We start from the raw sequence: 57,671 nt of genomic DNA, 5'->3' as shown, positions 1-57,671 counted from the left end.
ATCAGATCGATAAACACAATGAAAAAGAGATCACGTTCCGTGAATTTACAAACAAAATTAAGAGCGGATTCAAGAGCTGGGACATTGAACCGGAAGAGATCTTTTTTACCACCATCATGGATCACAGCCATTCCGGGAACCAGCTTCAGGAGATCAAAACGCTCTTCCAAAAATTTTATTTGGCGAAGGACGAATGGATTCAGGAAAACGCCTTCAGCGAAACTGAGCGCTTGATCAGAAAAACGGTACAAACTGGTCTTGACCTTGATGAAGACCGCTATAGAGAAGCATTTGAAACAGCTGAAGGAGAAGAAGAAAACGCGAGTGAACAAAAAGCTGTTCATTTTCTTGGTAAAATGGAAACGTTGGAAAGAGATGTGGTACAAAAGAAAGCGGATGCCGCGAAACGGTTTAAAGACATCCTGGACAACGCTATCCTTATGCCCTTTCAGACGAGAGAACTTGCCAAGAACTACATTGAGAGCCGGCAGGATAGTTTTAAAATAGGCGTTCTGTTCGCCTCTAAAAAAACTGAAGCCGAACGAAATGCACGGCTTCATGCCTTTTATGAATCAGTGCAGGAGAACATAAAGACACAGATCAACTGGCATCTTAAAGATTACTTTCATGCACATTCCGTTGTAATGAAAGAAGAGCCGGTACTGAGTCCAGACCGGCTGGCTGCTCTTATCAAGCCTGGAGCTTCATTAAACGGCAATTATGTTTTGCAATACTGCAATGATGTCGTGGAAGATATCAAGCGTACTTTTATGTCGCATTACCGGCCGGAACTTGATCAGATCACTATTGAGACAGACAAAAACGCGCAAGCAGAGATTCAACAGTACAAGGTGCTGATCTCAGAGCAGGAAAATATTTTAGCCGCACTGCGAAAAACAAAAGAAGTGAGACAAAAATGGATATCCACAGAAAGCATGATTTTAGATGCCTTGTACAGTGAACAAAACCATGCTGTTGCGATGGAAGAAGCAGATCTCGTTCTTGCAGCACAAGAGGCGGAGGTTTTTAAACTTACCGTTGAAGACTTAAAGAAAAACGCCAATCCTTCAGAAGAAACCGAAATACTGGATAACGTCCTTAATGGAGAAACAGCAGTGAACCGCGCAAAGACCGGGGAGCCGTCCCGTCTTGAGGATGAAGCAGAAAAGCTTGAATCCGCAGCAGCCATCCTGTCCAGGCTTGAGTTGATGAAAAATCATTCTGATGATATGAAACGTTTTTCAGAACGGCTTTTAAACCGAGATTTTACGGTCTCGCTGTTTGGTGCTTTTTCTGCTGGAAAATCATCGTTTGCCAATGCGCTGATCGGGGAAGAACTCTTGCCCGTTTCTCCGAATCCAACGACTGCCACGATCAATAGGATTGTTCCGCCTGATCAAGAGCATCAGCACGGCACTGCACTCATTTATTTTAAAAAAGAACAAGATCTTTTAGATGAGATCAACCTGTCACTGTCTCATTTTGGAAAAAAGGCAGGAAACATTCTCGAAGCCATACAGGCAGCGGGCCAGATTGACAGCCGAAAAAGCTCTGATAAGCTTCGTCCGCACCTTCAATTTTTAATGGCGGTCCATAGAGGGTTCAGTGCCATAGAAAAGCAGATGGGTACCGAAATGTCTATTTCCGCTGCAGAGTTTAAGGCATTCGTTGCCGATGAAGAAAAGGCATGTTTTACAGAAAGTGTATCGGTCTATTATGATTGTGCGCTGACAAAGATGGGGGTGACATTGGTGGATACACCGGGAGCTGACTCCATCAATGCCCGCCATACGAACGTCGCTTTTGAATTTATAAAAAAATCAGACGCCATACTTTATGTAACCTATTATAACCATGCATTCTCAGCCGCTGACCGTGAGTTTCTGATCCAGCTCGGACGTGTCAAAGACACCTTTGAACTGGATAAAATGTTCTTCGTGATCAATGCTTCAGATCTGGCGAAGGATAGTGAAGAGCTCATCGATGTTGTGGAACACGTCGGTGATAATTTGCGCCGGTTCGGGATTAGACATCCAAAGCTGTATCCGATGTCGAGCTATTTTTCATTGCTGGGACAAAAACCAACGGATGAACTGTCTCAGGAGGAACGAAACCGGCTCGGAAGCAAATACCAAGAGTTACAAGGGCAGGAACTATTGCAGCGGACAGGATTCCTGCCGTTCATGAACGCCTTTATGTCCTTCTTAAAAGAAGACCTTGCAGATGTGCTGGTGAATTCAGCGATTAACCAATTCCAGCAATCCAAGTTTATGCTGGAGCGGCTGATCGACGAAGCAGCCTCCAGTCAAAAGGACCGTGAAAGAAAGACACAAGAGCTTAAAAATACATGGACGAACGTGCTGCAAACGATGGAAGGCTATTCTCTGCAGCAAAAAGAAGAGCTTCTGCAAAAAGAGATCAATGAGCTGCTGTTTTATGTAAAACAAAGAGTTATGCTTCGGTTTACCGAATTTTTTAATGAGGCATTCAACTCTTCTGTGATCACAGGATCGGTAAAAGAACAAAAGAACGCTTTGCCTGAAAGCTGGAAAGAACTGCATCAGAGGATTCAATTTGATCTGCAGCAGGAATCGAGGGCAACCATGCTCAGGGTAGAGAAATACATTCTTTACTTGCTCAGTGAGATGCATGAGGAAATGGATCAGGCATTGAAAAGGTTTAATGGTCCGGAGTATCACATGGAAAAAGAGGATTTTCAGTTCAAGAGCCTTGAAATTGAAACGAAGCTTCACGAGGCCGAGGGAAAAGAAACGATTCTTAAAGAATTTAAGAATGCACGTCATTTCTTTGAAGAAGGGGGAAAGAAAAACATCATGGAAAAGATGTACACCATGATGGAAAACCCGGTTCAAACTTTTGTGGATGATAGTGCAGGAGTGTTCTATACGTATTATCTTTCAGCATTTAATGATTCTGTGCATTCCGAAATCAGCCGTAGAAAAGGAGAAGCTGTCCTTTATTATGAAGGGCTGCTTAAAGCGCTTGAAACTCCCGGACTTCTGGAAACGATGAAGAAAAGCCTACTGGAACTGAATCAATTATAAAAAAAGGAAACCGTTTAGACGGTTTCCTTTTGCTCTTATTGGATCTCACTGACAAAGCTTGCTTCAATCAATCCTAATTTTTTATGGATTGTATTTACTTTTTCGGCAAAAGCACTGAACTGTTTGTCAGCTTCTGCTGTTTCCGCTTCATTTCCCAGGCCTTCAGCTCTTGTCTTATACGATTGACTAAGGTCTTTGAAAGCTGTTTTGGTTGTAAAATGATAAATTATTTAAAATGTTTTGAAAAATGAATGTTGATCAATCACATGGTATACTAAACCAAAGATGAGGTTTGAGGAGGAAAAGGAATGAGTGTACATCAAGAGATCAGCAAACATTCCAGCAGGCAGCATGCGATTGTATCAGAATTTCTGATGCTGGAACAAAGAAGAGAAAATTTGATCGATATCACGGTTGAGCAATGCGGAAAAGGACTTCCTTTCAGTGTGAAAGAGATTAATGAAGTAAGTAAACAAATGAACCAGCTAGCTCAAAAGGGGATTGTTCCTCAGCGAAAATTGATCACAGAACAAATGGTAAAGGAATATGCGCACAAGAAAAACCAGGCTTAAATGCCTGGTTTTTTTTGTGATTTCCTAAAATAATTAAGGATTAGTGATGGATAGGGATTTTAAAAAGGATTCCAGCCTGTCTAAACCGGCAGATAGCTGTTCCATAGATGCTGCATAAGAAATCCTGATGTAGCCTTCACCCAGTTCAGAAAAGGCTGAACCGGGAACTACGGCTACTCTCTCTTTTTCCAATAACTTTGTGGCAAATTCCAGTGAAGTGATCCCATATGGAGAGATATCAGGGAAAATATAAAAAGCTCCTCCTGGCTTTTCGGCGTGCAGTTTCATTTCAGTTAACCTTCTGATGACAAACTCTAAACGCTTGCTATATTCTTTTTTCATGGGAAGCGCATCGTCTTTGCCGGCTGTTAATGCTTCAATCGCAGCCATCTGTGAAATAGTTGAAGCGCATGTCACATTGTATTGATGCACCTTTAATAGATGTTTTGAAATCTCTGCGGGGGCAAAGACGAGGCCGATCCGCCATCCGGTCATAGAATGTGACTTGGAGAGCCCGTTGATAACAATCGTTTTTTCTTTCATCCCTGGCATCGATGCGATCGAGACATGTTCGTGTTCGTACGTGAGTTCGCTGTAGATTTCATCGGATAGTACAAAAACATCCTGATCTTTTAGTACATCTGCAATTTCCTTGAGCTCGCCGGGAGATAATATACAGCCCGTTGGATTGGAAGGATAGGGCAGGATCACGCACCTTGTATTGGGTGTGAGGTGTTCCTGAATCAGCTCGGCGTTTAGTTTAAAGCCGTTTTTTGTGGTATCCACATAAACTGGGTTCGCTTTGCACATCTCGATAACAGGAGCATAGCCTGGATATACAGGACCCGGCAGCAGGACATCACATCCTTCATCTAAGATCGTGCGCAGAGAAATGTCGATTGCCTCACTGGCACCGTTCGTTACGATTACTTCATGTTCAGGATGATATTTCATTCCATATTTTTCATTCAAGAAGGAAGAGGCGGCTTTCCTTAACTCTAAGTAACCAGCATTATGAGAATACACGGTTTTGTTTTCATCAATGGCCTGTTTGGCAGCATTTTTAATATGCTCCGGAGTAGGGAAGTCAGGCAGTCCCAGGGTAAAAGAAATGGCATCCGGATATTGGCTGACAAGGTTATAAAACGTACGGATCCCCGATATTTGAATATGTCTGACCGAGGGGTTCAATAAATGTTCCAACTCATTCTTCCTTTCTTTATCCTTTTGCTTTTAGCAGCGGATGTCTGTTGTTTTTAAGTTTAGCTTTAAACTCCTTTTAGAGTCAATGGTTTGAATTTCTTGTATGTAAAAAGCTGTGAAAACCATACTAAGAAAAAGCCTGTATGCTATTTGGATCTGGAGGAGAATATGGAATCGAAAAAAAAGCTGGACTTAATTTCACTTGCATCAATCCCGCTGGTAATGACGCTGGGAAACTCAATGTTGATCCCTGTACTGCCCTCGATTGAAAAGAAACTGCATATATCTTCTTTTCAAGTCTCGATGATCATTACGGTATATTCTATAGTGGCTATCATCCTTATTCCTATCGCGGGCTACCTATCCGACCGGCTGGGCAGAAAAAAAGTCATCATTCCAAGTTTGATCATAGCAGGTATTGGGGGGCTCGTAACAGGCTGGGCTTCTTGGAAAATGAATGATCCTTATTACATTATCCTGGCCGGACGGCTGCTGCAGGGGATCGGTTCAGCAGGAGCAGCTCCGGTCGTACTCCCATTGGTGGGGGATATGTTTGATGATGAAAAGGAAGTAAGCTCAGGTCTCGGCCTGATCGAAACGAGCAATACGTTTGGCAAAGTGTTGAGCCCAATCGTGGGGGCTATATTGGCAACCTTCATCTGGCATCTTCCTTTTTGGTTTATTCCCATTTTCTGCTTGATTTCCATCGGCCTTGTTTTTTTTCTTGTGAAGACTCCAAAGAAAGAAGAACAGGCACCGCCGGCTTTCAAGAAATTTTTACGATCGTTTAAGAAAACGTTCAAGAACAACGCCAAATGGCTGATCGCTATCTTTGCAATCGGGGGGATCATCATGTTTGTGCTGTTTGGCATTTTATTTTATTTATCCACAACACTTGAAGAAGAATACGGCATACACGGGATTAAAAAGGGATTCGTATTAGCCATTCCGCTTCTTGCGTTATCTATTTCTTCATATATTGCTGGCAAGAAGATCGGCCAGAACAAATCTTTCATGAAATGGCTCACTTTCGGGGGAATCATGCTGCTTGCCGTTTCGATCTTGAGTGTTACGTTTACAGATGGACTCTATTTCCTGCTTGCCATTCTTTTTGTCAGCGGAATAGGAATTGGATCAGCCTTGCCATGTCTGGACGCTTTAATCACAGAAGGTATAGAGAAAGAAGAGAGAGGGACCATCACCTCATTGTATAGCTCAATGCGCTTCGTCGGGGTTGCTCTCGGACCTCCCATTTATGCGATCATCATGAAATCCGATCATTCCATCGTATTTTATACATCCGCGGGTGTCAGTCTGTTTGCTGCACTGCTTGCTTTTTTTGCGATTAAACCCGAAAAGGAAAAAGGTGAGAAAGGCAAAAAAGAAGAAGGGCAGGCAAAACCGCTGAACCCTGCATTGCATTAAAAAGCTCACGGCATATGCCGTGAGCTTTTTACTTTTCATCGCGATCAGTTCTAAGGTTTGTTGGCTGCCACCAAGTGTAGCCGTCTTCGTTCAATAGTTCTTCCGCTTCAAGAGGACCCATTGTTCCTGAAGAATATTTGTAGAGAGGAATATTTCCATTTCTCCAGGCATTTGTAATTCCATCAATAAATTCCCAAGAAAGAGCCACTTCGTCCCAACGCGTGAAATACGTTGAATTTCCGAGGAGGCAATCGTGCATCAGTTTCTCGTATGCCTCAGGACTGTTCAACTCATTATGGCAGTTGTTGCAATAGCTCATGTTGATCGGCAGAAGGGCAGGGAAATCACCTTGAGGCTTCGCGTTCAGCGAGAGACTCAAGCCCTCATCCGGCTGAATATGAATTCTCAGAAGGTTTGGCTGATAATGGTCATCATGCTCGTGATAGAGCGCCATTGGTCCGTTCTTAAACTGAACCACGATTTCTGTTGCCTTTGTTGCCATACGTTTACCTGTACGAAGGTAGAACGGTACACCAGCCCAGCGGAAATTATCAATAAACACGCGAGCCGCAACAAATGTGTCCGTTTTTGAAGCAGGATCGACATTCTCTTCATCCACGTAAGCAGGAACGGTTTTTCCGTTCATTGTGCCTTCCTTATATTGTCCGCGGATCACGTTTTTAGCAACTTCTTCTTCATTGTAGAAACGCAGGGCACGAAGCACTTTAACTTTTTCATCGCGGATTAATTTGGGATCCAGTCCGCCGGGAGGCTCCATAGCAACCATCATCGCCATCTGAAGCATATGGTTCTGCAGCATATCCAATATCGCACCGGATTTTTCATAATAGGATGCGCGGTCTTCAACACCAAGTGTTTCACTGGAGGTAACCTGAACAGAGGATATGTACTTGTTGTTCCATATCGATTCAAAGATCGCATTTCCGAAGCGGATGACCTGAATGTTTTGGACCATTTCTTTACCAAGATAGTGGTCGATACGGTAGATGCTTTCCTCAGGAAAACTCTTCTGAAGCTGCTCATTCAGTTCAGTGGCTGATTGAAGATCGTGTCCGAAAGGTTTTTCAATAACCAGGCGCTGCCAGCCTTCCGTCTCAGTCAGTCCTTCTGATTTTAAGAAGGAAGGAATGGTACCGAAAAATTGCGGAGCCATCGCAAGATAGTACATACGGTTTCCGCCAAGGCTGTATTTGCTGTCGAGTTCATCAGCAAGAGCTTTTAGATCTTGATAGCTTTTTTCGTTGGTTACATCCATTTGAAGGAAATAAAAATGGGAGATGAATTCATCCACTTTGTCATTTTGGATGTTTTTCTCTTTGGATATAGAAAGTTTCACATCTTCCTGAAATTTTTCATGTGAAAATTCTTTTCTTCCGACACCGATGACAGCAAACTTTTCGTTGAGCTTTTGCTTTTGGTACAATTGAAAGAGTGCAGGGTACAGTTTACGGTGAGCCAGATCTCCTGTTGCACCGAAAAGTACGATACAGGCTTCTGGAATATGGTTGTTCATGATATCAATCCTCACTTTGCTAATATTGCGTATGACATCAGTTTCCCCTATGTTTCATAAAAATAACGTGAATTATTTATCGAAAGGAGTCGCCTCATGAAAAATATTGTAACACAAGAATGGCTGGAGTCTCATTTATCGCGCTCAGAGCTTGTCATATGTGACTGCAGGTATAGCCTATCCGACCCGGGAGTCGGAAGGAAACAGTACGATTCGGGACACATTCCAGGTTCAATTTATGTGGATCTAGAAAAAGACTTGTCAAGGAGTGTCACAGAGCATGGAGGTCGCCATCCGCTTCCGTCAAAAAAAGAAATGTCGCAAGTGTTTGGACGTTTAGGAATTGATGAAAAGAAAACCGTTATTGCTTACGATGATCAGGGAGGCTCATATGCTGCAAGGTTATGGTGGATGCTGAAGCTTCTTGGCAGTGAGAAGGTTTTTGTCCTGCAGGAAGGTTTTTCTGCCTGGGAAAGGAAAGGGTACCCAGTGACGTCCGAGAATACGGTTCTGCAGCCAACGGTTTTTACTCCTCAAGAAAGCAAATGGAGAACGGTCAGTATGGAAGAAGTCAGACTAGCATCGCTCAAAGATGGTAAGGAAGCCATTGTTGTTGATTCAAGGGACCCTGAACGGTATAAAGGTAAGCATGAGCCGATCGATAAGAAAGCGGGGCATATTCCAGGAGCGGTGAATATTCCGTGGCTAAAGAACGTGAGTGAAGGAAGTAAATGGCTTGACTCATCAGAGCTGAAGAGTGTTCATAAAGATCTGAAAGAAAAACCTGAAGTGATCGTCTATTGCGGATCTGGAGTAACGGCGTGCGCCAATATACTCGGCATGGACGAAGCCGGCATCGAGAATGTAAGATTATATCCTGGAAGCTGGAGTGACTGGATATCTTATCCGGAAAATAAAATTGAAAAACAATAAAATAATTTCACGTACCGTATTTAAAGTATGAATTGAAAGGAAATAAATATGGCAAACATCGACATGCATACTCATTCAACCGCATCAGACGGAGTAAACTCGCCTGCTCAGAACGTGAGACTTGCCGCAGAAAAAGGGCTTGGCGGGCTTGCAGTTACCGATCATGACACGGTTTCAGGCGTTTCTGAAGCACTAAGCGAGGCTGCCAGTCATTCAAACTTTTTATGTATCCCAGGAATTGAAATCAGTACGCTCGACAACGGACAAGATATTCATGTTCTTGGTTATTTCATTGACCATGAGAATGCTGAATTCCTTTCAAAGCTGGAGGAACTTCGTACTGTCAGAAATAAAAGAAATGAAAAGATCGTTAACAACCTTCAAGAGCTCGGAATTTCAATCACCATGGAAGAAGTAACAGCAAAAAGGAAATCATCCAGTGGTAATATTGGCCGTCCTCATATTGCTGAAGTACTGATGGAGAAAGGAATAATCAGCTCTTTGAGAGAAGCATTTGATAAGTATTTAGGCAAAGGGAAGCTGGCTTATGCCATCACTGAGAGAATATCACCGGCTGATGGCGTTAATATTATTCTTGATGCCGGGGGTGTCCCTGTTCTGGCTCACCCGGGTTTATATGATCAGGACGAACTGATTCCGCAGTTGAAGGAGCATGGATTAGCAGGGCTCGAGGTTTACCATTCGGATCATTCAGCCGAGCAGGAAGTGCATTATCGAAACCTTGCTGAGCGCTACCAGTTAATTCCCACAGGAGGCAGTGATTATCATGGAATTCGAAACGGAAAAGTTTTTCACGGAGACCTTGGTAATCGATACTCTGACTTAATAACAGTAGAAAAGTTAAAAAGCTTATCAAAAAAATATCGTTAAACTGCCAATTGGCAGTTTTTTCTTTTCGCCTTTCATTTTAAATTTTTAAAGGAATAAACAAATGGCTATGGAATAAACAAGGTAGAAATGGGGGTAATAATCAAATGCAAACTGAAACGTTTTATAAACAAACAGAAATTAATAAAGAAGATGTAACAGCTGAGATATTTCTGGATTATTTTAATGAACGCTTGAGAGTGGATGATTATCGGGGAAATATTTCTTCCTTGGCCGCTGAAGTCAACGAACTGGCTGTTCAGCATGATTTCTCAAAAGTGATCATTAAGGCAAAATCAGAACATGTTGGAGCTTTTCTAGCATTGGGCTTTTTGCCTGAAGCGGTATTCAGCCAGTATTTCAATGGAAGCGACGCTGTGGCGATGTGCCGATATTACACAAACGAAAGGAAGAGAAGTGACTATTGGGTTGAGGAAGATAAGATTATGGATCGGATTTTTGAACTTCCAGAGGGCAAATCCGGCGGATATTCTCTGCCAGAAAACTACTTTATCCGATTAGCTGACCAAAACGATACAGAAGGCCTATCCACTTTATATGGAAAGGTATTCCAAGTATATCCCACTCCAATGAATGATCCTTCCTATATTAAAAATACAATGGAGCAGGGGACCATTTATTATGTGATCGAACAGAATGAAGAAATTGTAAGTGCTGCATCTGCGGATATTAATCAGCAATATCACAATGCAGAACTTACAGACTGTGCTACATTGGCTGAACACCGAAAATTTGGTCTGATGAAAATCTTGATTGAGAAGCTTGAACTGGAACTGAAGAACCGTAAGATCTATTGTGCCTATTCCATCGCACGCTCTTTGTCGTTTGGAATGAATGCCGTCTTTTTTCAAAGAGGCTATAAATATCATGGGAGATTCACAAAAAATTGCCTGATTTTTGATAAATACGAGGACATGAACCTCTGGATGAGAGATCTGTCAGCAAAATAGTGCCGAATTTTCGGCGATCCTGATGAAAATTGAGCAGCTTGTTCTTTTGATTCAGAGTGGAGGTGCCTATGTTTAAAGACTCGGTTGAAACCATTGAGATGCTAAAAGCCATATTGAAGACGATTGATGAAGGAATTCATGCAGTGGATGCCAGCGGAATGACCATTTTTTATAATGAAGTTGCCGCAAGGCTTGATGGTTTAAAAGTTCCTCAAGTGCTAAACCAGCACGTACTATATTCTTTTCCTTCATTAAACCAGCAAACCAGTACATTGCTGAACGTTATTAAAACAGGAAAACCGATCATCAACCAGCATCAAACGTATACAAACGTAAACGGCAAGCGGGTGGATACGGTCAACACGACGCTGCCGCTCATAGTTGATGGGGAACTGATTGGTGCGATTGAAATATCAAAGGACCTTACAAAAATAAAACAATTGTCCGAGAAGCTTCTTGATATGCAGGCGCAGTTCCATAAAGGCCGTTCCGTTACCATAAAAAATGGCCATTATGCATCTTATCACTTAGAGGATTTTATTTCAGCTGATCCTCAGATTGATCAGTTAAAGTCACTGTCGAAGAAAGTATCTGAAACTTCCTCACCCGTTCTGATCTTCGGGGAGACCGGAACCGGAAAAGAAGTTCTTATTCAAGGTATACATAATCATTCATTGAGAAAAAACAAACCATTTATTGCCCAGAACTGTGCTGCAATTCCATCACAGCTCTTGGAGAGTATTTTATTCGGTACAGTGAAGGGAAGCTTTACGGGTGCTGTCGACCGGCCCGGCCTTTTTGAACTGGCGGATGGTGGAACCCTGTTTCTAGATGAGATCAATTCTATGCCTCTTGATATCCAAGCAAAATTATTGAGGGTCCTTCAGGATGGGGTAGTCCGCAGAATCGGTGCTGTTCAGGGCAAATTGGTGAATGTAAGGATCATGGCTGCATTGAATGAACACCCTTCAGAATGTGTTAAATCAAATAAACTTAGGGAAGATTTATACTACAGGCTGAACGTGATTTTTTTTGAAATCCCTCCATTGCGGTATCGTATTTCAGATATTCATCTGCTTGCGGAGCACTTTATTTCTCAATATAATGTTCAATTCAAAAAACAAATTAAGGGGCTTTCAGAAGAAGCATTCCATCTTTTTCAGCAATATCCATGGCCAGGAAATGTCAGGGAGCTGAAACATGTGATCGAATATGCCATGAATATGGCGGATGATAATGAGGAAATAAAAGTGGCAGACTTGCCTCATCATCTCCTGGCCACTCCTTCTCTTGCAGGCTCTATTGAGCAGACACCCATTCCTCCTCTTAGGGAGGCTCTCGCTCATCGGGAACGCGAGCTGATATCCAAGGCTCTTTCTGCTTCGGATGGAAATATTCAGAAAGCTGCACAACTGCTCAAAATACCGAGACAGACACTGCAATATAAATTAAAAATCAATGCACACTGAACTGCCGGATTTTCGGCAGTTTTTTCTTTTTCCCAAACAAGTGGATAGGCGCATATATTAGCATTATCAGAATAATCAGGGATCTAAGGCTTTTTTTTCAGTATCATTCATTTTGGCACGGAACTTGCAAGTATAGATTAACGAGCTAAGTATACAAGGAGGTAACGCAATGCCTATCATGAATGGATTGTACCAGCCAAAAAGACATTGGAAAGAAATTGAGTTATGGAAGGACGTCACAGAAGAGCAGTGGAATGATTGGCTCTGGCAGCTGACGCATACGGTAAGAAATCTTGAAGACTTAAAAAAAGTCGTAAACTTAACGCCTGAAGAAGAGGAAGGCGTTCGTATATCCACCATGACGATTCCTTTAAATATCACCCCGTATTATGCATGGCTGATGGACGAGGATGATCCGCGCTGTCCGATCCGGATGCAGTCCGTACCGATCGGAAAGGAAATCCTGAAAACAAAATATGATCTTGAAGATCCCCTGCATGAGGATGAAGATTCTCCAGTTCCTGGACTGACACATCGTTATCCTGACAGAGTGTTATTCCTGGTAACCAATCAATGCTCCATGTACTGCAGATATTGTACGAGAAGACGTTTCTCCGGACAGATCGGAATGGGTGTACCTAAAAAGCAGCTTGACGCAGCCATTGATTATATTGCAGCTACTCCGCAGGTGAGAGATTGCCTGATTTCTGGAGGAGACGGTTTATTAATCAATGACAACATTCTTGAATATATTCTAAAAAGGCTAAGAGAAATCCCCCATATGGAAATCATTCGGATCGGAACACGTGCTCCTGTCGTGTTTCCGCAGCGAATTACCGAAAATCTGTGCAACATCTTAAAGAAATATCATCCGGTTTGGCTCAACACCCATTTTAATACATCCATTGAAATTACAGAGGAATCCAAAAAGGCATGTGAAATGCTGGCAAATGCCGGTGTACCGGTCGGAAACCAGTCTGTTATCCTGGCTGGAATCAATGACAGCACGCATATTATGAAAAAGCTGATGCATGATCTCGTAAAGATCCGTGTACGCCCTTACTATATTTATCAATGTGACTTATCTGAAGGCATCGGACATTTCCGTGCACCTGTCTCAAAAGGGCTGGAGATCATAGAAGCATTACGTGGCCACACGTCCGGATATGCTGTTCCGACTTTTGTTGTGGATGCACCGGGTGGAGGAGGCAAAATTTCTCTTCAGCCAAATTATTTGATTTCACAGAGCCCTGATAAAGTAATTTTACGAAACTTTGAAGGAGTTATCACGTCTTATCCCGAACCTCAAAACTATAAAGCCGGATTGGCAGATGAGTACTTTAACCAGACCATGGGTATTACAGAGCAGCCGGCCGCAATAGGAATAACAGCACTTATGAAGGATGAGAAATTCAATATCGTTCCTGAAGGCTTAAACCGGTTTGACCGAAGAAAAACATACGAAACGAACCCTGAACATGCCACGCTGAAAGATAAACGGGAAAAACGGGACGAAATGAAAGAAAAGAAATTCAAACATGAACTGAAAAAAGAAACAGCCACTCAGGATGATGGCACAGTGAAAGAAGCATAGGAGGCCGCTCATGAAGGAATGCATGTGGTGCAATGATCATTCAGCCAAAGAAATTACCAAGACGGGATACTGGGAACTGCATGACGGTACCCGGGCACTTCAAATAAAAGAAATCCCGGCTCTTTATTGCGAGTCTTGCAGTATGGAATATCATGAAGATGAAATCGTGGAAGAAATTGAAGATCAGCTTTTATTGATTGATACAAAAAAGCTGAATCAGGTTTTGACGTTCAAAGAATTAATGGCTCAAGAACGTTTTTTAAAGAAAAATTACTTTAAATCCTATTAAATATGCATTCAATGAAAAGCAGCGGATTTCCGTTGCTTTTCCATCATGAATGGAAGGAGTGCCCATCATGGATAAAACAGGAATTATTAAACCGGTGCTGGATGCAAGCTATCCCATGATCAGTCACGGAAAGGGAATCTATTTATATGACGAAAACGGCAATCGGTATATCGATGGATCCTCAGGAGCCGTAACCGCAAACATCGGCCATGGTGTGGAAGAAATCGCGGATGCGATATATGAACAAGCAAAGCAGGTTGCCTTCGTTTACCGTTCGCACTTCACAAGTCTGCCGGCAGAAAAACTGGCAAAGAAGCTAGCAAGTAGGACTCCTGGTGACTTGAACTGGACCTTTTTTGTCAACAGCGGATCGGAAGCCACGGAAACCGCATTAAAGGTAGCGATCCAGTACTTCCAGGAACAAGGAATTTACACGAAAACAAAAATACTTTCCCGATGGACCAGCTATCATGGCATAACACTGGGAGCTCTGTCGATGTCCGGCCATCATATGAGAAGAGAGCGATTCTCGGAGCTGCTTGAAGATTTCCCGGCTGTTCCCGCACCTTATTGCTACCAATGTCCTTTGCAAAATACATACCCCGGATGCAGATTACAATGTGCTGACGAATTGGAACGTGCAATTGAACAGATTGGGCCTGAAAACATCGCTGCGTTTATTTTTGAACCTATCATTGGCGCTGCAGGCGGCGCGATTGTACCTCCTCCGGGCTATTATGAAAAAGTGAAAGAGATCTGTGACAAGTATCATATTTTAACCATCGCCGATGAAGTGATGACGGGGATGGGCAGAACAGGAAAAATGTTTGCTATCGACCACTGGGGAATAGAGCCTGATATTATGACCCTCGGCAAAGGGCTCAGTGCAGGATATACCCCAATGGCGGCAACCGTGGTGTCCGACCGCATTATTAATGTGATACGTAAAGGATCCAGAGTGGTCATGAGCGGGCACACCTTCAGTGCGAACCCTCTTTCTGCAGCGGCATGCTGTGCAGTCATGGAATATATGGAACAACAAAATCTTGTTCAGAATGCCGAGGAACAAGGAGAACGTTTATTAAATGGATTGAAAGAACTGGAGCAAAAATACTCTTTTGTCGGCAATGTTCGCGGTAAAGGTCTCTTATGCGGATTAGAACTTGTCAATGATGCACTGAACCACGCGCCATTTTCTGTCAGCGACCGTGTAGGGGAAAAGCTGATCTCCATTTGCTTCAACAATGGACTCATCATATATCCTGCTTTCGGAGGAGTTACCGGATACGAGGGAGATGCTGTGTTAATTTCTCCGCCATTAATTGTTACTTCTTTTCAAGTTTACGAGATATTAAGAATATTGGATGAAAGCTTGCAAGAATTAATGAACCATCTTGTATCTTCAGGAATTGTGATTCATCGAGCAACGAGCTAGAAGAAAGGAGATTAAAACCATGCTGTCCAATACCAATGAAACAACATTAAAAACAAAGCTCATCACGATGGAAGAAGCAGCTCCTCTTTTTTATGATGGCATGTCGCTGATGGTAGGGGGGTTTGGAGGGGTGGGGGCTCCGCCATGCTTAATCAATGCCATTCTTGACCAAAACATCAAGGATATTTTTATGATCAGCAACGATACCGGCTTTCCTTGGATCGGACCGGGCAAACTGATCACTGAGAAGCGGATCAGCCGTCTTATCGCTTCCCACATCGGTTCCAATCCGGAAGCGGGTAAACAGATGCACGGCGGTGAACTGGCTGTGGAGTTTATTCCTCAGGGCACCCTGGCCGAGAAAATCAGGGCCGGCGGGATGGGCCTTGGCGGAATTTTAGTGGATGTAGGCCTTGGAACGGTCGTTGAATCCGGCAAGCAGAAAGTGGATATTAACTCAGCGACTTATATGGTAGAGCCTGCCCTTACAGCCGATGTTTCTATCGTTTATGCACAAAAAGCCGATACCTATGGAAATTTAGTCTACGATAAAAGCGCGCGAAATACGAATCCTCTCGTGGCTATGGCAGGCAACATAACGATTGCAGAAGTAGAAGAAATCGTACCCGCAGGTGAACTGGATCCGGAATGTATTATAACGCCTGGTGTCTTCGTGGATTATATCGTTCAGAGCAAGGGGGTGGATTGGGAATGGGTTTGGGAATTGAAACAAGACACCGAATAGCACGCAGGGCAGCACTTGAAATCGATAGAGGAACGATCGTCAATTTAGGCATCGGCATACCTACGCTAGTTGCGGATTACATTCCGAATGATCACGGTGTCATGCTTCATACAGAGAATGGAATTCTAGGCATGGGCGGATCACCAGAAAAGGGGAAAGAAGACGGCAACCTCTCCAATGCCGGAGGTTATCCAGTCACCTTGATCTCAGGGGCATCCTATTTTGACAGTGCCACAGCTTTTGGCATCATAAGGCGCGGACTTCTGGACATTACCGTATTAGGAGCTCTGGAAGTCAGTGAAAGAGGGGACATCGCCAATTGGATTGTACCAGGAAAAAGGGTGCCGGGCATGGGGGGAGCCATAGACCTTGCACAAAAATCTAAAAAGGTCATCGTTCTTATGAATCACACGGATAAAGAAGGCAATCCAAAGATCGTAAAACAATGCAAATTGCCGCTTACGGTGCAAAAAGGCGCTCACATGATCATTACAGAAAAAGCCGTAATTGACGTGATGGATGGAAAGCTTGTACTAAGAGAAATTATGCATCCCTATACCGTTGATGATGTGGTGAAATCAACGGGTGCTTCTTTAGAAATTCTCGATCAGATCGGAACTTTTCAGTAAAAAACGGCAGGAGGGTGAACATGAAAAAGGAAATTCAAAAGTGGATGGACAGCAAAAAGCCAGAAGCCATCTCATTTTTGCAGATGATGGTACGTTCGAACAGTGAACAGGGAAAAGAAAAAGAAGTCCAGATGCTAATCGCAGATAAGCTTCAGGATATAGGTCTGGAAGTAGATGTTTGGCATCCGGATGACGAAACGTTTTTCCGGCATCCTTATTTTTGTGCGACGAGAACAGATTTCTCAAACAGCCCTAACGTAGCGGGGATTTTAAAAGGAAGCGGAGGAGGGCGGTCGATCGTTTTGAACGGGCATGTGGATGTCGTGCCTCCAGGTGATCTCAGCCAATGGGAAAACGATCCCTATAGCGGTGAAATTAAGGACGGAAAACTGTATGGCAGAGGTGCGACAGATATGAAGGGCGGAAATTTATGCCTGCTTCTAGCAATACAATGCTTAAAGGATCTGAACGTTCCGTTAAAAGGAGATGTCATTTTCCATAGTGTAATGGAAGAGGAGAGCGGAGGGGCAGGTACACTTGCCGCTATTCTTAGGGGATATACGGCAGATGCTGCTATCATTCCGGAACCGACGAATATGAAGATATTTCCAAGCCAGCAAGGATCCATGTGGTTCAGGATAAATGTGTACGGCAGATCCGCCCATGGAGGAACAAGATACGAAGGTGTCAGCGCGCTTGAAAAGGCAATGATTGTTGTTAAGGAGCTGCAGGACCTAGAGAAAGCAAGAAATGAAAGAATTACAGATCCTCTCTATCAAAATATTCCTATTCCTGTACCGATTAACTTAGGGAAAATATCAGGCGGTGAATGGCCTTCATCTGTTCCCGATCATATCGTTATTGAAGGGAGAATAGGTGTGGCTCCAAGTGAATCACTTGAGGATGTGAAAGGCGAGCTAGAAGATCGAATGGCGAGCCTCAACGATCAATGGCTTAAAGAACATCCTCCGGCTGTGGAATGGTTTGGAGCACAGTGGCTGCCTGGCAGCATTGATCAAGACCATGATCTCATGAAGCTTTTGTCCAATCGTTTTACTGAAATTTGTCAGTGTGAACCTGTTATTGAAGCATCACCATGGGGAACAGACGGAGGGTTGTTAACATCTGTTGGCCATACACCGAGCATTGTATTCGGGCCTGGAGTAACTTCAGTTGCCCATTATCCGGACGAACATATTGAGCTGGATAAAATTTTTCAGGCGGCTGAAATTATCACTTTAACGATTATGGATTGGTGCGGCGGGATTGAAAAAGAAACAAAAGAAGATCTACTCGTCAAAAAAGATACGTAAAACCTGCTGAGGCGGGTTTTTTTTCTTTAACTGTGGAATGAATGAGAAGTGAAATGATCGGTGATCGGAGGGAGCTTGCTCCAATGAATAGTAAGTGAGGTGATATGCTGTTTCGTAATTAAGGATGAACAATGGGGCGGGCAGGGAGCTGTAAGCATTTCATAAACAAAATTTAATCCAAGTGGAAGCAGAAAGGCCGGAACACGCAGAGGATACGACTGATTCAGCTCGTACGCAGCACCGTATGTAATGCCGAGTTCATAAAGGAGATAGGGTGTTCCTAATTTTGAAACAATAAATGTTCTGTAGGCCAAGTATTCGTTTTCATAATATTGAGAGACAATTTGAAACTCATCGTTTTGAATGCTGCATCTCGGTATTTTAAACAAATGGGATCCTGGACTTTTATCGTGCAATCGCTTTATTCCTCCTTTGGTATTTACTCTACATTTCGCCGCCGTAGAATGATTTCCTTTTTCAGCCAAAAAAAAGATGAACAAGACTGTTCATCTTTTTAACGAGGGTTGTGCTGTGCTCTTTTAATAAATGAAGCTTCTTCCCCGATGACTCCGCAAGCAGCGCACTGCACAAGCCTTTCCGCTCCGTTATACGGAATATGGAAGGGATCCAAGTCATCAGCATTTTCGTACTGATTGACAACTGAGCCTGTTGACGGATCTAATTTTACAGACTGCGGAACTTGCGCGATCAGATTAAACCTTGTACGATTGGTTTTACAGTTTGGGCATAGATAAGCATTTGACATAGTACATCAACCTCCTGTTCATAGGGTTACCATTGTCAGGAAAATTATGTTACGCATTTATTTTTGACGAATGGAAACAATAGTTATACTCTATATAACAGGAGCTGAAAACATTGGGAAAACAGAAAAAAGGAAATGCCAATGCCCAGCGCAACAACAATGCGAAACAAATGGCACAGCGAAGCGATTCTGAATTTGCTGCTATGGAAGATTCCAGAAGCAGCGGGCATCGCCATGGCAAGAAAACGAAGTAAACTTATTTACAAAATTTAAATATGGCGTTATAATTACAGTCTGCGATGTTAGTAGCTCTTATTTTGTCTTAAACCGATATGAGTAATAAGGGAATCCTAAATTTCTGTTGAATACATCGTGCCTCTCCATTCGTTAGAGGAAGATGAAAATACAGCTGCGGATACCCACCTGTGAGAACGGGTTTTAAGACAGGATGAGTTACGGCAGAGCGGACATACATAAACAGCTTATTTTACAACTACGTAAAATAAGTTTTTTTTATAAGTTTTTATTTTGTAAATAAAAACTTCATTAATTTCCCAAATATGAAATAAAAATAACTTGGCAGACGAGATGGCCGGGTATGCGGGACGGTGAATGAAATGGTTGATGAAAAACATGAGAAACTATTGCTGATTGATGGGTTTAATTTACTGAGCAGGTGTTATTTTGCTACGGCTTACGGAAAAGAACTTCATCAGCTTCAACGCAACTCTAAAGGGTTGTTTATAAATGGTCTGCGCGCTAAAATTCAAAAATTGCTGCAATTGTTGAGGATCCACACACCGACTCACTTAGCCATCGCTTGGGATGTAAAGAGAAATGAAACGCTGCGCAAACAGAAATATCAAGATTACAAGGGAACCAGGAATGAATTGCCGGAACCATTGATCCAGCAATATGAAACAGCAGTTTCCCTATTTAATAGCTTAGGTATTCCTCAGTTTACGGTTCCAAAATATGAAGCCGACGATATCATTGGGACGTTTGTTCAAAAATGGAGAGATGAAAAAGACGGGGAATGCATCATTTACAGTAACGACAGGGACTTGCTTCAGCTGCTATGCGGAAAAACATCTCAGCTTATCGCTGCAAAGAAGGGTGAAACCAAGTATACGCTGACTCATTTTCAATCAGATTATGGCATTGAACCGTCTCAATGGGTGGATGTAAAAGCACTGTTAGGGGATAAGAGCGATAATATTCCCGGTGTTGCCGGTGTAGGTGAAAAGGCAGCTCTGCCTCTCATTCAGCAGTATGGAAATGTTGAGGGCATCTATCATAAGGTAGATGAACTGGACGAGAAATACAAAAGGTATTTCAAAAAGCTTCAGCTTGGAAGAGAAATGGCGTTCCTTAGCAAGGATCTTTGCAAAATATATACCGATGTTCCGGATATTCTTGAGCTTGATTTTGATCAGATACAAATCAAAGTAGATAAATCAAAATTGTTGGACGAGCTTACTGAGCTTGAGATAAATGTAAGAGTGGGTTAAGAATTTACCCACTCTTTTGTTTTTCTCTTCTTTAAAAATTTAGCAAATGGAAATTCAGCAGCGATCATTCCTGAAAGGATAAGGATACATCCTGTGATCCCTTTCGCACCAAGGGTTTCATTTGCCCAAATATAAGCTGTCAGAGCACCGAAAACGGGCTCAAGAGCAAAAATGAGAGCCACACGGGCTGGAGTAGTGTAGCCTTGAAAATAGGTTTGTGCTAAAAACGCGAGAGCTGTAGCAAAAATAGCAGTGACGACCAGAGCTGTTATCACTTCCTTTTGGAGCATGATGTCCCACTTGAAAGCGGGTTTCCAGTTTTCAATGGAGAGCGAAGTGATCATGCTCAGGAATGAGACGGTTGCCAGCTGAATGAGTGTTAACCATAAAACGGGGGCACCGGAAGCGAATTTGGCAGTCATCACAATATGCATACCAAATGAAAATGCACATAGCAGGACGAAAAAGTCGCCTTTATTCATAGCTAAGCCGCTTCCTCCTGTTAGTAGATACAGACCAGCTACTGCCATTATTACACTGATTGCAGAGGAGAGATTCAGCCTTTGTTTTAATAAAAAGACGGCCATAAGGGGAACGACAACCACACTCAATCCCGTGATGAACGCAGTCTTCGACGATGTCGTGTAGACTAATCCGACAGTTTGAAATCCATATCCCAGGTATAGCCAGAAGCCGAGTGAGATCCCTTTATGCCAGATGCGTTTACTCTTGAGAAACTGCTTCTTGTCAGGTGCTGCAAAAACGATCCAGCCTCCCAATATTATAGCAGCCAAAAAAAAACGGATACTGTTAAATGCAAACGGAGGGAGGAAGGCAACCGCGTTTTGAACGATGACAAATGTTGTTCCCCACACCAATGCAACAAGAAGAAGACCGGTATCTGCTATTTTTCTTTTCATTGCACTTCATTGAGCTGGACAGCTTTTCGAGCAAGATCATCCGCCACCTTATTTTGTTTGCTCGGTATCCATTTCAGGAAGAACAACTGCAGCTGATCAATCATATGTAAGGCTTCCTGCAATAAGGGATCATATCGTTTGTCTTTGGCAAACCGTTTTTCTACCGCTCTTTCCACCGCTTGAGAATCGGTCCTGAATGAAACCGGGTCATAGTTCTTTTCCACACAAATCGTTAAAGCAAGAAGCAGGCTGCGGAATTCCGCTTCATGATTGGATAAGCTTCCGAGCGGAATGCTGTGTTTTTCAACCGTTCCATTTCCTAGTTTAATAAAGATGCCTGCCCCGGAAGGACCCGGATCTCCTGCGCTTGCTCCGTCAATATACACTTCGATCAATCCGATCCCCTCCTGTTTTTTTCTATTATAGCGAAATGGGATACAATAAGAAATGAGATATTACAAATTCAGGGAGGACCTGCGATGAAAGTTACGTTGGAATGGGAATATAAGCCCTCAAGATCAAAGAATATGATACGGTTTGTTTCAGATCCCGTGACGGTGGCGCAAGCGGTTCAGCTTGCTGCTGACATTGAAAGAACAGGCCGTCTTGGAAATCTTACGTTTCTTGATGAAACTGGTGTTTATTGGTCTAAAAAAGAACTTCAAAAAATGGTGGCTGTTATTGAGACAGAACCATCGGATATCACAGCGTTTTTTGATGGCGGGTTTCAAAAAGATGAGCTTTTATCCGGGCAGGGAACAGCAGTTTATTACAAACAATCGAATAAAAATTACCGGGTACGCTCCAATGCCTCTTACCATATGATTGAATCGAATAATGAATCGGAATATGCGGCGCTTTGGCTGCTTTTAAATGAACTGGAACGTCTGGGTGTACAGCGGACACCGGTAACGATTAAAGGGGATTCAATGGTGGTTATTCAGCAAATGAGCGGGGAATGGCCTTGTTACGAAGAAAATCTGCAAAAATGGATGGACAAAATTGAAGAAAAACTGAAAATACTCGGAATCAAACCATCCTATGAGTTAATCTCCCGGAAAGAAAATAAAGAGGCAGATTCCCTTGCGACACAGGCACTTCACAAGAACATGATCCATGGTAAAAAAGAAATCATTGATTAATGGTATTTTTGACTGATACAATTTACATGAATCTTCAAAGAATAGGATGGGATGCAATTGTCTCAGTTTTCAATCGAGGAATACTTCCGGTACCTGGCTTCAAAGGGGATTAAATTAAAAGAAAGTGATACTGCATTTATTGAATTCGGTAAGCACTTTACTGGAATGAGTGATTATATGGTCAGCGTCGCCATTGAAATTACGTTAAAAATCCAAAGAGAGTTCGACGGAAGCTACTATATTGCTCTTTTAGAGGGATTTAAGCAGAATGAAATTAAAACAAAAAGAAAAGCGTATACATATGTGAATGATCTTGAAGAAGAGGTTAACGTTTCTTATTCATAAAAAAAAAGCCGGATATCCGGCTTTTATTGTTTTAATGCTTCATTGATCTGCTGTTCGCAGCGTTCTAATGTTTCACGGGCATTCTCCAAAAACATGCCATCCATTCCTGTCTGGTTGTTCATCATGGCATCGTAATGCTCTTTAGCAGTATTCAGCGCTTCTTTGGCTGCATGAAGCTGGCCGGGATCCATACTCATCGTAGCATGTCCGATGATTCGTTGTGCACTCTGAATGGACATGTCTACCTGTTTAAGATCGTTATACGGTTCTGACATATAATTCACCTACCTGTTTTACTTTTAGTATGTCTTTTGGAACAAACTTTTATAATGAGAAAGGAAAAATTCAATGGAAAGAAAAATTATTGAAGCTGCCGAGCGGTACGTTCAAGAAACTTTGCGCGGGGAAGGCAGCGGCCATGATTGGTGGCATATATACAGGGTGAATAAGCTAGCTCTTACCATTGCAGAAAAAGAAGGTGCGGATCCCTTTGTCTGCAGCTTGGCAGCACTCCTGCATGACATAGCTGATGAAAAATTTAATGCATCTGAAGAAGCAGGACTTGTAAAGGTATCCTTATGGCTAACCAAGCATGAGGTAACAAACCCCGAAAAGCAACATGTTCTTGAGATCATTTCAACCATGTCATTTAAAGGCGGAAATTCAACAGGGATGAAGACAATTGAGGGAATGGCAGTCCAGGATGCCGATCGTTTGGATGCCCTTGGTGCGATCGGCATCGCAAGAACTTTTGCGTATTCCGGGCATGTCGGACAAATGATCTATGACCCGGATATTCCTGTACGGAACACAATGACAAAAAGTGAATACCGAAATGGAGTGTCAACTGCTATCAACCATTTTTATGAAAAACTGCTGACATTGAAAGACCGAATGAATACAGAGCATGGAAAAAAACTTGCAGAGAGCAGACATCAACAGATGGTATCGTATCTAGATGTGTTTTTTTCTGAGTGGGAAGGCATCCGATAATAAACCCTATAAACAAAGGAGGCTCATTCTAAAAGAATGGAGCCTCCTTTGTTAAAGCTTATTCGGCAGGGCGCGGACCTGGATCGAGCCCATCTTTTGAAACGGTCATCGCAGGACGGATTTCAGCATCTTGCTCAACCCTTACCTGACAAGATAAACGAATCCCCTCGCCTAACCCTTTCGTTTCAATGATATTCCGTTCAAATTCGTTCATCTCACCCAGGTCACCGGAGACAACCTCTACCCGGCAGGTTGTACACTTTGCTTTCCCGCCGCAGCGGTGAAGTATATCCACTCCATTGTCTTCAAGTCCGATTACAAGTTTTTTTCCATTTTCAATTTCATAATCACCAAAACCCTGTACAGTGATTTTTGCCATGAATCTCAATTCCTCCTTTTAGAATTGCAAGATCAATTCCTTTCTATTATACGATAAACTAATCTCGGTAAAAACAAAATTCAGGATAAACTAAATCGATAGGACGACAAGAATGTTTACATTTTATAAATGATTTTATGTAAAATGATAATATGTACGTATTTTACAGGGGGTACCTTACACATGACAAAGGAAGTCAAGCATAAGTCCGACATTGAAATCGCACAAGAAGCGAACATGCTTCGAATTGAAGAGATCGCCGCTCAATTGAATATTCAAGAAGAAGACTGGGAACCTTATGGGCGCTATAAGGCAAAACTTTCACTGGGTTTGTTCGACAAACTCAAAACGAAGCAGGAGGGTAAGGTTGTACTCGTAACATCCATCAATCCAACTCCTGCTGGTGAGGGTAAATCAACGGTAACGGTAGGCCTTGGACAGGCTCTTAACCGAATCGGAGAAAAAGCCATTATTGCTCTAAGAGAACCTTCGCTTGGCCCTAGTATGGGACTTAAAGGCGGTGCAGCTGGAGGGGGATATTCCCAAGTTATTCCGATGGAAGATATCAATCTTCACTTTACTGGCGACATTCATGCGATTACAACTGCCAATAACGCTTTGGCAGCAGTCATCGATAATCACATCCACCGCGGGAATGAACTGAACATTGATCCTCGGAAAATTGTGTGGAAGCGTGTTCTCGATATGAATGACAGAGCACTTCGGAAAATTGTCATTGGTCTTGGCGGACCCGTGCAGGGTGTGCCGCGTGAGGATGGATTTGATATTACAGTAGCTTCTGAAGTCATGGCCATCTTTTGTCTTGCCAAAGATCTGGATGACTTGAAGAAGAAACTTTCCAGAATGGTTGTTGGCTATACCTATGAAAATAAACCCGTTACCGTTTCCGATTTAAAAGTAGAAGGTGCACTGACCCTGCTTTTAAAAGATGCGATCAGACCTAATCTCGTTCAAACGCTTGAAAATACTCCAGCTATTATTCATGGAGGCCCGTTCGCCAATATTGCCCACGGATGCAACAGCATCATCGCGACAAAGTTAGCCAGCAAACTTGGAGATTATGTTGTAACAGAAGCAGGGTTCGGTGCTGATCTCGGGGCGGAGAAGTTTTTAAACATAAAAGCCCGCTATGCTGATCTGAAACCCAGTGCAGTCGTAATCGTCGCTACAGCACGTGCATTGAAGATGCATGGAGGACAGAATAAAAATCAATTGTCAACGGAAGATCTTAAAGCATTGGCTGATGGAATGGCCAATCTTGAAAAACATATTGAAACGATCCAGGCATTTGGGGTACCTTTTGTGGTAGCTGTCAACCGTTTTGTGTCCGATCATGATTCTGAAATTCAGTATATCTTGAAGTGGTGCAGCGAGAAGAATATACCTGTTGAACTATCCGATGTTTGGCTGAAAGGCGGAGAAGGCGGTGAAGAGCTGGCAAGAAAAGTACTCGATATTATCGAGAATGGAACCAATGAGTATCAGCCGTTGTATACACTGGATCAGCCACTTGAAGAAAAAATCATAACGATTGCCGAGAAAGTGTATGGTGCAAGCGGGGTTCAGTTTTCACCAAAAGCGTTGACACAGCTTCAAGAGTTTGAACTTCAAGGCTGGTCAACCCTTCCTATCTGTATGGCCAAAACCCAGTATTCACTTTCTGATGATCCGAAAAGACTTGGACGACCTGAGGAATTTGTGATCACTATTCGTGAATTAAAAGCATCAATTGGAGCAGGCTTCATTGTGGCACTGACCGGAGATGTGATGACGATGCCGGGATTGCCGAAAGCACCTGCAGCATTGAATATGGATGTTACAGAAGACGGGAAAGCAGTGGGATTGTTTTAAAAGAGAAGCAGGTTTGGTATACTTAGCGGAGGGGAGGCTGCACATTATGAAACCATTGCAAATTTCAGCAGAAACAGCTCTCATGCTGTCCAAGAAGCTGAATGTTCCGCTTGAACAGATTATGCATATGCCTCAGCATATTTTAATAAAGAAACTCATGGAAATTTCTGAGGAAGAAGAGACAAAAAAGGAAGAATAAAAGGCGGAAACCTACTTTACGGATTAAAAGTAGGTTTCTATTTTTCAATGTTAACGTCCATACTATTATAAAAAGAACAAAGGAATTGAGCTGCGATGGAAAATAAATTAAGAGCCGGAGAGGTATTTACATTAAAAGTTGAACGGTTGAGCGATTTCGGCTATTTTTTAAGCCTTGGAACGGAAGAAGTTATGCTGCATAAAAGAGAAGCTTCTAAAGAGCTGAAAGAAGGAGAAACGGTCGAAGTATTTTTATACCAGGATCATGAAGGCAGATTGGCAGCAACCATGACCCAGCCAAAAGTCCGTCTGGATACATTGGCATGGCTCAAGGTCGTTGGCTCTACGAAACGATTGGGTGTATTCCTGGACATTGGCATACATAAGGATGTATTGCTGTCAAACGATGATCTGCCCGGCCCTTTAGAGCAGTGGCCTGTAATTGGAGACCAATTGTACTGCGGTCTTCGCCTGGATAAGAAGGGAAGGCTGTTTGCAGACCTTGCGAATGAACAGGAAATTGTTGAACAGGCAGAAGCTGCGAATGAAAGCCATTTTAATCAAATGGTTACTGGACATGTGTACAAGCTCAATGATTCAGGAGCATTAATCTTTACAGAGAACAGTCTGATCGGCTTTATCCATCAAGATGAAATGAGCCACCGGCTCCGCCTCGGTGAGCGGGTAGAATGCCGCGTCACATTCATAAGGGAAGATGGAAGAGTAAATCTTTCGATGAAGCCGAGGAAAGAACAAGCATATAGTGAGGATGCCGAAAAAATCTACACCTATCTAAAAGCAAATAAAGGCCAGATGCCTTATACTGATAAATCCAGTCCGGATGAGATTAAAAATGAATTTGATATAAGCAAGGCGGCGTTTAAACGGGCCCTGGGCAAATTGATCAAAGAAAATAAAATCAAGCAAGAGAACGGAAAAACGTACCTTAAGATTTAGAATGTTCATTCAACAACATGGACTAACAGAGTTTTTTATAAAGCATGCAGAAGATAAACGGTCTGCATGCTTTTACTTTTGCCCTGATGATGGTTAGCGTTCATGAAATACGGAAATATTAGGGGGGTATTATTTATTTTTCAGGAGGTTGCTGTATTGAAAGATCATAAGCTTGGCCTGTGGGTATTGACGGCCCTGGTTGTTGGAAACATGGTAGGTTCAGGGATATTTATGCTCCCTCGGTCTTTAGCTGAGGTCGCAAGTCCTGGAGGTGTACTTGGTGCATGGATCCTGACGGGTGCCGGTGTGCTTCTAACCGCATTGGTATTTGGAAACCTTGCACTTAGGAAGCCATCATTAAATGGGGGGCCGCAGAATTATGCACAAGCCTTGTTTAAGGAAGGAACAGAGTCATCTTTAATTGCCGGCTATTTGGTCGGATGGGGTTACTGGGTGGCGAACTGGGCTGGAAATGTTGCAATCATAACAACGTTCGCCAGTTACCTGTCAACGTTTTTTCCGGTTATGACGAGCAAGCAGCATATTTTTAATGTTGGATCAGCTTCAATCCGCCTCGGGGGAGCCATAACTTTTCTGGTTTGCTCGGCTTTTTTATGGGGACTCCACTTTGCCATTCTAAAGGGAATAGAAGGAGCCGGTAAAGCAAACCTTATTGCAACCATAGCTAAAGTAGTTGGTTTCTTATTTTTTATTATCATCTGTCTGTTTGCTTTTAAGTCCAGCAATCTCATCCCTTTTATCGAAACGAAAATTGACAGCAATACCGGAGAAACAACCGGATTTCTTGGACAGTTGAACGGTGCTGCGATTGCAACCCTTTGGGCTTTCGTTGGAGTGGAATCCGCCGTAGTGTTTTCAAATCGTGCCAGAAAACAAAACGATGTTAAAAAAGCAACCATTCTTGGACTTCTTATTGCACTCATAATTTATATTGGAATCACCGTGCTTGTCATGGGAACGCTGCAGCAAAAAGAACTGATCCATTCCCAAAAGCCGCTGGTCGATGCGCTTGAAAGTGTCGTTGGACCTTCAGGAAGCAGTATTATGGCACTTCTTGGCATCGTATCATTATTTGGAGCGACAATCGGATGGATCTTGCTCGCTGCAGAAGTACCTTATCAAGCAGCTAATAAATCTATGTTCATCCCTGCTTTTTCTAAGGAAAACAGATATGGAGCACCTTCATTCTCATTAACAGTAACAAATATCATGACACAGCTTTTTATCTTTTCAGTTGTTTCCCAGTCGATGGCTGAAGCTTTTGACTTTGTCATATTTGTTGCTACCTTGGCTTTTCTGGTCCCATATTTAATGGCTTCGCTTTATCAGATCAAATTGGTCATTCTGGGCGATACCTATGAAAACAACAATAAAAACAGATACAGTGATGGCCTCATTGCTGTTTTAGCGGCTATATACTCCTTATGGGTCATAAAAGCAGGAACCGCCGATATAAAAACCTTCCTCTTCGGCATGGTGCTTCTTGTATCAGGAATCATTTTTTATCCGATGGTAAGGAAGCATTTTTGGAAGAAAGAAAAAGGGGCTGTCCAGNNNNCGCACGCCCCGCGGAAAGCGAGCGGCCTGGAACGGAAATCAACAGCTTACAGACTTCTTGGACAGCCCCTCTTTCATTGGTTTTATTTTAAGCATTATCTCGGAGACCGATTCCGGTATTGACCTTGACTACGATTTCATCGAACTTGCCATCATCAGATTTATTAGAGGAAAGAAGGGTACCTGCAATAGCACCAATGAATCCGAGTGGAATTGAAACAATACCCGGATTTGCTAATGGGAAGACAGGTTCCCCGACCAAAATCGCCATCCCTGCTTCTGGAGACCAAACGCTTGGGCTTAGAGCTACTAAAATAAGTGAGCTTAAGAGCCCAACCAGCATTCCAGAAATGGCTCCGGCTGTATTAAAGCGCTTCCAAAATACAGTGAATAATAGAATGGGAAGGTTCGCGCTGGCAGCTACAGCAAAAGCAAGTGAAACGAGAAAAGCTACGTTTAATTTTTGTGCAAATAACGCGAGGATAATGGACAAGATGGCTACCCCAATGGAAGACCAACGGGCAGCTTTCATCTGTTCTTTTTCAGTGGCTTCGCCTTTCCGTAAGATTTGACTGTAAAAATCATGGGCGAATGCTGAAGCAGCTGAAAGGACTAGACCAGCAACTACTGCCAGAATGGTAGCGAAAGCAACTGCAGATACAAAAGCAAACAAGAAATCTCCCCCAAGCGCTTTTGCCAGCAGTGGGGCAGCCATATTTCCGGCGGCATTTGCTTTTATGATAGAATCAGTTCCAACGAAAGCAGCAGCTCCAAAACCAAGAAAGATTGTCATAATATAAAAGATACCAATCATCCATGTCGCATAAACGACTGACTTTCTTGCGGTTGGTGCATCCTTTACAGTAAAAAAGCGAATAAGTATGTGGGGAAGTCCTGCCGTTCCCAGAACGAGTGCCAGATTCAGAGAGATAGTGTCCAGAGGATCTTTGTATTTGTTTCCTGGATGGAGAAAACTCTCACCTAATGGGGTGGCTGTTTTTATATGTTCAAACATACCCGTGATGCTGTAGCCGAATTTTGCAAATACCATCAGAGAGATAATGAAAGTACCTGCCATCAGCAGTACCGCTTTTACAATCTGAACCCAGCTTGTCGCCATCATTCCTCCAAACACCACATAGACTGTCATAAGCACACCAACAATTAGAACCGAAGTTGTATACTCTATGTCGAGTAATAAGGTAATCAGCGCGCCCGCACCGACCAATTGAGCAATCATGTAAAAGATTGAAATAGTGATGGTGTTTAACGCAGCCACACCCCGGACTTTTTTATCATTAAACCTAGCCGCAATCATATCAGCCATTGTATATTTCCCCAGATTTCTCAAAGGCTCAGCCACGAGATAGAGGACAACAAGGTAAGCCACAAGAAAGCCGATGGAATAAAAAAAGCCATCAAAACCCGAAAGTGCAATAGACCCGGCAATCCCGAGGAAAGATGCTGCTGACATGTAGTCCCCTGCGATCGCGAAGCCATTCTGCCAGCCTGTCAGTCCACTGCTGGCTGTATAGAAATCATTGGCTGTATTTGTGCGTTTCGCTGCAAAATAAGTAATCACAAGGGTAATTGCCACAATTGCTATAAATAGCATAAAAGCTGTATTCATTTTCTGTCAGCCTCCTTTAAAGACTGACGTATAATCTCATCTGCTTGTTTGTCAAAAGCAACCGCTCGTTTAGAATAAAGGCTGCATAATATCCATGTCATAATAAATTGTGAAAAAGCAAAAACCCAGGCCCAGCTAATTTCACCGAATGCAGAAGTATTAAGAATTGTAGAGTATGAGGTCATGATGGGGAGAGTAAAATAAAAAACAAAGAAGAAAATGGACATCGGAAGAAGAAATTTCTTTTTTGCTTGAAGTAATTGTTTAAAGGACGCAGAAGAAGCAATCTTGGAATAATTAATATTTTTGTTTTCAGATTCTTTCTCTGCTAACACTCTATCCCCTCCTTAGCCTGAGCGGGTATATTGTTTAACATCATGCAACACTCCTTTTTGTTTTTTTCTGAAAATTAAATCATTTCCATTATATAAAAATTACGGCTTATTATCTAGCTTTTTAAAAGATATAAGTTGATGTTAGCTTAAGGTTATAGTATTTTTAGGATATTTACCTTACATATACATAGGAAGAAGGAAAGAAGGATGGTGAGAAGCATTGAGCTTGATTTTAATTAAACTTGGCATTTCGGCATTTCTTGGATTAGTTATCGGTCTCGAGCGAGAGCTTAAGCGAAAACCTGTCGGGTTAAAGACCTGTTTGGTGATTTCAATCAGCAGCTGTTTATTAACGATCGTTTCCATCGAGTCAGCGAAGAGCTTCTCTGAATTAACCGGGCGAACGATGATGGACCCAATGCGTCTGGCTGCACAGGTCGTAAGCGGGATCGGTTTTCTTGGAGCAGGGGTGATATTACGGAGAAGCAATGATGTAATTTCCGGACTGACTACAGCTGCAATGATTTGGGGAGCATCCGGGCTGGGAATAGCATCAGGTGCAGGTTTCTATTTAGAAGCAGCAGCTGGAGCTCTTATGATCCTAATCAGTGTTGAGTTAATTCCAATGATCATGAAATGGATGGGCCCCAAAACGCTGAGAGAAAAAGAAGCCCGTGTTCGCATTATTGTGCCGGATGGATGGAACATGACTGAGATGGTAAAAGAAATCAAACAAAAACAATTAAAGATCCTGAATGTTCGTGTGAAGGACCTGGACAATGGCACAAGTAAAATGGAGCTTACCTTGAGCATTTATGAAAAAAGATATACAACTGACATTTATTATGATATTAAAGAGATAAAAGGAGTTCAAAACGTAGAAATTGAAACGTTGAGCTAACTTCATAAAAGGGGCCCTGTGAATGAAGGCATTAGTGATTGTAGATTATACCTATGATTTTGTAGCAGACGTTGGAAAGCTGACTTGCGGAGTTCCAGGTCAATCCATAGAAAAAAGGATTACAACAATAACAAAACATTTTATTGAACAAAAAGATTTTGTTATTTTTGCTGTTGATCTCCACGAAGAAGAAGATTCTTATCATCCAGAGACCCGCCTGTTTCCATCTCATAACATCAGAGGAACGAAAGGCCGGGAGCAATATGGAAAACTTGGTGAACTTGCTGATTCTCTAACTGCACAGGAAAAAATCAACATTTACTGGATGGATAAAACACGATACAGTGCGTTTGCGGGTACCAATCTGGATCTTAAACTTAGAGAACGAAACATTACAGAGCTGCATCTCGTTGGAGTATGTTCTGACATCTGTGTTCTTCATACAGCTATTGATGCTTACAATAAGGGCTATAAAATTGTGATTCACGAGGATGCTGTGCAAAGTTTTAATTCGGAAGGGCACCAATGGGCACTCCAGCATTTTACAAACGTTTTAGGCGCAAAGGTAATTAAGGACAGCCAATTTACTTCAATATTTTGATTCGTTTGGAAGGCGGGCGGCCAGCTCCGCCTTTTTAATTGTCACAGGCCACAAGATCATATGGAAGGAATGATCACATGCCAAAAACAGCATTGATTGCGGGAGCAACCGGTTTGGTAGGAAAAGAACTTCTCCGGCTGCTTGTCAGCAGTGATGACTATGATCAAGTCATCGTGTTAACAAAAAATGAAACAGGCGTTCATCATAAAAAACTCATCGAAAAGCAGTTTAATTTTGACGAACTTCCATCCTATCAGCAATTTTTTACGGCAGATGATATCTTTTGCTGTTTAGGGACGACGATAAAAAAGGCCAAAACGAAAGAAGCCTTTCGAAAAGTTGATTTTGAGTATCCCGTGATGATGTCTCAATTTGCCGCAGAACAAGGTGCTTCGCGCTTTCTCGTAATCTCTGCCATAGGTGCCAAGCCAGATTCCAGGTTTTTTTACAGCAGTGTAAAAGGAGAAATGGAACAAGCCGTAAGGAAAGCAGTTATTCCTTCTGTTGGAATCTTCCGCCCCTCACTTTTAACAGGGAACCGGGAGGAGTGGAGGACGGGAGAAAAAGCAGGAGAATGGCTCGCCAACTCCTTATCTTTTCTGTTCAAAGGGAAACTTCGAAAGTATCTGCCTGTTTCAGGGAATTTGGTTGCGCGTTCCATGTACGAGTTTGCTCAAGGGAATATAAAAGGTAATACTGTAATTGAATCAGAAGAGATGGCAAAGTAAAAGGTAAAAGATAAATGAGTTTATTCCGTCAACGGAATCAGCTATAATTAGTGTACAGATCTATTTGGAGGGATAAAATGAACGCTTACGAAGAATACATGAGACAGATGGCTCAGCCGATGAGAAATGAGCTTACAAATGCAGGGTTTAGTGAACTGACAACACCAGAAGAAGTTGATCGTTTTATGGAGAATACGGAAGGAACTTCTCTCGTTTTTATTAATTCAGTATGCGGATGTGCTGCTGGATTGGCCAGGCCTTCTGCGATCTACTCTTTGAATCATGCAGCAAAACCGGATAACATTGTTACAGTTTTTGCAGGCCAGGATAAAGAAGCAACGGCAAGGATGAGAGATTATTTTGAAGGTTACCCTCCTTCTTCACCTTCCATGGCACTTTTAAAGGGAAAAGAAGTAGTGCATTTTATCCATCGTCACGATATTGAGAACCACAGCGCAGAAGAAATTGTAGAGAATCTTGTAACCGCCTATGAGAAAAATAATAAATAATTAAAAGAACTCATTTTGAGTTCTTTTTTTTGTGCTTAAAAAATCAATCTCACAACTAATTTTGAGAAAATATTCAGAAAACAATTGCCATTTTTATTTTCATGTCATATAGTATATCTAATGATGTTAGAAAACATGACATGAGAAGGGTGGAGAGATAACATGAAAGAAAGTACAGTATTGATGTTCATTGATTCTTTATGGGTAATGGTTGCTGCGATTTTAGTAATTGGAATGCAAGCTGGATTCGCACTTTTAGAAGCAGGATCCACCCGAATGAAAAATTCGGGTCATGTTGCAGGAAAACAGATATTAAGTTTTGCTATTGCTACAATTGCCTTTTGGGCAGCTGGCTTTGGCATTACCTTTGGGGAAGGGAACAGCTTTTTAGGAACGACGGGCTGGCTCTTGCACGGTGACAGCAAAACGTTTGATTCCTTGTCCTGGGCCAATGTTCCGCTTTCTCTTAAATTTTTATTTCAACTCGCATTTGTAGGTGTTTCATTGGCAATCGCATGGGGAGGATTTGCTGAGCGGGCAAAACTATCCGTCTATTTTATCTTCGGAACAGTGTTTACTGTTTTGATTTATCCGATCATCGGCCATTGGGTTTGGGGAGGAGGATGGCTTGGGAAAATGGGCATGCAGGATTTTGCTGGATCAACTGTCGTCCATCTTCAAGGTGCGATCGCTGCACTTGTAGCTACATTGCTTTTAGGTCCTCGAATTGGAAAATTCAATAAAGATCGCACACCAAATCTCATCCCTGGCCATAACCAGGTCTACACTGTTCTTGGAGGCATCATCCTGTGGATTGGATGGTTTGGATTCAACGCGGGAAGCACAATGGGGACAGCGGATGGATTCTTCGGTTATATCGCTTTAACAACCAACCTTGCCGCAGCAGCTGGCGCAATCGGCGCTATTCTGACTTCAAAGCTATTAACAGGAAAAGCGGATATTCCAGCAATGGTAAACGGAGTGCTCGCAGCATTAGTTGCCATTACGGCTGCTTGCGCTTTTGTGGAAGCATGGGCAGCGATCGTGATCGGTGTTTTCGCGGGAGCATTTACATTCTGGACTTCTATATATTTTGAGAGAAAAGGTATTGATGACCCGATCTATGCTTTTTCGGTTCATGGTATCGCTGGAATCATCGGAACGATCTCAACCGGATTTTTCGCATCGCCGCGCCTAGTAGAGCAAACTGGTGTCGGAAAGGCAGGTCTTTTTTATGGCGGCGGAGTTCATCAGCTTTTCGTTCAGACAGTAGGAGTAATTGGTGCTGCTGGATATGTAGCTATCGTTTCTTTTATTCTATTATTTGCTTTGAAGAAACTTTTCGGATTAAGGGTTACACCTGAGCAGGAAATTTCAGGCCTTGATATCAGTGAACATGGTTCCTATGGATACCCTGAGCATTTAGATCCGGCAATTACTCAGAAAGCCAACTGATTATTATGCTTAATCTTTTTGATGAATCGAAATACCAAGACACGGTGACAGTTCATGAGATGAAAGAACGAGTGAAGAAAGCTGCTGCACTGGAGGAACTTAGGAAGATTCATGAGGAGATCATTCCGTTTATTCAAGGGCTGGAAGCTTCCGGTCTCTCTATTAATAACAGATACAATTCACTGAACGATATTCACGATGTTTTAACCCGTAAGGCTGTTTCGTTTGCTTACGATACAACAAGAGAGACTATAGGAACAGCCCCTGGAGAAAGATATTGCTTCTTCAGTATGGGATCGAGTGCACGACACGAACAAACGATATGGACAGATCAGGATAATGGGCTAATCTATCAGACTGGTCATGAAGATAAAAGAGTGGTTGAGGCTTTTGCTGAAGAATTTTCCCGAACGGCTGTCCATTATTTAGCTGAAGTAGGCTATCCCTTATGCCAGGGAAACGTGATGGCGTCCAACCTTCGATGGAGGAATAGTGATGAGGAGTGGAAAGATCAGCTATCCTCCTATTTAAATAAAGGATCAGAAGATGATTTGAAATACATGATGATCATGCTGGATACAAAGCCAGTTTATGGCTTCCCTGAACCTCTGTATCGCCTAAGGGAATGGTTTGTCCAGGAAATACGCCAGCGGCCATTTATCCTCAAAAAAATGGCAGAACTCGTAACTTCACACGAAATACCGATTAACATCTTCGGAATGATCTTTACAGAACGCTGGGGGAAATTTGCAGGGCGCTTCGATTTGAAACAAGGAGTATTCGCTCCGTTTACCAATAACATTAAATTGTTGTCGGTATTGTATGGAGAAGGCGCCCAGTCTACAAGAGAACGAATCTTCGGTCTGAACGAGAAAGGCTGTTTTTCCTCTTCACAGAGGGATGAATGCGTTGCCGCTTATGATTTTTTATTGGAACTGCGGTTATCTCACTCGATGGATCTGAAGGAAAAGGATGATAGACTTGATTATCATTTATGGTTGGCTACTATGGATTCTAAAGCGGCTCAGCAGCTTAAACGCACAATGAAACTGACAAAACTGATCCAAAAACAGATCAAAAAGAGAGGAACAAGTTTTGAACAATCAGCCGGGATCTGAAAAAAATCTAAAGTATATTATGCATAGATTATTCAATCTTGGATTGAATCGGGAAGAAGTCCCTCCTGGAAATCCTGGTTCCTTTCAGCATGAAGCCTGGATAAGAAAAATTCTGAAAGAGAAGGCTTCCAAACGAGCTGATTTAAAAACAAAGCTGGATGACGTTCTATTTATTATTCTGGATACTGAAACAACAGGTTTCAGGCCGGAACATGGGGATCAAATATTCTCAATAGCCGCCGCAAAGATGAAGAATTCGACGATTATTGAACAATACCACCAATTCATTAATCCTTCTGTCAAAATTCCTGACGAGATCAGAAGTTTAACCGGAATCATTGAAGACGATGTGAAAAACGCTCCAACGCTGGATGAGAAAGCGGAAGAAATCTTTCGCTTTCTCTCGGGCGGAGTGATAATCGGTTATCATATTTCACATGATGTAGCTTTTATTAACCATTACTTGTGGAAACGATACCGTTCTTCATTAAAACAGCCATCACTTGAATTGGCATTGATTACAGAAAAACTTGTAGGTTCATCTGCTTTTCCAACATTGGACAGTGCATCTTCTTACTTTGACATTGATTGCTGCAACAGACATAGTGCTCAAGGAGATGTTTTGATCATGGTTGATCTTTGGAGAAGCCTATTGGACCTTAGCAGAGAAAAAGGGATCGAGACACTTGAAGATCTTTACGTTTATATCAAATAAATCAAAAAGAAAGCGGAGAAAATTTTCCCCGCTTTCTTTTTTTAAAAATTCTTATTTACTGCGTCTGCTACTGCTGCTGCTTTCGCAACATTCATCTCCAGAAAAGCCGGACCAACAAGAACAGCCAATAATGATCAATAAAATAAACAGCACAATAATCAATGTATAGCCGTACCTTCCTCCGCCGAATCCATAACCTGTTCCGTAGTCGTATCCAGTTCCATACCCATACCCGCATCCATATCCGTAGTCGTAACCGTGATGTCCGAGGTAATGGTGATGTCCGAGGTGATGGTGATCATAGATAGCCTTGCCGGGTGCAACCGGCACGTTTACCGGTGCATTCATAGGAATATTTAAAGGGGTGTTTACTGGTTTATTAACAGGTGCCATGGGTACATTTATTTTTTTATTTTCCATTATTGTCCCTCCGTCGTTAAATAATATTAGGTATATATCTCCATACAGCCTATGTACGTTCGCCCTGCTCGGTAACGGACAAATGCGGATTTTTTGAAAATAAAAAAAGCATTCCGGATGGAACGCTCATTATAGCCATTTAATTTTCGGTTCGGTTTTTGCGATAATTCTGCCGATATTCGTTCGATGCCGATAGAGCAAAAAGAGCAAGAATGCAGACATAACGGTTATTAATAAAATATCGTGGACAACGATTCCATATAATACTGCGGCCATGCAAGCAACCAGTGAAGATAAAGAAACATATTTCGTAAGGTAGAGTACCATAAAGAAGACGGCAATAAGAAGCAAGAACATTAACGGTGCATAGAATAACAAGATTCCCGCAGAAGTGGCTACTGCTTTTCCGCCTTTGAATCTTGCGAAAAGAGGGTAGCAATGTCCAATAACAGCCGGTATTCCAGCTAACAGGACATGCAAATCCGTATTCAGCAGCAACGGAAGGGAGGCTGCAAGTGTCCCTTTAAGAATGTCTGAAATCGTTACGATGAAACCCGCTTTTTTTCCAAGGATACGGAAGGTGTTGGTACCTCCCAAATTTCCGCTGCCATGCTCGCGGATATCAATTCCATACTTCCATTTGCCTACGATGAGCGCAAAAGGAACGGAACCAATGATATAAGATAAGACCAAAATTAAAAGTATCAAATGATTCACCTTCTGCCTGTCTTTTCTTCTTATTATATATGCAATCGCTTCCAGGTAACAGATGTTTTTTAGATTGAAATGCTGTAGTGTCTGTTTTGGTCTGGCAAGCACTGAAGCTGGAACGGGAAAAGCTGAACCTAAAAAAACCATGCCTCAATGAGCATGGTTCTTCGCTATATTTTTCCTTCGAAAGGGCAGCCACCAGTTCCATCTGCCCATCAGTCTCATTAATGAGGGGACGAGGATCATTCTGACTAGTGTGGCATCAATAAGAATGGCGAGTGCGATGGCGATACCAATTTGTTTTACAGGCATAACATCTGTAAACACGAACGATCCCGTAATGACAATCATGATGGCTGCCGCGGATGTAATGATTTTGGAGGTTGACGTTAAACCCTCCAATGTCGCTTTATCATTATCACCGGATTCCTGATAGACTTCCTGAATCCTGGAAATCAGGAAAACCTCATAATCCATACTGAGACCAAACACAATACCAAACGTAAAGACTGGGATCATCAAACCTATACTGACAGGATCCATTAAGTAACCACACTGAAAAATCCACACGAGAATTCCGAATGTCGCAGAAAGGCTAATAACATTCATTAAAATGGCTTTTAAAGGGATAAATAGCGATCGAAAGGCGATGAGAAGAACAACAAAAGTCGATAAAAGGACAATGGAAAGACCGTCTGGTGTTTTATTAATGATTTCATCAAAAATCTCCTGATTAAACTTTGTGGGTCCGCCGAGGATCAGCTCTAATCCATTCTCTTTGCCCTCCCATTTTTTCACCCATTTTTTTGCCTTTTCTGAAGTGACACCAATTGAAAGATAAGCTCTGATCACTGTCTTATCGTTTTTTACATAGCGATCTAAAACAGGCTTCAGTTTTTCACTGCCTTGTTTAGTTTTGCTGGTTGCAAGAATTTCAGCCGGTGTCAGGCTTCCTGTGTAGGAAAACAGGGAGTCAACATGTTCTACTGCTTTTTCCTTTTCAAGCCGCTTAACGAGCTTTTCGGTGTTCAATAATTGGCGGTCGGTCAATACCTTTCCGCCGGCATCAGCAACAATGGTTACAGGATATAATTCTTTCTTGCCAAACGTGTCTTCAAATCGCTCAAACATAATTCTTGATTCATAATGAGGCGGAAGAGACTCGGCTTCAGGGATAGAAAGCTTTAAATCATGGACAGGGATTAGGGCCAACATTAAGATCGCTACTGAAAATATAAGCATGATTGCAGGTCTTTTCATCACGAATGAAGCAAATTTTCTCCATCCTGAACGGCCGTTTTTTCGCCTCAGCAGCATAAAAGAATTAATTCGTTTACCGAGTACTGCCAAAACAGCAGGAAGAAATGTGAGTGCGTTAATAACAGAAATAATGACGACGACCATTCCGCCGAGTGCAACGGATCTGAAGATATCAATCTGAATCAGCAGCATCCCGGAAAGACCCAGAAACACACAAAATCCTGAAAAAGCAATGGATCTTCCTGCAGTAAGTACCGAGATGACAACTGCGTCCTCAATACTCTGACGTTCAAGTTCTTCTCTAAACCGATTAACGAGCAGGAGTGCGAAATCAATACCTAGGGCGAGCCCGATCATTGGCACTACATTAAGGATGAATATGGTTAAGCTGAACTCCTGGCCAATCAGAAAAAGAATCCCCATAGCGCAGACCACACTGACCAAGCCGATGATTATGGGCAACCCGGCTGCGATTAATCCCCCGAACGCCAGCAGCAATATGATCAGTGCCGCAGGAAGGCCGATTGCTTCCGCTCGGGCGAGATCCTTCTGGCTGGCGGTATTCATATCTTCTGCAATCACTGGTCCGCCTGTAATCCCAATCTGCATATCCTTTGTACTTTTCGTCTTTTTCCGAATCTGCTTGATTGAATCCTTTAATTCATCAAAGCTTTTATCAAAATTCACGGTAGCGTATGCTATTTTCCCTTGAATCATTTTTGGTGACCCATAGGGGGACGTTACACTTACTGCGTGATCAACAGACTGCAATTTTCTCAGAGTCTCATCTACCGTCTTCTTGTATACTGGATCATCAGGTGAGAGATTACTTGATTTAAACAGAATCATTACAGACGATTTTGGCTGGTTAAAGTCCTTCTGCATTATATTTTCAACTTTCTTGAATGAACCTTCCATCTCAAAGCCGCTGCCGCTTAATGAATCCGGAAGTTTAATGGCAAGCATGCTGAATGCTGCTGTCGCTAAAACCCAAAATACGATAATGAGCTTGCGGTATTTAAAAGCCCCTTTTCCAATCATTTGAAAGATGCCCTTGTCTCTCATTTTCTTCCTCCTATTAAGAGATACAACGATGGCTGAATATTGCCCTTTGCCGGTAAATGTGATATAGATGAAAAGATTAAATAAACAAGGTAACAGGTGACGTGGATATGATTGTGACTACAGCAGGAAAATTTGATGATAAACTGATAGAAAAGGCAGAAAAAATAAACCGAATGGTACATGGCAGGCTGGTTTCCAGAAAAAATCAATCCATATCTTCCTTACATACCCAATTTAATGACCATATATTAATGGTTGGCAAAGAAAAATTAACACTTCATCCACTGGGACAATCAGAACCGCTTTTTTTTCATCCGAATTCCTCCATGTTTAGAGTGAAACAAATACTCCGCGGTGAAACGGATCCCTTACTTTCAGCAGCAAGGCTTGAAAAGGGAATGACTATGTTGGACTGTACAGCTGGACTGGCTTCTGACGCCATTGTTTGCAGTCTGGCTGTCGGAAACAGCGGTAAGGTGGTTGGCATCGAAAAAAACCGCTATATCGCTTTTTTGGTAGAAAGCGGACTTGTCACCTGGGAAAGCGGTATTGACGAGATGGATGATGCGATGCGACGAATCGCCATTTTGAACGAAGACCACTTTTCCTATTTGAAAACCCTTCCTGATGATTCGTTCGATGTGGTTTATTTTGATCCGATGTTTGAGGAATCCATTGACTCGCCAGGGCTCAAAGGCTTAAAGGGTATGGCTGCCTATGTGCCTATAACAGAAGAAACGATAAATGAGGCCGAACGTGTGGCAAGGCAAAGGGTCGTTTTAAAGGACCATTTTAAGAGTACCAGGTTTTCGCAGTTTGGATTTACGGTTATTAAAAGGCCATCTTCTAAATTTCATTATTCGGTTATCGAATTAACTAATTAAGGAGTTTCAAATGATAACAGGATTGCTTTTACTGCTTTTAGCAGGGGCTGGGATTGCAGGTTTCATTAAAAAACATATTTTCAGAATAAAAGACCCTGACCTCGAAGATTACATGGATCAATTAAAAGCTCAGACTTGGTATCAGGAATTAGCTGACGATCCCCGGTCCTGTGGATTGATTGCTTCATTTGAGCAGAACGGCCCTCTTAAAGATGTTTATTATGTTCAGCAGCTTCTGACAAATGATGGATCCAAAGAAGGGTTCATCCGCTATATTCGTGAAAAAACCCAGTAAACAGCTCTTCTGCTTACTGGGCCTTTTTGTGTCTTTTGCACTTATCTTATTAACGGGACAGAACGTCTGTATTCATTGCCCATTCATTAATTACAAAATCCCTTGCACCTGAGGATACATAAGGATCCTGCTTTGCTAGAGCAGCAGCTTCCTCAAGATCTTTCGCTTTATAAATAACAAGGCCCCCAGTGCCGTCAGTAAATCTTCCATATGTAAAGATATTTCCCTGACCAACAAGACCTTCAAGATATTTCAAATGATCCTCTCGGTAAACGCGGCTCTTTTCTTCATCCAGTATCGGTAGACGTACAGCATAATAGTTCATGTTCGACCTCCTAAAATTCTTAATCTCTTTTATTATGTAAGGAATTCCTCAAAAAGAAAAGTCATTCACACTGCAAAATTTCAAGAAAGATTTTTCGTTTCCTCCATATGGTTAATTTATATAGCTGATTTTTAGGACATTGGAGGAGATGTATGGGTAAACACGTAACGTATCCGACCTGGAATTCACTGTACAAAAAATTTGAGAAGAGAGAAGCAGTTGGAGTGGAACCGACCGCAGGCAATTGGCCGACCTATTTCCTAAGAAGAAACAGAAGGGGAGAGTTTACGGATTTTAAAGGAGAAGTTATTGAATGGGAGATCAAAGACCCATCGGAAGTTGATTTTACAGGCAAAGAGTTAACAATCGTTAGATCAACATTAAATAAACTGACTGCCAAGCAAAAAAAAATAGCAAAATTTTATGCAGGGCTGCCGACATCCAACTGGTCAATGGTGGCAGGAAAACTGATCAGCGCTTATCAGCTTTCGCCCCCTCTTGCAGCACGTTTGCTGTCTGCGTTGCATCTGGGTATTTCTGATACGTTGTGTGTCGTCTGGCATTACAAATATCTCTGGGATGTCCCAAGGCCAATACAGCTTGATTCTTCTCTGAAAACCGTCATATGCACTCCGCGCTTCCCTTCGTATGTCTCTGGGCATGCAGCAGTAGCTGGTTGCGCAAACACAATTCTTTCTCATTTTTTTCCTCACGAAGCAGAGAAATTGCATGGTATAGCTAAAGAAGATGCGGCTTCCCGATTATTTGCAGGAGTGCATTTTCATGCCGATAATGAAGAGGGGGTTAAACTGGGTACTCAAATTGGTGAATTTGTGGTCTCCTCCTTGAACTATCAAAAAATCACGGTTGAAGTTCAGAAGAGCAACAAGCATGCGAATCTATCCACTTATTATGCCAGTCCGCTGGACGATTGCCAGCACTGTGAATCCGTTTTGGATCGCCATATTAAATAAACTCCCGATGCCGGGAGTTTTTTATTTAATTGTCAGATAACTATGTTACTATAGATAAAAAGAAAATTTGGAGGTGAAGACTGGCCATGATTGATTTAAGAAGCGATACGGTAACGAAACCCACCGAAGAAATGCGCAGGGCCATGTATGAAGCAGAAGTAGGGGATGATGTATACAGTGAAGACCCTTCCATTAATGCGTTAGAAGAAGCAGCTGCAGAAATCCTTGGAAAAGAAAATGCGCTCTTTGTTACGAGCGGGACCCAGGGGAATCAAGTAGCAATTCTGACCCATTCTGTTTCAGGCAGTGAGGTTATCATGGAAGCAGATTCTCACATTTTTATGTATGAAGCGGCGGCTGCTTCCGCCTTTGCGGGGATTCAGCCACGTCCGCTAATGGGGATAAGGGGATCGATACAGCCTGAGGACTTATTACAGGCGATCAGAAGCGAAGATATTCATCATCCTGAGACTAGCCTTGTTTGTCTGGAGAATACACACAATCGAGCTGGAGGGGCAGTTATTTCAGCAGAAGACATGGCAGCAATCTATAAAATATGCAGGACCAATAAGATTCCTGTACATCTTGATGGGGCCAGGCTTTTTAATGCAGCTGCCGCATGCAATTTATCCGTAAAGAAACTTTCATCACATTGTGATACTGTACAAATCTGTTTATCAAAGGGACTGGGTGCTCCGGCAGGTTCTATCCTGGCTGGCTCTGCTTCATTTATTCATAAAGCAAGAAAATGGAGAAAACGGCTTGGAGGCGGACTGAGGCAAGGGGGAGTCCTTGCGGCTCCAGGAATGATCGCTCTAAAGAAGATGACTCGCCGTCTTCATGATGATCATGTAAAGGCGACAAAGCTGGCGCAAAGCCTGGCGGAACAGCCAGCACTTTTTGTGGAGAACAGGGTCGATACGAACATAGTGCTCGTTAATATTGGACAAACTGGGTTTTCTACCAGCCATTTTTTACAGTTATTGAAAGAAGAAGGAGTCCTGGCTGTGGCTTTTGGACCACAAACCATACGTTTTACAACACATTATGAAATATCCATCAAAGATATCGAACAGGCTGTCGAAAAGATCTCAAAAATCGTATCAGCAAAAGTTATCCTTCACTAACGGTCAAAACAAAAAAACCAATCCCGATTTAACAAAGGGATTGGTTTTTTTGATTAGAGTTTTGGGGTGATTCTGTGCTTTGTTGCTTGTTCAAAATAGTAGGCAAACCCGATTAACTCTGGTTCTTTAAAGGCTGAAGAGGTAAAGACAATACCGATCGGCCTGCCGTTTTCATCATAGCCTGCAGGCACACTGATCGATGGGTATCCTGCTTTAGCCGAAAAACCGTATCCTGTATCTCCAGGGTAAAGCAGGGCATCCAGCTGGAATTCCTTTATCACTTTATCAATCCCCAGCTCTCTGGATTTTCGAAGATCATTTATCCGGTTTTCCAAATATTCAAATTCAGTGAGTGTACCCGATGTTTTTTCACTTTCCTCCAAAAGAACTTGTCCATGACGCAAACATTTTGCTGCATTAGCGTTATTAAAGGCAATGATATCTTTTAAAGAAGTGATGGAATCAAGCCGCGTGTGCTGCTGTAAATAATGGTTGATTCCTGATTTAAACTCATACAGAAGTACATTATAGTCCCATTCCACATGCTCTAAAGGGGTGGCAGAGTCGATGATTACGATTTCGCACCCTTGCTGTTTGATGACCTCGATTGATTCATCGAAACGCTCCTTTTCAGAAGAAGAGAGTTCTTTTGTGCAAAAATGGTAAGAAACACCGATCCTTGCACCATTAAGCGCTGTTTCCTTCAAATGTTTAGTATAATCCGTTTCAAATGCGTGAATAGATTTGTGTGTTGCTGGATCCCTGTTATCCACTCCCGTCATGCCACCGAGCAGTATTGCCGCATCGGTAACCGTTCTGGCCATCGGACCGGCCGTATCCTGGCTAGACGAGATGGGAATAATGCCGAAACGCGAGAGTAATCCTGTAGTAGGTTTAATGCCAACGATACTATTTGCCGAAGCGGGGCAAAGGATAGATCCGGAAGTTTCTGTTCCGATCGCAGCTGCTGCAAAATTTGCAGCCACAGCAGCTCCAGAGCCTGAGCTTGAACCACTGACATCAAACGATTCTGGGCCATATGGATTTAGAACCTGTCCACCACGGGAACTGAAGCCGTTTGGCATGTTTTCTGTCATGAAGTTGGCCCACTCGGTCATGTTCGTTTTTCCAAGTATGATTGCACCAGCCTCCCTAAGTTTAACTGCTATGAAAGCATCCTCGTCAGCATAGGAATCAGCAAGGGCTAGTGAACCGGCACTGGTATGCATCGCATCACCTGTGTTGATGTTGTCCTTTAGCAGAACAGGTATACCATGGAGAGGACCGCGTTTTCCTTTTTGCAGTCTTTCGGCATCCAGCGATTCTGCGATATGAAGAGCATCGGGATTGACCTCGATCACGGCATTAATATTAGATCCTCGGTGATTGTGAAGGGATATTTGTTTAAGGTAAAGACATGCAAGCTGCACAGATGTTAGTTCTTGGCGATCAATAGCATTCTGAATGTCAGCAATCGTTGTTTCTTCAAGAACAAATGTTGAATGATTGACCATGGTCATCAGAAGACCCTTCTTTCTTATTCGTTAATTGTGATCGTTATAGGAGACCATTCTCCGATAATTCCTTGCCCATGCAGCGAAGTGCTGCCTTCAGGCGACAAATCTTTTTCCGTCATGAGCCCCAGTGCAACAGTAAAGCTGTTGAATTTAAGCGGGACATTTGCTTCTTTTCGAACCTCTTTCCCGTTAACCAAAAAGACAACCTCATCTTTTCCTCTGTGATAAATAATCTTATACGTGTTAAATTCCCGTTTCTTAAAGTCGATTTCTTCTGTAAAAATGCAAAAATATTTCGTTTGTCCTGAATCTGGAACCTCGACTCCAGGGAAGGGCAATATACCATAGACACTGGCATATTTCTCATTTCCTGCGAAAAAATCAAGTGCTGCACCTGTACTGAAATCCAAAAGATTCAAGGAAACAAAGCCATCGTATAGATCATCAGGAACCGTATTTTCTGTCCTCGCACGGATGGAAATTTCAAAAGAGATAGAGCCATTGATTTGATTTGTCCATCATCGCAACTCCCATTTTTTGATAATTCAATTAAAGCAAAAAAGGAGCTGGTTAGCAAACCGAAGTCTAGTAATTGAGATTGGTAGATAAACTAGTTTTATTTTTCAGGACAAGTATATTTCTGAAAATATTGAATAATAATGGTAAAAAGAACGCGAAGGGGAAGGTGAGCGTATTATGAAAGGGTTTACTAGTCTTACATTATACAGTTGTAATGGGAAGGACTTCAGCACGGATGATAGAATTATGCTGTTTATTACAAAATTTCATTTGAAAACCAAAAGTGAAAAGTGGATGACACTCAGACGGCTGCTTAAAAAGAAGGCAAATCCGCTGGTTGCACATATATTGATCAGTTCAGAATATAGAAGGGATTTTTCGGAACTCCTTGAGGATGAAACCGTAAGAGATTTTTATCTGGACTTAAAACAGCCTCGAAAGCAAGCGATACGGGCATAAATATGCCGGGAGGAGCCCGGTCTTTCCCCCGCTGAAGAACATAATTGATGCCAATTCTCCAAAGTGTTGCTATAATAGAAGAGTACTTTTACACTAGAGGAGTTTTTAAGCATGAAATATTTTACTGTTGAAGAAGCGAATCAGCTTCTGCCAGTCATTTCACGTGAGTTAGAATCCCTTCAGCAGCTTCAGCATTCGTTTGTACAATTTTATGATGAATTAGAACGATTGCGTTTATCTGAAAATCCCCCGAATGATGATTTTTTTACCATCGAAAGCAAACTGGATTTTATGGAGATTGAAGCTCAAAGCTACATCCATAACATTCATTCTTTCGGTGCTGAACTAAAAGATATCCATTCAGGCCTTGTTGATTTTCCAGCTATTATAGGGGATAAAGAAGTGCTGCTTTGCTGGAGGCAGGGAGAACCTGCGATCACGTATTATCATGGAAAAGAAGACGGTTATATCAACCGGAAATCTTTGGAAAATTAAGTCCGGAAAATATTTTAAAATTTATTTTCTGAAAAACGCTTGTTTTATTCTCGGAAATTGTTTATGATATATCTCGTGACGGTAACCAAGCGCCTATAGTGAAATGGATATCACACGAGATTTCGGCTCTCGTATTCTGGGTTCGAATCCTGGTGGGCGCGCCATTTAAAAGTTATAAATACCACGGGGTCATACCGGTGGTTTTTTATATGCATTTCAAAAAAAAATTCAACGTTGCAGGTTGGTGATCATAATGTCAAACGAAATGCAAAAGCCATATCGGATTTTACTTTATTATAAATATGTTCCAATTGAAGAACATGAATATTTTGCCCGAAAACACTTAAAGTATTGTAAAGAATTAGGCGTTCTAGGCAGAATTATTGTTGCTCCTGAAGGGATTAATGGAACGATCTCAGGAACAGTGGAGCAGACAGAGCAATATATGAGGGATATGAAAAGCGATCCCCGTTTTGCTGACATGGTATTTAAAATTGACGAGAATGACGAGCATGCGTTCAAAAAAATGTTCGTGCGTCCTAAAAAAGAGCTTGTAACCTGGCGCCTCGATGAAGATGTCGACCCTAATGAATTAACAGGGAAACGGTTAAGCCCAAAAGAATGGATGGAAATGATTCAGAGAGATGATGTCGTGATCGTAGATGGAAGAAACGACTACGAATATGAGATCGGCCATTTCCGAAATGCCATCCGGCCAGATGTTAAGGCATCCCGTGATTTTCCAAAATGGGTGAGAGAAAACCTTCACCAATTTAAAGATAAAAAAGTCCTCACGTACTGTACTGGAGGAATTCGCTGTGAGAAATTCTCCGGCTTCCTCCTACAGGAAGGTTTTGAAGATGTTTACCAGCTTCACGGCGGTATTGTCACATACGGAAAAGACGAGGAAACGAAAGGCCGTTATTGGGACGGTAAAATGTACGTCTTTGATGAGCGGATTTCAGTACCGGTCAACCGAACAGAAGAAGATGTGGTAATCGCGAAATGCTACTATTGCGGTAAAACAGAAGATCGTTATGTTAACTGTGCAAATCCAGAATGCAATCGACAACATGTTTGCTGTGAAGAATGTGAAACGAAATATAAACGATCTTGTTCCGATGAATGCCGTGAGCATCCGAAAAACCGTTATGAGATTGAAAACGAAGTTCTAGAAACAAAAGCACAATAATTAAATCACTCAAGCAGTCAGCTTACGCTGGCTGCTTTTTTTCTTTCAAAATCTTCCACTTTCAATTTGAATGATTTTGACAGAAAATTAAACTATTTGAATGATATTGATTGTTTATGATAGTTTTTGATTGTTTTTTGAAAGGGCTTACTTTATAATGGGTTATTAAGAGGGAGGGCTGGTATGTTATTTACATTGCGGCAAGAAATTATTCTTTCACTTATGGAAAAACAAAAAGTGGTTACACTTGAAGAGCTTGTTCAGGAAACCGGTTCTTCAGAGTCAACGATCCGCAGAGATTTGGACAGACTTGAAAAAGCAAAAAAACTAAAACGCATTCATGGGGGAGCATCCAGGATAGAAGATAAATCGGAAGAGCCGTCCGTAGAAGAAAAAAATCTTAGAAACATGAAAGAAAAACGGGCGATCGCTCAATATGCCGCTTCTATAATTGAAGAACATGAATGTGTTTATCTTGATGCCGGAACGACAACGCTCCAAATGATACCTTACTTAAATCCCTCAAATCTCATTGTGGTGACAAACGGCATTCAGCAGGTTGGGCCACTAGTAGAAAAAGGAATATCTACTTATTTGGTCGGAGGGATGATTAAATCTAAAACCGGAGCCATGATCGGCAGCGGTGCCATAAAAAGTCTTGAGAATTATCGGTTTGACAAATGCTTTATCGGTATTAATGGGATTCACGAAGAATGGGGTTACACGACGCCAGACCCTGAAGAGTCCATTTTAAAGCAGAAGGTGCTGGAACTCTCACAAGAAAGTTTTGTTTTAGCAGACCCCTCGAAATTCGGAAAAAGCACGTTTTCAAAAGTAGCTTCACTGCAAGAAGCGTCCATCATCACAGTGAAAAGCAACATTCAACTGACATCTTATGAAAAGAAGACGATTGTAAAGGCGGTGGAATTTTGATCTATACAGTTACCTTAAATCCTTCCATTGATTATTTTGTTAAAGTCAATGAGTTGAATGAAGGATCCATCAACCTTGCTGACGAGCAAAACATCGTGGCTGGCGGTAAAGGAATAAACGTTTCAAAAGTTTTAAAAAACCTTGGAATCGAAAGTATTGCCACAGGCTTTATAGGCGGTTTTACAGGGGATTATATTGAACAGTCTCTTCAGAAAGATAACATAGGCACACAGTTTGTCAGAGTTCATGAACAGTCAAGAATCAATATTAAACTAAACACAGGGAAAGAAACAGAGATTAACGGGATCTCCCCGGAGATAAGCTCAGTTGATCTTTCTTTGCTGGAGAAGAATTTATTTTCCAAATTAAAGGAAGATGACTTTGTTGTACTAGCAGGCAGTCTTCCTTCTAGTTTACCTGTCAAATTTTATGGTCAACTAATAGCAGGCATCCGATCGAAAGGATCTCAAGTCCTATTGGATACCAAGGGAAATCCATTGCAGGAAGCATTAAGGCATCATCCATTTTTAATTAAACCAAACCATCATGAACTTGGAGATCTAGTTGGAGCAGCCATTGAAAATCCATCTGATGCTGTATTTTATGGCAAGCAGCTGATTCATGAAGGTGCGGAAAACGTCTTAGTTTCCATGGCGGGCCAAGGTGCTGTTTTTGTATCAAAAACAATTTCTGCGTATGCCAATGTCCCATCTGGAATCGTAAAAAACTCAGTCGGTGCAGGCGATTCCGTAGTAGCAGGTTTTTTAGCACATTACACACAGCATCAAAATCTTTTGGAGGCCTTTAAGTATGGTGTCACTGCCGGCAGTGCTTCCGCCTTTTCAGCCGGATTCTGCACAGCAGCTGAAATCGAGAGATATCTGCCTGAAGTTAAGGTAGAAGTTATAGAGGGGGATAAGAATGAAAATTACAGAATTAATCACGAAAGAGACGATAAAACTTCATCTTGAATCGAAGGAAAAAGCAGATGTGATAGATGAACTGGTTCAGATATTGGATGAAGCAGGAAAACTGAATAATAGGAAAGCTTTTAAAGAGGCTATAATGGCGAGAGAATCACAAAGCACGACAGGGATTGGAGAAGGCATCGCCATTCCGCATGCCAAAACTGCTGCAGTCCAATTTCCTGCCATCGCCTTCGGAAGAAGTGTGGATGGGCTTGATTATGATTCCCTGGACGGCCAGCCTTCCAAGCTGTTTTTTATGATTGCCGCCAGTGAAGGAGCCAACAATGAGCATCTTGAAACGTTATCCAAGCTCTCTGCATTTTTGATGGATATGAAGTTTCGTGAAGGGCTTCTTCATGCCAAGGATGAAGATGAAATCATAGCGATGATCAACGAAAAAGAAGAGGCTGAGGAAGCAGGAAAGGAAAAGGAAGCTGGACCTCTTGAAACAGAAAAAGATCGGCCATTGCTTCTTGCCGTTACTGCCTGCCCTACAGGAATTGCCCATACCTATATGGCTGCAGATTCTCTAAAAGCAAAGGCAGCAGAATTAGGTATGCTGTTAAAAGTAGAAACAAATGGCTCAAGCGGTGTAAAGAACAAATTAACCTCCACAGAAATTGAAAAGGCCACTGCCATTATTGTTGCTGCTGATAAACAAGTGGAAATGGAACGTTTCAGCGGAAAAACACTGATACAAGTACCTGTAGCACAGGCAATCAGAAATCCAGAAAGCCTGCTGAAAGATGCAGCGGCTAAAAAGGGAACCGTTTACAATCCAGGAAACAGGCCATCGGGCTCAGAAAACGAAGGGAAAACTAAACAAAAGTCTGCCTTTTACCGCCATCTTATGAATGGTGTGTCCAACATGCTTCCGTTTGTAGTCGGAGGAGGTATCCTGATTGCCATCTCCTTTATGTTTGGTATCCATTCTGCCGATCCCAAAGATCCTTCTTACAACCAGTTTGCAGCTGCACTCGATACGATCGGAGGAAAAACAGCCTTTGCATTGATGGTAGCCGTACTTGCCGGTTTCATTGCACGAAGCATTGCTGACAGTCCTGGATTCGCACCGGGAATGGTCGGAGGATTCTTGGCATCAACGGGCCAAAGCGGATTTTTAGGTGGACTAATCGCAGGATTTCTTGCAGGGTACATCGTCCTTGGGCTGAAAAGACTGCTGGCATGGCTGCCAACTTCTCTTGAAGGAATTAAGCCTGTCCTTCTCTATCCTGTTTTTGGTATTCTACTTACCGGATTGATTATGATCTTCGTCATAAACGGACCTGTACACGCATTGAATGTAGCGCTATCTGACTGGCTGCAAGGATTAGGAAAAGGGAATGCCATCCTGGTGGGCTTGCTGCTCGGAGGAATGATGGCGATTGATATGGGAGGACCAATCAACAAAGCAGCCTTTACATTTGGTATTGCTATGATTGATGCAGGTAACTTTGCTCCCCATGCTGCCATTATGGCAGGCGGTATGGTTCCGCCACTCGGATTAGCCATTGCAACCACTATTTTTAAAAACAAGTTTACAAAGCAAGAACGTGAAGCCGGAAAAACATGCTATGTTATGGGACTTTCCTTCATTACCGAGGGAGCCATTCCATTTGCTGCTGCTGATCCTGGACGAGTCATTCCTTCCATTGTGGCAGGTTCTGCAACAGCTGGAGCGTTGACTATGCTGTTTGGTATCGGTCTGCGGGCACCTCATGGAGGAGTATTTGTTATCCCGTTTGTTGAAGGCAATCCTCTTCTATATGGCCTCGCAATCTTAATTGGAGCCATCGTGACAGCGGTTCTTGTCGGGTTCTGGAAAAAACCTGTTCAGCAATAAAACCAGGTAAGCCATCCAACGCCAAATGGATGGCTTTTTCTTTTCCCGGAAGTGATGCTATGATAGAAAAGAGAGGTCTAAGAAGGAGTGTAAAAGATGGATCCCAATGAAATTGAAAACAAAATTATTCAAAATTTTAAACAAGATGAAGGCATGATGATTCTTGTATTTGCTCAATGGTGCATCAATCAAGGAATTGATCCAAAACAGCTCTATTTTCGGGCATATCCGGGCCAGACTGAGAATGAATTATTAAACCATATGCTTGAACAAACCGTCCCTAAAGAGGAAGCTGAAGAAATCCCGGATGCAACCGTCCTTGGTGTATTATCTTTGTTCGGAAACGAAGATTTGGCATTTGAAGTATCAAACGAAATCGAAAGGAGAGCAAAACATGGAGCAGATTGAACCAGGCATGAAAGTGACGGCGCTTTATAAAACGGGGAAATACATAGGTGAAGCAGAACAAATAAAAAATGGAAAGGTGCTTGTCAGTGTTCTCTCTGTATTGAAACACCCTAGACAAGGTGATCTGCATAATCCGAACCAATCGGATGTTCCGTTTTTTCATCAAAGAAAAGCACTGGCCCTGCATGAAAAGACTTGGGCTCCCATCCATACTGTAAAACCATTTGATGGAGAGATTCCCGATTATTCCTCCTCCTTAAAAGCTGCATTTGAGGAACATCTTCTTGAAGTAGTGGAAACAGACAATCAATGGGCTCAAAAATCTTTAGAAGAATTAAAGAAGCTAAAAAAAGAATACAAGCTATAGATAAAACTATGATGAAAAAATCGCAAGTGTTATAATATGATGTGATAAAACCTGACATGGTTTTTGATGACAGGTTACAGGGTAATATAAATTTAACGCTACGATAAAGGTGGATGGCATGATGAATGAGACACAGCAAAAAATTATTCAGGACCTCGGAGTAAAACCTGAAATTAACCCGCGGGAAGAAATTCAGAACCGTGTAGGATTCATGAAAGAGTATTTAAAAAAGAACGGTCTGCACGGCTTTGTTCTAGGCATCAGCGGAGGCCAGGATTCATCGCTCGCCGGGAAACTTGCACAGCTGGCAATCAACGAATTAAAAGAAGAAACCCACGATCAAAACTATCAGTTCATTGCAGTACGGCTGCCGTACGGAGTACAAAAAGATGAAGAAGATGCACAGCGAGCATTAAAATTTATCCAGCCAGATAAAACCCTTACCATCAATATTAAGGGAGCGGTCGATGCTTCTGCTCAAGCATTTCATAATGCAACCGGCGGGAAAATAACAGATTTTCTAAAAGGCAACATTAAAGCGAGAGAGCGTATGAAGGTTCAATATGATATCGCTGCAGCAAATAAATCTCTTGTTATTGGAACCGACCATGCAGCCGAGGCTATTACGGGCTTCTTTACAAAGTATGGGGACGGAGCCTGTGACCTTGTTCCGCTCACAGGCCTTAGCAAAAGGCAAGGTAAGGCTTTATTGAAAGAGCTAGGGGCAGACGAAAAACTTTATTTGAAAGTACCTACGGCAGATTTGGAAGACGACAAGCCGCTCGTACCGGATGAAACCGCTCTTGGAATTACTTATGAAGAACTGGATGATTACTTGGAAGGCAAAGAAGTATCACCTGAATCGAAAGAAAAAATTGAACACCGGTATATGATTACTGAGCACAAGCGCCGTTTGCCTGCAGCTCCTGATGATACTTGGTGGAAATAAAGTTAAACTCATTAAAAGCAGACAAAAGTCTGCTTTTTTTCATGGAAAAGATGATGTATACTTATTTTGGAATGATGTGAGAAAGGAAGCAAACTGTGAGTAAAAAAGCAAAAATTGTATTTGTAATCAGTACACTTGTTTTTGTTATTGTATTGTTTTCCTCCATACAAAGGGAAAATACCCGAAAAGAAAACTTAAAAGCAATGGGCGATTATTTCAACAAAAAGTTTGAGTTAGATGAAGATCTGAAAAGCCAATACGATAATAAATTTAAAGTTAAAGTAGGGAAAGAACGCTATATCGTCACATTGAAAAACAAAAAAGTGGTTTCAGCAAAGAAGGAGTCCTAAACACAAGAAGATTGCCAAAAAAAGGCAATCTTTTTTTGAGGAAAAAATGATTTAGAAGGTTTAAAACATTTCAAGTTTTCCATCAACTAATTTGACAGGATATGGTATTTTTCGTATAGTTAGAAAGCTGATGTACCAAAGCTTTAATCATAAAAGTCGAAAAGAAGGAGGGTGAACATGCGTTTTAAAGATTTTCACCCCAATATTAAAATCCGGATTGTTGAATCACTGCTCTCAGGATCCATAGGAGCCATGATCTATCCTTTTATGGCTATTTATTTAGCAGAAAGAGTTGGTGAATCCCTAACCGGCATATTGTTAATTATCAATATAGCGGTTGGCTTCCTCGTTGGATTTTACGGCGGTTATTACGCAGACACCATTGGTCGTAAGAAAATCATGGCCATTGCAGAGACGTTAAGATTTGCTAGTGTACTGATTATGGGAGCAGCAAATGGCCCATGGGTACATTCGGAAATGGCCGCTGCTTACATAACAATAGCCATGATGATGGTTAACAGCATCTGCTGGGGACTGGCAGGCCCTGCGGCCAGTGCGATGCTGATTGATGTGAGCACACCAGAGAACCGAAAATTCATGTATGGTATCACCTATTGGACAAATAATCTTTCAATTGCTCTTGGGGGTTTGGCAGGAGGCTACTTGTTTAAAGATTATCTTTTTGAATTGCTTGTCGGCCTATCCATTGTTTCCATGGTATCCGTTATTCTTGTCGTATTTTTTATCAAGGAAACCTATGTTCCTGTGAAGAAGACAGTAAAGAAAAGCGTACTGGCTGATATTTTATCCAGCTATAGAATCGTTTTTAAAGATACAACTTTCATTTTGTTTATCGTTGCTTATTTATTGGTCTTATCTCTTGAATTTCATTTATCAAACTATGTTTCTGTCCGCTTAAGCCAAGATATGCCTGTTCAGAAATTATTCAACTTCTCAGTAGATGGCTTCAACATGCTGGGAATCCTGAGAACAGAAAACACACTGCTTGTCGTACTTCTTGCTGTTCTGGTCAGCAAGATCACTTCGCGCTTCAAAGACAAACGTGTTTTCTTTCTGGGACTTGCTTTGTATACTGTGGGTTACTTAACCATTTCCTACAGCAATCATGGCTTGATTCTGCTTACAGTTATGGTCATCGCTACGGTTGGAGAATTGATGTTTGTTCCAATTGAACAGTCCTATCTTGCCGACATTCCTCCCGATGATCTCCGCAGTTCTTACATGGCGGTAAGCGGAATGGTATACCGGGGAGCAATGACCATTGCCGCAGTCAGCATTACACTCGGCCATTTTATCCCTCGAATGGGGATGACCTTTATATTCATGTTAATGGCTTGTACAGGAATTGCCATTTTTATTAAAGTGCTGCCGTCTCTGGAGGAAAAACGCACGAAGCAAAAACAAACAGCCTAATCAATAAACCTTCAGCCTGCAGGGCTGAAGGTTTTCTCATGCACGGTTAATAACAATGGAAAGTTTATATGTTCGTTTAACTTAACCAGAAATTGATCGAGTATTTCATTGGATGGAAACCTGCAATCCAAAAGGCAGCAGCCATCTCCGCTTATTTTGAAGTTATTCATGACAAAATCCTTTTGCGCATCCAAAAACTTGGTAAGGAATCGTTTCTTTAGGGTAGATAAACGGCCCGCTGGTGTCATATAATCGATTACGAGGTGATATCTAAATGGAAACTCAGTATGTATTGTATGGAGACCAAATTATTAAGAGAGATCAAGCTTCTATTGATATGGAAGACAGAGGCTATAATTTCGGTGACGGAATTTATGAAGTGGTTTATATTTATGGCGGAAAACCATTTTCAATGGAAGAGCATTTCAAGCGATTTGCCGAAAGTGCAGCCAAGCTTGAAATGAAGCTGCCTTACACACTCGAAACGATTATAGATCTGACAGTTAAACTGATTGAAGTCAACAAGATTCATAATGGAATAGTATACATACAGATGACAAGAGGAGCATCTCCAAGGAATCATTTATATGAGCGGGACTCAGCCTGCCTGATCACAGGCTTTGCAAGAAAAATGGATCCACCCGTCCAAGCTCAGGAGAATGGGGTAAAAACCTATCTTACAGAAGATATCCGCTGGCTGAGGTGTGACATAAAGAGCCTGAACTTGCTGGGCAACACGATGGCCAAGAGAAAAGCGGCAGACCATGGATGCCACGAAGCGCTCCAGCATCGGGAAGGAACATGTACAGAAGGGTCATCTTCTAACCTGTTTATCGTGAAAAACGGAACATTGTATACGCATCCGGCTACCAACCTGATCCTTAACGGCATTACTCGCCAGCATATTTTAACGATTGCAAACGAAGAGAATTTTGACGTCACTGAACAGGCATTTACTACGGATGACCTCCTCGAGGCAGATGAAGTTTTCATCTCAAGCACAACGATGGAGATTGCCCCTGTCATTGCAGTGACGGGAGACAAAAAAGGGACCTATCCGATTGGTCCGATTACTCGTCTTCTTCAGAAGAAACTTAAAGAAAAAATAAACCAGCCGACTGTTCTAAATTAAAGGGGTATTTGTTTTGAAAGCTATTGCGAAATATTTTATCAATGGAATTTTGACTGCACTGCCTATTATTTTGGTTTTTTATGTTCTCGTAAAGGTGTTTGATTTTCTAGACAGCATCCTTGGCGATACCTTGAAAAATTATATGAAGAATGATTATATTCCGGGAATCGGCATACTTGCGACAATTGTTCTTTTAACCATATTAGGATGGCTCTCGTCTCAATATATCAGTGGGCGGTTCATATCATTACTGGATTCGGCTTTAGAAAGGATCCCGCTCGTCAAAACTCTCTATTCTGTCATTAAAGATACTTTTCAGTCCTTACTGGGGGAGAAACGATCGTTTTCTACAGTCGTACTGGTTGAAATGCCTGAAAATGGTTTGAAAAGCATCGGCTTTATTACGACTGACAATCCAGAGGTTCTTTCAGAGGCATTTATGGGACATGTGGCGGTTTATATTCCGCAAACGTTTCAGATTGCCGGTTTTACCTTTTTGGTTCCAAGAGCCAACATTACTGTTTTGGACATTAAACCTGAAGATGCCATGAAATTTATTCTTTCGGGAGGAGTAGCGTCCAAATAAGAGAAACTTGCTTTTGTTGAACCTTCAAGAACGGTCTTCCTGCCGCCCTTGAGGGTTTATTTTTTATTTCCGCCTTCCAATCTATTGGGCATTAGAGACAGCGATCAGCCTCATCTTTCAAGATGTATAACCGCAGCTTCTCTTGTATGAGGAAAGCAAACGTGCCAGAAGAAGTCTTTTTCATTTACTGCCAGGGCTTGAAACCTCCGCCTTCATAAAACCGATTTGGGAACATTTTTGGCACAGTCAAGAGAGCCGGATCCTTACCATGGCTCTTATTATTAATGAGCAAAATTTTATTGATGATCGGGTGGTTCATAATAACAACCATGCCAAACTTGCTGGCATACGGGTCACCAGATTTAACGATCTAGCCAGCAGGATAGAAACAGGCAAACACCTAAACCGGGAGCTTTTTCATGAAAGGCTGCAACCTTGTATATTGCGAATTGCGGACCAACAGCCCAAATTGCTTGACGCCTGGAATACATTTTTTACTGATTCTCCAGTGAAGGGAGATTGGTTTAACGGTAAGGCTCTTTTCTAAAAGATTGTTGCTTTGGGGACATTACTGTAAAGGTCCTTCATTGACCAGTTGATTGGAGTGCAAGGGGCGAGACTCCTGCGCGGGTAGCGTGACAGGTAAGACCCAAAGGCGGTTGCGCCGTGGGGCTTATCGCACGCCCCGCGGTAAGCGAGCTGCCTGTAACTGAAATCAACCACACCCAATAGCTACAAAG

Annotated in this window: 62 protein-coding genes, 1 tRNA gene, 1 other RNA gene and 1 pseudogene (1 of these 65 running past the window's edge); 49 read left to right on the top strand and 16 right to left on the bottom strand. The window is 42.1% G+C overall.

The genetic code is table 11. The features are described 5' to 3' along the window. Together P4361_RS13135 and P4361_RS13130 are read left to right on the top strand one after the other, a co-directional pair. Window positions 1-3,065, top strand: the 3' portion of a protein-coding gene (locus P4361_RS13135; RefSeq protein WP_328089702.1) for a dynamin family protein. 619 nt of this gene lie to the left of the window's left edge; the window shows 3,065 of its 3,684 coding nt (coding positions 620-3,684); its start codon lies off the left edge, out of view; it ends in the stop codon at window positions 3,063-3,065. A 308-nt stretch (window positions 3,066-3,373) separates the two neighbouring features. Continuing rightward, on the top strand, window positions 3,374-3,637 hold the full coding sequence (locus P4361_RS13130) for a DUF2533 family protein (protein ID WP_328089701.1): 264 nt from the start codon (window positions 3,374-3,376) through the stop codon (window positions 3,635-3,637). Between the two features lie 33 nt (window positions 3,638-3,670). On the opposite strand, the gene P4361_RS13125 is transcribed toward P4361_RS13130, so the two are convergent. Further along, window positions 3,671-4,840: an aminotransferase A gene (locus P4361_RS13125; RefSeq protein WP_328089700.1), complete on the bottom strand. Its 1,170-nt coding sequence runs from the start codon at window positions 4,838-4,840 to the stop codon at window positions 3,671-3,673. 168 nt (window positions 4,841-5,008) lie between these two features. Between P4361_RS13125 and P4361_RS13120 the strand changes: the two genes are divergently transcribed. After that, window positions 5,009-6,265 carry an MFS transporter gene (locus tag P4361_RS13120; RefSeq protein ID WP_062232025.1) on the top strand — a complete coding sequence of 419 codons (1,257 nt, stop codon included), beginning with the start codon at window positions 5,009-5,011 and terminating at the stop codon, window positions 6,263-6,265. 28 nt (window positions 6,266-6,293) lie between these two features. Here P4361_RS13120 and zwf read toward each other — a convergent pair whose 3' ends face one another. Further along, window positions 6,294-7,802 carry a glucose-6-phosphate dehydrogenase gene (zwf, locus tag P4361_RS13115; RefSeq protein WP_425590270.1) on the bottom strand — a complete coding sequence of 503 codons (1,509 nt, stop codon included), beginning with the start codon at window positions 7,800-7,802 and terminating at the stop codon, window positions 6,294-6,296. A gap of 93 nt (window positions 7,803-7,895) precedes the next feature. Here zwf and P4361_RS13110 point away from each other — a divergent pair, with 93 nt between their 5' ends. The 10 genes from P4361_RS13110 (at window position 7,896) to P4361_RS13065 (ending at window position 18,065) form a co-directional block, all read left to right on the top strand. Next, window positions 7,896-8,732, top strand: a complete 837-nt coding sequence (locus P4361_RS13110; protein WP_328089698.1) for a sulfurtransferase — start codon at window positions 7,896-7,898, stop codon at window positions 8,730-8,732. Between the two features lie 48 nt (window positions 8,733-8,780). Then, window positions 8,781-9,623, top strand: a complete 843-nt coding sequence (locus P4361_RS13105) for a PHP domain-containing protein (RefSeq protein WP_328089697.1) — start codon at window positions 8,781-8,783, stop codon at window positions 9,621-9,623. A gap of 104 nt (window positions 9,624-9,727) precedes the next feature. Beyond that, window positions 9,728-10,591, top strand: coding sequence for a putative beta-lysine N-acetyltransferase (gene ablB / locus P4361_RS13100; protein ID WP_328089696.1), 864 nt, complete (start codon window positions 9,728-9,730; stop codon window positions 10,589-10,591). A 68-nt stretch (window positions 10,592-10,659) separates the two neighbouring features. Next, entirely contained in the window at window positions 10,660-12,060 is a 1,401-nt protein-coding gene (locus tag P4361_RS13095; protein WP_328089695.1) for a sigma-54 interaction domain-containing protein, read from the top strand. A gap of 169 nt (window positions 12,061-12,229) precedes the next feature. After that, window positions 12,230-13,654 carry a lysine 2,3-aminomutase gene (gene ablA, locus P4361_RS13090; protein WP_425590260.1) on the top strand — a complete coding sequence of 475 codons (1,425 nt, stop codon included), beginning with the start codon at window positions 12,230-12,232 and terminating at the stop codon, window positions 13,652-13,654. Between the two features lie 10 nt (window positions 13,655-13,664). Continuing rightward, the gene (locus tag P4361_RS13085) at window positions 13,665-13,943 is read left to right on the top strand and encodes a YokU family protein (protein ID WP_248252684.1); all 279 of its coding nucleotides are present in this window, start codon (window positions 13,665-13,667) and stop codon (window positions 13,941-13,943) included. A 67-nt stretch (window positions 13,944-14,010) separates the two neighbouring features. After that, a complete protein-coding gene (locus P4361_RS13080; RefSeq protein ID WP_328089694.1) occupies window positions 14,011-15,378 on the top strand; it encodes an aspartate aminotransferase family protein in 1,368 nt (455 codons plus the stop codon). Window positions 15,379-15,397: 19 nt separating this feature from the next. Then, window positions 15,398-16,123 (top strand): CoA transferase subunit A, encoded by a 726-nt coding sequence (locus tag P4361_RS13075; protein WP_328089693.1) that lies wholly within the window; start codon window positions 15,398-15,400, stop codon window positions 16,121-16,123. Next, complete coding sequence (locus tag P4361_RS13070) at window positions 16,090-16,752, top strand: 3-oxoacid CoA-transferase subunit B (RefSeq protein WP_053354349.1); 663 nt, start codon at window positions 16,090-16,092, stop codon at window positions 16,750-16,752. Before P4361_RS13075 ends, P4361_RS13070 begins: the two co-directional genes overlap by 34 nt. 20 nt (window positions 16,753-16,772) lie before the next feature. Next, window positions 16,773-18,065 carry a peptidase gene (locus P4361_RS13065; RefSeq protein ID WP_328089692.1) on the top strand — a complete coding sequence of 431 codons (1,293 nt, stop codon included), beginning with the start codon at window positions 16,773-16,775 and terminating at the stop codon, window positions 18,063-18,065. 26 nt (window positions 18,066-18,091) lie between these two features. On the opposite strand, the gene P4361_RS13060 is transcribed toward P4361_RS13065, so the two are convergent. Next, window positions 18,092-18,481 carry a hypothetical protein gene (locus P4361_RS13060; protein ID WP_328089690.1) on the bottom strand — a complete coding sequence of 130 codons (390 nt, stop codon included), beginning with the start codon at window positions 18,479-18,481 and terminating at the stop codon, window positions 18,092-18,094. Between the two features lie 98 nt (window positions 18,482-18,579). Beyond that, complete coding sequence (locus tag P4361_RS13055; protein ID WP_062232046.1) at window positions 18,580-18,831, bottom strand: hypothetical protein; 252 nt, start codon at window positions 18,829-18,831, stop codon at window positions 18,580-18,582. 113 nt (window positions 18,832-18,944) lie between these two features. Between P4361_RS13055 and P4361_RS13050 the strand changes: the two genes are divergently transcribed. The 3 genes from P4361_RS13050 to P4361_RS13040 all read left to right on the top strand — a co-directional run bounded on the left by P4361_RS13050 (window position 18,945) and on the right by P4361_RS13040 (window position 20,342). Further along, window positions 18,945-19,085 (top strand): hypothetical protein, encoded by a 141-nt coding sequence (locus P4361_RS13050; RefSeq protein WP_197275459.1) that lies wholly within the window; start codon window positions 18,945-18,947, stop codon window positions 19,083-19,085. Between the two features lie 34 nt (window positions 19,086-19,119). Continuing rightward, window positions 19,120-19,305: non-coding RNA, 6S RNA (gene ssrS / locus P4361_RS13045), on the top strand. 143 nt (window positions 19,306-19,448) lie between these two features. Next, window positions 19,449-20,342 (top strand): 5'-3' exonuclease, encoded by an 894-nt coding sequence (locus tag P4361_RS13040; protein WP_256226841.1) that lies wholly within the window; start codon window positions 19,449-19,451, stop codon window positions 20,340-20,342. On the opposite strand, the gene P4361_RS13035 is transcribed toward P4361_RS13040, so the two are convergent. Both P4361_RS13035 and P4361_RS13030 read right to left on the bottom strand, forming a co-directional pair. Then, complete coding sequence (locus P4361_RS13035; protein ID WP_328089687.1) at window positions 20,339-21,262, bottom strand: DMT family transporter; 924 nt, start codon at window positions 21,260-21,262, stop codon at window positions 20,339-20,341. The genes P4361_RS13040 and P4361_RS13035 overlap by 4 nt on opposite strands. Next, the gene (locus P4361_RS13030; protein ID WP_053354343.1) at window positions 21,259-21,657 is read right to left on the bottom strand and encodes a reverse transcriptase-like protein; all 399 of its coding nucleotides are present in this window, start codon (window positions 21,655-21,657) and stop codon (window positions 21,259-21,261) included. Before P4361_RS13030 ends, P4361_RS13035 begins: the two co-directional genes overlap by 4 nt. An 84-nt stretch (window positions 21,658-21,741) precedes the next feature. On the opposite strand from P4361_RS13030, the gene P4361_RS13025 reads away from it, so the two are divergent. Together P4361_RS13025 and P4361_RS13020 are read left to right on the top strand one after the other, a co-directional pair. After that, window positions 21,742-22,404, top strand: a complete 663-nt coding sequence (locus P4361_RS13025; protein ID WP_328089686.1) for a reverse transcriptase-like protein — start codon at window positions 21,742-21,744, stop codon at window positions 22,402-22,404. Between the two features lie 57 nt (window positions 22,405-22,461). Continuing rightward, a complete protein-coding gene (locus P4361_RS13020; RefSeq protein ID WP_256226845.1) occupies window positions 22,462-22,749 on the top strand; it encodes a DUF6123 family protein in 288 nt (95 codons plus the stop codon). A gap of 23 nt (window positions 22,750-22,772) precedes the next feature. Here P4361_RS13020 and P4361_RS13015 read toward each other — a convergent pair whose 3' ends face one another. Beyond that, window positions 22,773-23,024, bottom strand: a complete 252-nt coding sequence (locus P4361_RS13015) for a DUF2564 family protein (protein ID WP_091005610.1) — start codon at window positions 23,022-23,024, stop codon at window positions 22,773-22,775. A gap of 73 nt (window positions 23,025-23,097) precedes the next feature. Here P4361_RS13015 and P4361_RS13010 point away from each other — a divergent pair, with 73 nt between their 5' ends. After that, a complete protein-coding gene (locus tag P4361_RS13010) occupies window positions 23,098-23,742 on the top strand; it encodes an HD domain-containing protein (protein WP_053354339.1) in 645 nt (214 codons plus the stop codon). Between the two features lie 58 nt (window positions 23,743-23,800). Here the strand turns inward: P4361_RS13010 and P4361_RS13005 are convergent, their stop codons facing one another. Next, complete coding sequence (locus tag P4361_RS13005) at window positions 23,801-24,121, bottom strand: 2Fe-2S iron-sulfur cluster-binding protein (RefSeq protein ID WP_062232057.1); 321 nt, start codon at window positions 24,119-24,121, stop codon at window positions 23,801-23,803. 183 nt (window positions 24,122-24,304) lie between these two features. Between P4361_RS13005 and P4361_RS13000 the strand changes: the two genes are divergently transcribed. The 4 genes and pseudogenes from P4361_RS13000 to P4361_RS12985 all read left to right on the top strand — a co-directional run. After that, entirely contained in the window at window positions 24,305-25,993 is a 1,689-nt protein-coding gene (locus P4361_RS13000) for a formate--tetrahydrofolate ligase (protein ID WP_328089685.1), read from the top strand. Window positions 25,994-26,039: 46 nt separating this feature from the next. Then, a complete protein-coding gene (locus P4361_RS12995) occupies window positions 26,040-26,192 on the top strand; it encodes a YycC family protein (protein WP_082315907.1) in 153 nt (50 codons plus the stop codon). Window positions 26,193-26,287: 95 nt separating this feature from the next. Continuing rightward, complete coding sequence (locus P4361_RS12990; protein ID WP_256226850.1) at window positions 26,288-27,148, top strand: CvfB family protein; 861 nt, start codon at window positions 26,288-26,290, stop codon at window positions 27,146-27,148. 102 nt (window positions 27,149-27,250) lie between these two features. After that, window positions 27,251-28,690 (top strand): annotated as a pseudogene (locus P4361_RS12985) (amino acid permease); the annotation flags it as partial. 124 nt (window positions 28,691-28,814) lie between these two features. Here P4361_RS12985 and P4361_RS12980 read toward each other — a convergent pair. Together P4361_RS12980 and P4361_RS12975 are read right to left on the bottom strand one after the other, a co-directional pair. Then, entirely contained in the window at window positions 28,815-30,356 is a 1,542-nt protein-coding gene (locus P4361_RS12980) for a solute symporter family protein (protein WP_091005616.1), read from the bottom strand. Next, window positions 30,353-30,691 carry a DUF485 domain-containing protein gene (locus P4361_RS12975; RefSeq protein WP_328089682.1) on the bottom strand — a complete coding sequence of 113 codons (339 nt, stop codon included), beginning with the start codon at window positions 30,689-30,691 and terminating at the stop codon, window positions 30,353-30,355. The genes P4361_RS12980 and P4361_RS12975 overlap by 4 nt, the downstream gene beginning before the upstream one ends. A gap of 220 nt (window positions 30,692-30,911) precedes the next feature. Here P4361_RS12975 and P4361_RS12970 point away from each other — a divergent pair, with 220 nt between their 5' ends. From P4361_RS12970 to P4361_RS12940, 7 genes are all read left to right on the top strand, one after another. Further along, complete coding sequence (locus P4361_RS12970; RefSeq protein WP_062232066.1) at window positions 30,912-31,592, top strand: MgtC/SapB family protein; 681 nt, start codon at window positions 30,912-30,914, stop codon at window positions 31,590-31,592. 22 nt (window positions 31,593-31,614) lie between these two features. After that, the gene (locus P4361_RS12965; protein ID WP_328089681.1) at window positions 31,615-32,193 is read left to right on the top strand and encodes a cysteine hydrolase family protein; all 579 of its coding nucleotides are present in this window, start codon (window positions 31,615-31,617) and stop codon (window positions 32,191-32,193) included. Between the two features lie 77 nt (window positions 32,194-32,270). Next, a complete protein-coding gene (locus P4361_RS12960; protein ID WP_328089680.1) occupies window positions 32,271-32,921 on the top strand; it encodes an NAD-dependent epimerase/dehydratase family protein in 651 nt (216 codons plus the stop codon). A gap of 77 nt (window positions 32,922-32,998) precedes the next feature. After that, window positions 32,999-33,430 (top strand): BrxA/BrxB family bacilliredoxin, encoded by a 432-nt coding sequence (locus tag P4361_RS12955; protein WP_248252704.1) that lies wholly within the window; start codon window positions 32,999-33,001, stop codon window positions 33,428-33,430. Between the two features lie 162 nt (window positions 33,431-33,592). Continuing rightward, window positions 33,593-34,885, top strand: coding sequence for an ammonium transporter (locus P4361_RS12950; RefSeq protein WP_256226856.1), 1,293 nt, complete (start codon window positions 33,593-33,595; stop codon window positions 34,883-34,885). A 5-nt stretch (window positions 34,886-34,890) separates the two neighbouring features. Then, window positions 34,891-36,003: a DUF294 nucleotidyltransferase-like domain-containing protein gene (locus P4361_RS12945; RefSeq protein WP_328089679.1), complete on the top strand. Its 1,113-nt coding sequence runs from the start codon at window positions 34,891-34,893 to the stop codon at window positions 36,001-36,003. Then, a complete protein-coding gene (locus tag P4361_RS12940; protein WP_328089678.1) occupies window positions 35,981-36,718 on the top strand; it encodes an exonuclease domain-containing protein in 738 nt (245 codons plus the stop codon). The genes P4361_RS12945 and P4361_RS12940 overlap by 23 nt, the downstream gene beginning before the upstream one ends. A 51-nt stretch (window positions 36,719-36,769) precedes the next feature. Here the strand turns inward: P4361_RS12940 and yjcZ are convergent, their stop codons facing one another. The 3 genes from yjcZ to P4361_RS12925 all read right to left on the bottom strand — a co-directional run bounded on the left by yjcZ (window position 36,770) and on the right by P4361_RS12925 (window position 40,174). Then, window positions 36,770-37,024 (bottom strand): sporulation protein YjcZ, encoded by a 255-nt coding sequence (yjcZ, locus tag P4361_RS12935; protein WP_328090015.1) that lies wholly within the window; start codon window positions 37,022-37,024, stop codon window positions 36,770-36,772. Window positions 37,025-37,267: 243 nt separating this feature from the next. Next, window positions 37,268-37,846 (bottom strand): glycerol-3-phosphate 1-O-acyltransferase PlsY, encoded by a 579-nt coding sequence (gene plsY, locus P4361_RS12930; protein WP_256226860.1) that lies wholly within the window; start codon window positions 37,844-37,846, stop codon window positions 37,268-37,270. A gap of 153 nt (window positions 37,847-37,999) precedes the next feature. Beyond that, window positions 38,000-40,174, bottom strand: a complete 2,175-nt coding sequence (locus tag P4361_RS12925) for an MMPL family transporter (RefSeq protein WP_328089676.1) — start codon at window positions 40,172-40,174, stop codon at window positions 38,000-38,002. A gap of 107 nt (window positions 40,175-40,281) precedes the next feature. Between P4361_RS12925 and P4361_RS12920 the strand changes: the two genes are divergently transcribed. Both P4361_RS12920 and P4361_RS12915 read left to right on the top strand, forming a co-directional pair. Continuing rightward, window positions 40,282-41,058: a class I SAM-dependent methyltransferase gene (locus tag P4361_RS12920; protein ID WP_328089675.1), complete on the top strand. Its 777-nt coding sequence runs from the start codon at window positions 40,282-40,284 to the stop codon at window positions 41,056-41,058. A 10-nt stretch (window positions 41,059-41,068) separates the two neighbouring features. After that, window positions 41,069-41,353, top strand: a complete 285-nt coding sequence (locus tag P4361_RS12915) for a hypothetical protein (RefSeq protein ID WP_091005630.1) — start codon at window positions 41,069-41,071, stop codon at window positions 41,351-41,353. A 49-nt stretch (window positions 41,354-41,402) separates the two neighbouring features. On the opposite strand, the gene P4361_RS12910 is transcribed toward P4361_RS12915, so the two are convergent. Next, complete coding sequence (locus tag P4361_RS12910) at window positions 41,403-41,678, bottom strand: YciI family protein (RefSeq protein ID WP_053354323.1); 276 nt, start codon at window positions 41,676-41,678, stop codon at window positions 41,403-41,405. Window positions 41,679-41,830: 152 nt separating this feature from the next. Here P4361_RS12910 and P4361_RS12905 point away from each other — a divergent pair, with 152 nt between their 5' ends. Then, window positions 41,831-42,652: a vanadium-dependent haloperoxidase gene (locus P4361_RS12905; RefSeq protein WP_328089674.1), complete on the top strand. Its 822-nt coding sequence runs from the start codon at window positions 41,831-41,833 to the stop codon at window positions 42,650-42,652. Window positions 42,653-42,738: 86 nt separating this feature from the next. Next, entirely contained in the window at window positions 42,739-43,779 is a 1,041-nt protein-coding gene (gene ltaE / locus P4361_RS12900) for a low-specificity L-threonine aldolase (RefSeq protein ID WP_328089673.1), read from the top strand. A 53-nt stretch (window positions 43,780-43,832) separates the two neighbouring features. Here ltaE and P4361_RS12895 read toward each other — a convergent pair whose 3' ends face one another. Both P4361_RS12895 and P4361_RS12890 read right to left on the bottom strand, forming a co-directional pair. Beyond that, window positions 43,833-45,293, bottom strand: a complete 1,461-nt coding sequence (locus P4361_RS12895; protein ID WP_425590269.1) for an amidase family protein — start codon at window positions 45,291-45,293, stop codon at window positions 43,833-43,835. A 23-nt stretch (window positions 45,294-45,316) separates the two neighbouring features. After that, window positions 45,317-45,790: a DUF6081 family protein gene (locus P4361_RS12890; protein WP_256226997.1), complete on the bottom strand. Its 474-nt coding sequence runs from the start codon at window positions 45,788-45,790 to the stop codon at window positions 45,317-45,319. A 271-nt stretch (window positions 45,791-46,061) separates the two neighbouring features. Here P4361_RS12890 and P4361_RS12885 point away from each other — a divergent pair, with 271 nt between their 5' ends. From P4361_RS12885 to P4361_RS12815, 15 genes are all read left to right on the top strand, one after another. Further along, complete coding sequence (locus P4361_RS12885) at window positions 46,062-46,274, top strand: hypothetical protein (protein WP_053354320.1); 213 nt, start codon at window positions 46,062-46,064, stop codon at window positions 46,272-46,274. Window positions 46,275-46,385: 111 nt separating this feature from the next. Beyond that, window positions 46,386-46,769, top strand: a complete 384-nt coding sequence (locus P4361_RS12880) for a DUF2203 domain-containing protein (RefSeq protein ID WP_053354319.1) — start codon at window positions 46,386-46,388, stop codon at window positions 46,767-46,769. Window positions 46,770-46,858: 89 nt separating this feature from the next. Further along, window positions 46,859-46,933, top strand: a tRNA-Arg gene (locus P4361_RS12875). An 89-nt stretch (window positions 46,934-47,022) separates the two neighbouring features. Further along, window positions 47,023-47,961 carry a rhodanese-related sulfurtransferase gene (locus P4361_RS12870; protein WP_328089671.1) on the top strand — a complete coding sequence of 313 codons (939 nt, stop codon included), beginning with the start codon at window positions 47,023-47,025 and terminating at the stop codon, window positions 47,959-47,961. Between the two features lie 183 nt (window positions 47,962-48,144). After that, window positions 48,145-48,894: a DeoR/GlpR family DNA-binding transcription regulator gene (locus P4361_RS12865; RefSeq protein WP_328089670.1), complete on the top strand. Its 750-nt coding sequence runs from the start codon at window positions 48,145-48,147 to the stop codon at window positions 48,892-48,894. Further along, entirely contained in the window at window positions 48,891-49,865 is a 975-nt protein-coding gene (gene pfkB / locus P4361_RS12860; protein WP_091005643.1) for a 1-phosphofructokinase, read from the top strand. Before P4361_RS12865 ends, pfkB begins: the two co-directional genes overlap by 4 nt. After that, window positions 49,816-51,705 (top strand): fructose-specific PTS transporter subunit EIIC, encoded by a 1,890-nt coding sequence (locus tag P4361_RS12855; RefSeq protein WP_328089669.1) that lies wholly within the window; start codon window positions 49,816-49,818, stop codon window positions 51,703-51,705. The genes pfkB and P4361_RS12855 overlap by 50 nt, the downstream gene beginning before the upstream one ends. Window positions 51,706-51,801: 96 nt before the next feature. Next, the gene (locus tag P4361_RS12850; protein ID WP_053354315.1) at window positions 51,802-52,113 is read left to right on the top strand and encodes a hypothetical protein; all 312 of its coding nucleotides are present in this window, start codon (window positions 51,802-51,804) and stop codon (window positions 52,111-52,113) included. After that, window positions 52,100-52,480: a sporulation phosphorelay system protein KapB gene (kapB, locus tag P4361_RS12845; RefSeq protein ID WP_062232096.1), complete on the top strand. Its 381-nt coding sequence runs from the start codon at window positions 52,100-52,102 to the stop codon at window positions 52,478-52,480. The genes P4361_RS12850 and kapB overlap by 14 nt, the downstream gene beginning before the upstream one ends. Window positions 52,481-52,601: 121 nt before the next feature. Next, entirely contained in the window at window positions 52,602-53,429 is an 828-nt protein-coding gene (gene nadE / locus P4361_RS12840) for an ammonia-dependent NAD(+) synthetase (RefSeq protein ID WP_256226998.1), read from the top strand. Window positions 53,430-53,524: 95 nt separating this feature from the next. Next, window positions 53,525-53,779, top strand: a complete 255-nt coding sequence (locus P4361_RS12835) for a hypothetical protein (RefSeq protein WP_053354312.1) — start codon at window positions 53,525-53,527, stop codon at window positions 53,777-53,779. A gap of 177 nt (window positions 53,780-53,956) precedes the next feature. After that, window positions 53,957-55,213, top strand: coding sequence for an MFS transporter (locus tag P4361_RS12830; RefSeq protein ID WP_328089668.1), 1,257 nt, complete (start codon window positions 53,957-53,959; stop codon window positions 55,211-55,213). Between the two features lie 274 nt (window positions 55,214-55,487). Next, window positions 55,488-56,345 carry a D-amino-acid transaminase gene (gene dat / locus P4361_RS12825; RefSeq protein ID WP_091005652.1) on the top strand — a complete coding sequence of 286 codons (858 nt, stop codon included), beginning with the start codon at window positions 55,488-55,490 and terminating at the stop codon, window positions 56,343-56,345. Window positions 56,346-56,358: 13 nt separating this feature from the next. After that, window positions 56,359-56,931 (top strand): DUF502 domain-containing protein, encoded by a 573-nt coding sequence (locus tag P4361_RS12820; protein ID WP_062232107.1) that lies wholly within the window; start codon window positions 56,359-56,361, stop codon window positions 56,929-56,931. Between the two features lie 142 nt (window positions 56,932-57,073). Next, entirely contained in the window at window positions 57,074-57,478 is a 405-nt protein-coding gene (locus P4361_RS12815) for a DUF2515 family protein (protein ID WP_328089667.1), read from the top strand. The last annotated feature ends 193 nt before the right edge of the window (window positions 57,479-57,671 follow it).

The sequence above is a fragment of the Fictibacillus sp. B-59209 genome (assembly GCF_036216745.1).
Lineage (GTDB): Bacteria > Bacillota > Bacilli > Bacillales > Fictibacillaceae > Fictibacillus_C > Fictibacillus_C marinisediminis.
The sequence above is the reverse complement of the archived record's forward strand: the minus strand, read 5'-3'. Positions and strand labels throughout refer to the sequence as shown.

Coding starts and splice junctions, on each gene's coding strand:
- P4361_RS13025 (WP_328089686.1), top strand. CDS start 21,742: ATGAAAGTTACGTTGGAATGGGAATATAAGCCCTCAAGATCAAAGAAT.
- P4361_RS12990 (WP_256226850.1), top strand. CDS start 26,288: ATGGAAAATAAATTAAGAGCCGGAGAGGTATTTACATTAAAAGTTGAA.
- P4361_RS12830 (WP_328089668.1), top strand. CDS start 53,957: ATGCGTTTTAAAGATTTTCACCCCAATATTAAAATCCGGATTGTTGAA.
- P4361_RS12865 (WP_328089670.1), top strand. CDS start 48,145: ATGTTATTTACATTGCGGCAAGAAATTATTCTTTCACTTATGGAAAAA.
- P4361_RS12980 (WP_091005616.1), bottom strand. CDS start 30,356: ATGAATACAGCTTTTATGCTATTTATAGCAATTGTGGCAATTACCCTT.
- P4361_RS13085 (WP_248252684.1), top strand. CDS start 13,665: ATGAAGGAATGCATGTGGTGCAATGATCATTCAGCCAAAGAAATTACC.
- P4361_RS13075 (WP_328089693.1), top strand. CDS start 15,398: ATGCTGTCCAATACCAATGAAACAACATTAAAAACAAAGCTCATCACG.
- P4361_RS12855 (WP_328089669.1), top strand. CDS start 49,816: ATGAAAATTACAGAATTAATCACGAAAGAGACGATAAAACTTCATCTT.
- P4361_RS13080 (WP_328089694.1), top strand. CDS start 14,011: ATGGATAAAACAGGAATTATTAAACCGGTGCTGGATGCAAGCTATCCC.
- ltaE (WP_328089673.1), top strand. CDS start 42,739: ATGATTGATTTAAGAAGCGATACGGTAACGAAACCCACCGAAGAAATG.
- dat (WP_091005652.1), top strand. CDS start 55,488: ATGGAAACTCAGTATGTATTGTATGGAGACCAAATTATTAAGAGAGAT.
- P4361_RS12945 (WP_328089679.1), top strand. CDS start 34,891: ATGCTTAATCTTTTTGATGAATCGAAATACCAAGACACGGTGACAGTT.
- P4361_RS13055 (WP_062232046.1), bottom strand. CDS start 18,831: ATGTCAAATGCTTATCTATGCCCAAACTGTAAAACCAATCGTACAAGG.
- P4361_RS13095 (WP_328089695.1), top strand. CDS start 10,660: ATGTTTAAAGACTCGGTTGAAACCATTGAGATGCTAAAAGCCATATTG.
- P4361_RS12920 (WP_328089675.1), top strand. CDS start 40,282: ATGATTGTGACTACAGCAGGAAAATTTGATGATAAACTGATAGAAAAG.
- P4361_RS13040 (WP_256226841.1), top strand. CDS start 19,449: ATGGTTGATGAAAAACATGAGAAACTATTGCTGATTGATGGGTTTAAT.
- P4361_RS12955 (WP_248252704.1), top strand. CDS start 32,999: ATGAACGCTTACGAAGAATACATGAGACAGATGGCTCAGCCGATGAGA.
- P4361_RS13110 (WP_328089698.1), top strand. CDS start 7,896: ATGAAAAATATTGTAACACAAGAATGGCTGGAGTCTCATTTATCGCGC.
- P4361_RS13015 (WP_091005610.1), bottom strand. CDS start 23,024: ATGTCAGAACCGTATAACGATCTTAAACAGGTAGACATGTCCATTCAG.
- ablB (WP_328089696.1), top strand. CDS start 9,728: ATGCAAACTGAAACGTTTTATAAACAAACAGAAATTAATAAAGAAGAT.
- P4361_RS12885 (WP_053354320.1), top strand. CDS start 46,062: ATGCTGTTTATTACAAAATTTCATTTGAAAACCAAAAGTGAAAAGTGG.
- P4361_RS12910 (WP_053354323.1), bottom strand. CDS start 41,678: ATGAACTATTATGCTGTACGTCTACCGATACTGGATGAAGAAAAGAGC.
- kapB (WP_062232096.1), top strand. CDS start 52,100: ATGGAGCAGATTGAACCAGGCATGAAAGTGACGGCGCTTTATAAAACG.
- P4361_RS12915 (WP_091005630.1), top strand. CDS start 41,069: ATGATAACAGGATTGCTTTTACTGCTTTTAGCAGGGGCTGGGATTGCA.
- P4361_RS13130 (WP_328089701.1), top strand. CDS start 3,374: ATGAGTGTACATCAAGAGATCAGCAAACATTCCAGCAGGCAGCATGCG.
- P4361_RS12965 (WP_328089681.1), top strand. CDS start 31,615: ATGAAGGCATTAGTGATTGTAGATTATACCTATGATTTTGTAGCAGAC.
- P4361_RS13005 (WP_062232057.1), bottom strand. CDS start 24,121: ATGGCAAAAATCACTGTACAGGGTTTTGGTGATTATGAAATTGAAAAT.
- P4361_RS12950 (WP_256226856.1), top strand. CDS start 33,593: ATGAAAGAAAGTACAGTATTGATGTTCATTGATTCTTTATGGGTAATG.
- P4361_RS13035 (WP_328089687.1), bottom strand. CDS start 21,262: ATGAAAAGAAAAATAGCAGATACCGGTCTTCTTCTTGTTGCATTGGTG.
- P4361_RS13120 (WP_062232025.1), top strand. CDS start 5,009: ATGGAATCGAAAAAAAAGCTGGACTTAATTTCACTTGCATCAATCCCG.
- P4361_RS12905 (WP_328089674.1), top strand. CDS start 41,831: ATGGGTAAACACGTAACGTATCCGACCTGGAATTCACTGTACAAAAAA.
- ablA (WP_425590260.1), top strand. CDS start 12,230: ATGCCTATCATGAATGGATTGTACCAGCCAAAAAGACATTGGAAAGAA.
- nadE (WP_256226998.1), top strand. CDS start 52,602: ATGAATGAGACACAGCAAAAAATTATTCAGGACCTCGGAGTAAAACCT.
- P4361_RS12995 (WP_082315907.1), top strand. CDS start 26,040: ATGAAACCATTGCAAATTTCAGCAGAAACAGCTCTCATGCTGTCCAAG.
- P4361_RS12925 (WP_328089676.1), bottom strand. CDS start 40,174: ATGAGAGACAAGGGCATCTTTCAAATGATTGGAAAAGGGGCTTTTAAA.
- P4361_RS12880 (WP_053354319.1), top strand. CDS start 46,386: ATGAAATATTTTACTGTTGAAGAAGCGAATCAGCTTCTGCCAGTCATT.
- P4361_RS12960 (WP_328089680.1), top strand. CDS start 32,271: ATGCCAAAAACAGCATTGATTGCGGGAGCAACCGGTTTGGTAGGAAAA.
- P4361_RS12895 (WP_425590269.1), bottom strand. CDS start 45,293: ATGGTCAATCATTCAACATTTGTTCTTGAAGAAACAACGATTGCTGAC.
- P4361_RS12870 (WP_328089671.1), top strand. CDS start 47,023: ATGTCAAACGAAATGCAAAAGCCATATCGGATTTTACTTTATTATAAA.
- P4361_RS13010 (WP_053354339.1), top strand. CDS start 23,098: ATGGAAAGAAAAATTATTGAAGCTGCCGAGCGGTACGTTCAAGAAACT.
- P4361_RS13065 (WP_328089692.1), top strand. CDS start 16,773: ATGAAAAAGGAAATTCAAAAGTGGATGGACAGCAAAAAGCCAGAAGCC.
- P4361_RS13000 (WP_328089685.1), top strand. CDS start 24,305: ATGACAAAGGAAGTCAAGCATAAGTCCGACATTGAAATCGCACAAGAA.
- P4361_RS13105 (WP_328089697.1), top strand. CDS start 8,781: ATGGCAAACATCGACATGCATACTCATTCAACCGCATCAGACGGAGTA.
- P4361_RS12850 (WP_053354315.1), top strand. CDS start 51,802: ATGGATCCCAATGAAATTGAAAACAAAATTATTCAAAATTTTAAACAA.
- P4361_RS13070 (WP_053354349.1), top strand. CDS start 16,090: ATGGGTTTGGGAATTGAAACAAGACACCGAATAGCACGCAGGGCAGCA.